This window comes from Arthrobacter sp. AIWTK1 (assembly GCF_056680535.1).
On the sequence record NZ_CM155287.1, the window covers coordinates 4596877 to 4652422 of the forward strand.

The window sequence follows — 55546 nt, forward strand, 5'->3', positions numbered from 1 at the left end:
GCCCAGAAGTCCGCTGCCATCTCCAAGCTGCCGGTGGCCGACCTGCTGAAGCACCACTGGCGCGATGTCCTCCGGGTTGTGGCCTGCGCCTTCATCGCCGCGGTATCCACCGTGTTCGGCACCCTGGCCATCAGCTACGCCAAGACCGTGGCCGGCGTGGACGGCACCACCACCCTCTGGCTCGTGGTCGGCGCCAACTTTGTGGCCCTCGGCACCCAGCCCCTGTTCGGCATGCTGTCGGACAAGATCGGCCGCAAGCCGGTCTTCATCTACGGCGCCGTTGCCAGCGCCGTCCTGACGCCGGTGTTCCTGCTGAGCCTCGAATCCGGCAGCGTACCGCTGATGTTCCTGGCAGCCATCGGTTTCTTCTCCTTCGGCTACGCAGCCTCCAACGCCGTCTGGCCGTCCTTCTACGCCGAGATGTTCAGCACCAAGGTCCGGTTCTCCGGCCTGGCCATCGGCACCCAGCTCGGCTTCCTGATGGCCGGTTTCGCCCCGGCGATCGTGGCTGCAATGGGCGGCATCAAGCCCGGCGGCTGGGTCCAGATCAGCATCTTCACCGCAGTCATCTGCGGCATCGCGGCGATCTCAGCCCTCACGGCCAAGGAATCCTTCAAGACTCCCACCCGCGAGCTCGGCCTGAAGTAGATTCGATTCCCTAGCGCACGACGGCGGCCTGTCCCCTCCCCGGGACGGGTCGCCGTAGTTTAAGGCACCGGAGTTTAAGCGCAGTTTAGGTGGCCAGCACCTCGGCGAGGTCGTACTTGACGGGCTCTTCCAGCTGGTCATAGGTGCAGGATTCCGGGTCCCGGTCTGGCCGCCAGCGGACGAACTGCGCAGTGTGGCGGAATCGTTCGCCTTCCATGTGGTCGTACTTCACTTCCAGCACCCTCTCGGGCCGGAGGGGGACGAAGGACAGGTCCTTGCCCGCGCTCCACCGGCTGCCTTCGGCGTTCCGCGGCGTCCGGCTGCCCTCCTCCTGCTTGGCCCAGGCCCAGGGGTGGCCGTCGAAGTCCGTCACCAGGGGCTGGAGTTCCTCGAACAAGTCCTTGCGGCGCTGCATCGGGAAGGCACCCACCACGCCCACACTGGCCAGTTTGCCGTCGCCGTCGTAGAGCCCCAGCAGCAGGGAACCGATCCGGTCCGGCCCGCTGGTGTGCACGCGGTAGCCGGCCAGGACGCAGTCCGCCGTGCGTTCGTGCTTGACCTTGAGCATCACTCGTTTGTCCGGCTGGTAGCTGCCGTCCAGCGCTTTGGCCACGATGCCGTCCAGGCCGGCGCCCTCGAATTGGTGGAACCACTGCTGCGCAGTGCCGTTGTCCCGGGTGGTGGAGGTCAGGTGGACCGGCGCGGAACTGGCCGCGAGGGCCTTCTCCAGCATGCTGCGCCGCTCCGAAAACGGGCGGCCGGTGAGGTCCTCGTCGTCGAGGGCCAGCAGGTCGAATGCCACGAAGCTGGCGGGCGTCTGCGCGGCGAGGAGCTTCACCCGGCTGGCGGCGGGGTGGATCCGCTGCTGGAGGGTCTCGAAGTCCAGGCGGTCACCGGACGCACCCACCAGGATGATTTCGCCGTCAAGAACGCAGCGGGGCGGCAGGTTCACCTTCAGCGCCTCGACGAGCTCGGGGAAGTAGCGGGTCATGGGTTTGCCGTTGCGGCTGCCGATCTCCACTTCGTCGCCGTCCCGGAAGATGATGGACCGGAAGCCGTCCCACTTGGGTTCGAAGCTCCATTTCGGGCCGGAATCCGGGACCTCGGGCAGGGTGCTGACGGCTTTGGCCAGCATGGGCGCGATCGGGGGCATCACCGGCAGTTGCATAACGCCCATTCTTGCCGGGAGGTCCGCTCCGCACCACCCCTGCGGGCCGGGAACCTCGGCGGCAGCGCCCCGGGCCGCGCTGGAATCAGCGCGGCTACAGGGCCTTGACCGCCCCCAGCACCTTGGTCAGCGAATCCTTCGCGTCGCCGAACAGCAGCGTGGTCTGCGGTTCGTAGAGCAGTTCGTTCTCGATGCCTGCAAAGCCCGGCCGCATGGAGCGCTTCAGGAACACCACCTGACGGGCGTCGGCCACTTCCAGAATGGGCATGCCGAAGATCGGCGAACCCGAGGAGGTCTTCGCTGCCGGATTGACCACGTCGTTGGCGCCCACCACCAGGGCAACGTCGGCGGTCTTGAATTCCGAGTTGATCTCAGTCATTTCCTTCAGCTCCTCGTACGGCACATTGGCTTCGGCCAGGAGCACGTTCATGTGCCCGGGCATCCGGCCGGCCACGGGATGGATGGCAAAGTCCACCTGGATTCCGCGCAGCTGCAGGGCCTTGGCCAGTTCCGCGGCGGTGTGCTGGCCCTGGGCCACGGCCAGGCCATAGCCAGGAACGATGATCACGCGCTGCGCGTAGCCCAGCAGGACGGCGACGTCCTCCGCGCTGGAGGAGCGCACGGGCCGCTCACTGACCGCGGTGGAGCCCGCCGTCGAGCCTCCCCTGAACGCCCCGAAGAGGATGCCGGCCACGCTGCGGCCCATGGCCGCAGCCATGGCGCGGGTCAGGATGGTGCCTGAGGCTCCCACCAGCGTGCCGGCCACGAGCAGCAGCACGTTGCCCAGCACCAGGCCCGAGGCCGCGACGGCCAGGCCGGTGAAGGCGTTCAGCAGCGAAATGACGATCGGCACATCCGCCCCGCCCACCGGCAGCACCAGGAAAATACCCGCGGCGAGTCCCAGCACCAGCAGCACCAGGGCCAGCGGCAGCGAGCCGGTCAGGACGACGGCGGCGCCTGCACCCAGTGCGGCGAGCAGCACCGCCGTCATGATCACGGGAAGTCCGGGGAAGACCACCGGCCGGGTGGTCATCAGCTCCTGAAGCTTGGCGAAGGTCACGGCGGAACCGGCGAAGGACACCGCGCCCACCAGCAGGGTGAAAGCGATGGCCAGGCGGACCCACGCGTCCTCAGTATGCGCCAGTTCAAGCAACGCCACGAGGGCAGCAGCGCCGCCGCCCACGCCGTTGAACGCGGCAACGAGCTGCGGCATCTGCGTCATTTTGACGCGCCGTGCCACAGGAGCGGCCACGGCGGTGCCCACGGCAATCGCGCCAAGGATCCACGGAATGTTGTCCAGCCGCGCTGACAGGAACACGGTTGCCACGCCCAAGACGGCTCCCGCGGCGCCCACAAGGTTGCCTCGGCGGGCAGTTCGCGGCGAGTTTAGGCCCATGAGGGCCAGGATGAACAACACTGCTGCCACCAGGTAGAGGAGCCCCGTCCAGGCCGGGTCCAGGATGCTCATCGCGGCCCCTTCCCGTCTCTGCGCCCGCGGAACATCTCCAGCATGCGGTCGGTCACCACAAATCCGCCCACCAGGTTCGCGGTGGCCAGCACGACGGCGAGCAGCGCGACGGCGAGCACCCACCGGTCCGCAGCCTGGCCGGCCACGATGATGGCGCCCACCAGGATGATGCCGTGGATGGCATTGGCCCCGGACATGAGCGGCGTGTGCAAGGTGCTGGACACTTTCGAGACCACCTCGAAGCCCACGAAAACCGCCAGCACGGTGATGGTGAGCAGGCTGGTGCCGTCCATCAGGCCACCTCCTCGTTTGCGGGCCGGTTCCCGGGCTCCCCGGGAACGGACTCCCCGGGAACTGACCCACCGGGAACGGGCTCCCCGGACAGCGCGAGCGCCTCCGCCGTGGGCGCGTGCCGCACCTCGCCGTCGTGCGTCAGGCACGTGCCTGCCACCACCTCGTCCTTGAAGTCCAGGGACAGGGTTCCGTCCCGGACCACCAGGGCAAGCAGGTTGGCCACGTTCTTGGCGTAGAGCCGTGAGGCGTCCGCTGGCATGGCCGATGCGGCGTCTTTCAGGCCCACCAGCGTCACGGTGCCCTGGCCGTCTGCGGTGTCCACAGGGATGTCCTGGCCGGGAACTGATCCCTCGACGTTGCCGCCGGACTCCGCGGCGAGGTCCACCACCACGGAGCCCGGCCGCATTCCCTGCACCATTTCCCGGCTCACCAGGAGCGGGGCCCTCCGGCCGGGGACGGCCGCCGTCGTGATCAGCACATCCGCCTGGGCCACGTGCGGCGCCAGGAGCTGCCGCTGCAGGGCGCCTCGGTCCGCGCTGAGCTCACGGGCATAGCCGCCTGCGGCCTCTGCCGTCTCCAGGTCGAGCTTGATGAAGGTTCCGCCCATCGAGGCGACCTCGTCTGCCGACGCTGGCCGGATGTCGTTCGCGTAAACCCGCGCACCCAGCCGTTTTGCCGTGCCGATGGCCTGCAGCCCGGCCACGCCGACGCCGAGCACCAACACGCGCGCGGGCGGAACGGTTCCCGCCGCCGTCATAAAGAGCGGGAAGAACCTCGGCAGCCGGATGGCCGCTTCCAGTACGCAGCGGTAGCCGGCCACGAGGGCCTGGGAGGACAGGGCGTCCATCGACTGCGCCCGGGAGATCCGCGGCACCAGTTCCATCGCGAAGGAGGTCACCCCGGCGGCGGCCAGGGCCCGGACCGTGGGAAGTTCCGACGACGGCGACGCGAGGCCCGCGGTGACGGCCCCGCGGCGCAACGCCGCCGCCGTCGCCGGTTCCAGCGGCCGCACATGGGCGAGGATGTCGAGTGTGCCGGGGTCCAGTTCGGGGACAATCCGGGCGCCCGCCCGGACATACGCGTCGTCGCTGTAGCCGGCCGCGGTTCCGGCCCGGGATTCGACCAGGACCTCAAGCCCCAGGCCTATCAGTTGCTGCACCGTCTCCGGGGTTCCGGCAACCCGCCGTTCGCCCTCGCGGTGTTCCCGCGCAATGCCTAGCTTCACCCGCCACTCCCTTTCCAGCGTCATCGCTGTCCCGGGTCATCGCTGTCATTGGTCATCGCTGTCCCGAGTCGGTACTGGCTAGAGTCTATGCAGAAAGATCCGGCTCCGCTGGCTGACCCGGCATGATTCCGGGCGAAAGCGCCGTCCGGTGCAGTCCGACTTTCACGTCCGGTCCCGGAATTCCTCGACACGCCCCGCCACCGCCGGTAGACATTAACGATGGCAACTATCGGTTTTCACGCATCGCATGAACAGATCAGCCCTGGCCAACTGCTGAAGGACGTCCAACTGGCGGAGCAGGCCGGGTTCGACGCCGCTATGTGCTCGGACCATATTGAGCCCTGGTCCGCCCGGCAGGGCCACTCCGGCTTCGCGTGGTCCTGGCTGGGGGCTGCGTTGGCCACCACCTCACTCCGTTTTGGCGTGGTCACGGCACCGGGCCAGCGCTACCACCCCGCGATCATCGCCCATGCCTCGGCCACCCTGGCGGACATGTTCCCGGGGCGGTTCTGGATGGCTCCGGGCAGCGGGGAGAACATGAATGAGCACATCACCGGGGACGCGTGGCCAGCCAAGGAAACCCGCCAGCAGCGCCTGGAGGAGTGCGTGGACGTCATCCGGCGCCTGCACAACGGCGAGGAAGTGACGCACCACGGGCTGGTCACCGTGGAACAGGCACGCCTGTGGGACGTTCCGGAAACCAAGCCGCCGCTGATCGCCCCGGCCATCAGCGTGCAGACCGCCCGGCGCGCAGCGGCTTGGGCGGACGGACTTGTCACCGTCAACCAGCCCCACGCGAAGCTGAAGGACATGCTCGCCGCCTACCGGGACAACGGGGGCAGGGGCAAGGCAGTGCTGCAGATCCACCTGTCCTGGGCACCGCGGGAGGAAGACGCGGTTTCGATAGCCCTGGACCAGTGGCGGTCCAACGTCTTCGCGCCGCCCATCCCCTGGGACCTTCCCACCGCAGCCCATTTTGACGGCGTCAGCACCGACGTCGGCGAGGACCAGGTCCGGAGGGCGGTCAACATCTCCTCCAGCCTGGACCAGCACGCCACATGGCTGCAGGAGTACACGGACCTGGGCTTCGACGAGCTCTACCTGCACTTCGTGGGCCAGGAGCAGAAACCCTTCCTCGAGGCGTTCGCCGAACATGTCCTCCCCCGGCTGCGGGCTGGCGACCGGACACGGGAGGTCACGGCGTGAGGATCGCGGAGACGTCCGATCTGTGGTGGAAGAACGCCGTGGTGTACTGCCTCGATCCGGAAACCTTCTTCGACGACGACGGCGACGGCACCGGGGATTTCGGCGGGCTGACCCAGCGCGTGGACTACCTGGCGGCGCTGGGGGTCACCTGCATCTGGCTCATGCCGTTCTACCCCTCGCCGGACCGGGACGACGGCTACGACATCACCGACATGTACGGCGTCGACCCGCGCCTGGGCACCCTGGGCGACGTGGTGGAGTTCATCCGGACCGCGAAGGACCGGGGAATGCGGGTGATCGCGGATTACGTCATCAACCACACCTCGGACAAGCACCCCTGGTTCAAGGAATCCCGGAAGTCCGTGGACAACCCTTACCGCGACTACTACGTGTGGCGGAAAGACACTCCCCCGGACACGTCGGAACAGGTGGTGTTCCCCGGTGAGGAAAACTCCATCTGGACCCAGGACAAGGCCACCGGCGAGTGGTACCTGCACATGTTCGCCAAGCACCAGCCGGACCTGAACGTCGCCAATCCGAAGGTCCGGGACGAGATCGCCAAGTCCATGGGTTTCTGGCTGCAGATGGGACTGGACGGGTTCCGGCTGGATGCGGTGCCCTTCTTCCTGGAGCTGCAGGGCGTGTCCAAGGAGGACGCGGCGAAGATCGACCCGCACGACTACCTGGCCGCGCTGCGCAGCTTCCTGAACCGGCGCAACGGCAGCGCGGTGCTCCTCGGCGAGGTCAACCTCCCCTACAAGGAACAGCTGAAATACTTCGGCGGACCTGACGGCAACGAACTGAACATGCAGTTCGACTTCCTGAGCATGCAGAACCTCTACCTGTCCCTGGCCAGGGAGGACGCCCGGCCGCTGGCCAAAACCTTGGCCGGCAGGCCGGCCATCCATCCGGACAACCAGTGGGCCATGTTCGTCCGCAACCATGATGAACTGACCCTGGACAAGCTCAGCGACGAGGAACGCGCGGAGGTTTTCGCCGCCTTCGGCCCGGACCCGGACATGCAGATGTACGGCCGGGGACTCCGGCGCCGCCTGCCGCCGATGCTCGACGGCGATCCCGCACGGATCCGCATGGTCTATTCGCTGATGTTCTCCCTTCCCGGAACCCCCGTCCTTTTCTACGGCGAGGAGCTCGGGATGGGTGAGGACCTGCGGGCCAAGGGCCGCTCCGCCGTCCGCTCCCCCATGCAATGGACCGACACGGCAAACGGCGGCTTTTCCACCGCCCCGGCCGACAAGCTGGTGGCGCAGGTGGTTGAGGGCTACTTCGGGCCTAAGAACATCAACGCTGCCCAGGCAAAACGCGACCCGGACTCGCTGTGGAACTTCATCGCCGCACTCATCCGCAGCTACCGGGAGAGCCCGGAACTGGCCTGGGGCGACTTTGAGCTCATCAAGCAGGCCAATCCCGGCGTGCTCCTGCACAGCTGCACGCGCGCGGGTTCGACGCTGGTCCTGGCGCACAATATGGCAGCCCAGCCGGCGTCCGTCACGGCAAAGGTTGCTTCCCCGGAAGATCCCAAGGAGACCTTCGACGGCGCCGTCCTGCTGGACCTGCTCGACGGCGAAAACGTGGTCTTGGCGGCCGACGGCGGCTTCGAACTGGAGCTGGAGCGCTATGGCTACCGCTGGTTCAGGGTCCAGCGCCCCGCCGACAGGCGGATATAGCTCAGGCGGATATAGCACCGGCGGATCTGACGCCGGCCAGAAAGCTGCTGTCAGCTGCGGAAACAACAGACGCGCAGAAAACTAACGCGGCCATTACCGGCATGAAACGCGGCGGCAACAATGGCGCAGGACACTGGATGTGCCGGCAAATGCTGGCACCAGCCCAAGCCCCAGCTCAGGAGGCCCGCCATGTTGAAGGAAGCCAAAGCCCATGTAACCCGCGTTCGCGCCCTGGACCAGTTGCACCGCGGCGACGAGATCGAAGCCCGCCTCTCGGTGGGTCCCAGCTATGACGATGTGGTGATCCGCCGGGGCCGTGTGCAGGAGACTGCACCGGGCATCGGCGTCGTGTGGATCATGGACCGTCAGACCGGGATGCGCAAAGCGATCAACGCGGACGAATGCAGCGTCTGGCGAGTAGCCTGAGCCCTTCAGCCGCCGGCCACGGACTGGATGATCACCACTTCCTGACCGGCAGCCACTTCAGTTTCCAGTCCCCGCAAGCGCCGGACCTCATCCCCGTTCACGTAAATATTCACGTAGCGGCGGAGGGTGCCGGTTTCATCCCTCAAACGCCTCGCAAGCACCGGATAATCCCCGGCCAGCGAGTCCAGCAAGAACCCCACAGTCACCGCACCGTCGGCGGGCGTAGTCAGGATGGACTGCCCGCCGGCGAGCGGCTGGAGGACACTGGGCAGCACCACGCTGATGTCAGCCACAACGGACCCCTAAGCGGGTACCGGAGCGCCAGGCACCAGGGCCGCGGACACCACGGCGGCACGGACACACAGGACGTCCGGCAGATGTGACGCCAGTTCGGTGAAGTGCTCGCCCTCGTCCGGGCTGGCGTAGACCGAGCCACCGCGCGTTCCGAAGTACACCCCGACAGGTTCTGCGGAATCCACCGAGGCAGCGTCACGGAGCACTGCGTTGTATTCGCCCTGCGGCAGCCCGGAATCAAGGCGTTTCCAGGTCTTACCGGCATCGTCCGTCCGGTGTACTGCCAGCTTCCCGTCCGGCGGGATGCGTTCGCCGTCGGCCTTGAGCGGGATCACCCATGCGGTTCCGGCCCGCCGGGGGTGGGTGAGCATCACAAAACCAAAGTCAGCCGGAAGTCCTTCCGCTATCGACTCCCAGTTTTCGCCGTTGTCATCCGTGCGGTACACCCCGTGGTGGTTCTGGGCGTAAAGCCGGCCTTCGACGGCAGCATCCGCCGCGATCTTGTGCACACACTGGCCGAATTCAGGGTTGGGATCAGGCATAAAGTACGCAGAGATTCCCTTGTTCCGCGGCTCCCAGGAGGACCCGCCGTCGAGCGAGCGGTAAACGCCGCCTGTGCTCATGGCAATGTGCACGTTGTCCCCGGAGGGATTGACGACGATCGAGTGCGCGGCCGCGCCGCCGTACCCTGCACCCCATTCGCTGCGGTGCGGATGGTCCCAGAGTCCGCGGTTGAGTTCGAAGTGTTCGCCGCCGTCCGTGGATTTCCACACGGAAATGGGTTCTGCGCCGGCCCAGACAACCCCTGGGCGGGACTCGGCGTCAGGGTAAATCTGCCAGATACGCTCCACGGCGGCGTCAGTGCCGTCCGGGAACTTAATGGCGCCCTGTTCGGGCTCCGTCCACGTCACGCCGAGGTCATCCGAATGCGCAACAGTGGGACCCCAGTGCTCGGAGCGGACACCCACCATGATGCGGGTACGCCCGTTGCGGGTGTCGATGCCGATGCTGGGGACTTCGCTCATCAGGAAATGCGGACCGGACATGGACCATGTCTGCCGGTCCTGGCTGGTCGCCAGCCACAACCCTTTTTTGGTTCCGATCGCTAGGACATAACTCTGTTCGATGGCCATGCACCCCATGCAACCACTCCGGCCCGGAGGCCGCAATGGTTTGGCGTGACGTTATGCGCCCGGCAGGTCAGTCCACGAATTCCGATTGCGTCTCGATGAAGTCCCAGTCCGCAGTCGTGAGGACTCCGGTGGCGGTCTCGGGGTGCGGGCCGCCGGCCTCGGCAATCCCCTGCAGCACAAACAACGGCAATTCGTCCGTACGCAGGTTCTCGCGCAGCCATTCCTTGCTGGCCAGGTCCAGATCAAGCCACCACATGTAGATTTCCACGCGGACCACCTCTCCCTATGCGTCAACGTTATTCCGCGGCAAGGGGGTGTACAAGGGTCCAACGGCCATGGTGCCGGCTTGGCCGCAGTGCAATCCGTTGCCCCTTGTGCCGGCACTTCCACTGCGCCAATCTTGTCTTGTAGGGCTGCCCGGCGCACCCGCCCCGCGGGCGCCGGAGGCCCGCTGTGGAGGCACTCCGGGCGGCGTTGAGAAGGTTGTCATGGACGGCGACATAGAACTCGAACTTGCATCAGGTTCCGAGCCGGGTGAGTACACCGTGCGCGTCGTGCAGGCCCCGGCCGGGGGCAACGCTTCGGGGCTGTTCAGGCTGGATGTGGACGGGATCCTGGCACGCCGCGCGGAATTGGAGTCCACCGTCCTGGCCTCCGCGGTGGCCGCCCGCCGCACCACGCCGGTCGCCGAGCTTCCGGTGCGGGGCGTGGGCCAGGAACTCTTCCAGGCCCTCTTTACCCGCGAGGTCTACGGAACGTACCGGGCGAGCCTGGGCGCCGCCCAGCACAGCGGGCAGCAGCTGAGGGTGGTGCTCCGCCTCGCTGCACCTGAACTGGCCGCGATGCCGTGGGAAATGTTGTTTGACCCGGAAACCGAGAGCTACCTGTGCCAGACGGAGCCGCTGCTTCGTCACATTCCCGCGCCCGACTACCACCTGAACCCGCTGGAAGTCGTCCCTCCGCTGAGGATCCTGGGCCTGATTGCCTCCCCGCGGGACCTTCCGCTGCTGGACGTCGAGGCGGAGCGGGACCATCTCGCTGCAGCCTTGGCGGGTCCGGTTTCCGAGGGGCGGATTGAACTCGTGTGGGCGCCGGGCGGTACCTGGGAGGAGATCCAGTCGATGCTGCTCGACGGCCCCTGGCACGTCGTCCACTTCATCGGCCACGGTGACTACGACGCCAGGAACGATGAAGGCCGGATCGCCCTGGTGGGGGCCGACGGCCGCGCCTCCATGGTCCGGGCCATCCGATTCATGGCCTTGTTGAGCGTAGCCGCACCCCGCCCCCGCCTGGTGGTCCTGAATTCCTGCTCCTCCGGAGAAACCGGCCGCGAGGATCTCTTCTCCGGTACCGCCTCCACGCTGGTCCGTAGCGGCATCAGCGCGGTGGCCGCCATGCAGTTCGCCATCAGCGACGGCGCCGCGATCTCCTTTGCGCAGGGCTTCTATGCCGCGATTGCGAACGGCCGCGGCGTGGATGAGGCCGCACGGGTGGGGCGGATCTCCGTCATGGGAAGCCCTGACGGAACACTGGAATGGGTGACGCCGGCGCTGTATGTCCGGGGCGGTGACACGAAACTGTTCAACTTGAAGGCACCAAGCCGTCCCCCGGTGGCGCGAAAAGTGGACCCAGCCGCGCCCGTCACCACGGTTCCCGGGAACGCCACGGCGGGAGCACCAGAGCGCTCCGATGCCCGGATCCGGCAGGCCGAGCTCCGCGCGCTGTATGTGCAGGCCTGTGCCGAGCTCCGGACCAGGCATTACCCGGTGGCCATCGAGCTGTTCGATGACCTCCTGACGCTTGATGGCGGCTACCGCGACGCGGCGCTGCTCCGCGCTTCCGCTGCGCAGCACCTGGAACGTGCCGAGGCATACCGCCACGCCCGGGAAGCCGAAGCCGCCGGGGACTGGACAGCGGCTGCCGACGGTTACGCCGCGGTGCAGGAGGATCCGGATTTCCCCGACGCCGCAGCCCGGGCGCGTGATTGCGCCAAACGGCAGCGGATAGCCGATCTGCAGGGTGAACTGGAGTACCACGCCGGCAGCGGAAACTGGCAGGCCGCAGTGGACGTGGCGGCAGAACTCTACGCCCTGGATCCCGCCGCCACTGATCAGGACGGACTCGCGACCAAGGCACGCGACGAACTCCGCCGCGAAAATGACGCGCTGCGGGCGGCCCAGAGGAATGCCCAGAAGGCTAACCGGCAGGCGGTGCCGGACCGGAGCGGCAAGGAGAGCGCTGGGGCGAAGAGTGCCGGGGCAGATCTGCGGCCTGCAGCCGCTGGTCCCGATTCGCGCTTCCTTGCCGCCGGCGGGGCAGTCCTGGCCGTAACCGGCGCCCTTCTCGCAGCCTTCTTCGCCTACCTCAACTGGGGCGATCACGACTGGTGGTATTCCGGCGGGGAAGTCAGCGTGCGTCTCGTCTACGGACTCCTGGCTCCAGCGGGCTACCTTCTGCTCCTGCTCGCCGGGCTCCCGGATCGGACCGAAACAGGCCGCGTGACTCTGGCCATCGCAACCGGAGCGGGCGCGCTGCTGGGATTAGTTGGCCTGGAACAGGATCTTCTGTGGGCGGCCACCGCGGCCACCTTGGTTCAGGCACTTTTTGGCGGGTGGGCGGCCGTGCGGGCAATCCGCGCTCCGGGCACGCCGGCACTGGCCGGGTGGCTCCTCCTGATCTGTCTGGTAACGCTGCCACTGATGTGGATCCCCGGCGACGACCTGTCAGCCCGGGCGCTGGTACTCACAGTGCAGAATTCCACCGTAGCCGCCAGCGGCTTGGTCTTCCTGGGACTGGCTCTCAGACGGAAGAGGAAGGACTAGAGATGACACGACTGGTGGAATTTCCTACGGACGGGGGCGGAACCGTGCTCCTGGAAGTATCAGACACCACGGGCGGACTGGTAACGCGCGGCGGCGGGCAGAGCGGCGTCTTCGCGCGGGCACAGCAGACCTTTGAGCGCGCCCTCAGCAACATCCGGCCGGCCGTCCAAGGCGTCATTGATGAACTCACAGCCCTCCCGGACAAGCCGGACGAAGTGTCGGTCAAGTTTGGCCTGGACCTGCATGCCGAAGCCGGTGCGTTCATTGCCGCTGCCAGCACCAGCTCAAACTTCACGGTGACCCTCACCTGGCGGCGCCCCAAGCCGGCACCGGAGGCTCCGGACAGCGATCCTGACTAAGCCGGCCCGGCCCAGGCAGTGCCGGCGGCCCGCTGCGTGGCCGCGCTGTTCAAGGAATGCGCGCAGGGACACAATGGAGTATGTCTCCCGAACGCTATAGCGGTCCGCTTCCCCTGGTAGTAGGAGTGTTGCCCGGACAGCACCCGGAAGTGCTGCACTCGGCCACCGGCCTCGCAGAAAAACTGGGCGTCCCCTTGTTGTGCGCCTACGTGGACGAGGCAAGCTACCTCGTCGAGTGGGACCCGGCGCGGTCGGCGCACCGCCTGTCCCTGCACCCGGACACTGACGATGCCGATGTCCGGGCAGTCAGCGAAGAGCTTCGCGGCGTTGTAGGGGCGGCCTGCGCCACTAAATCAGTGGAGTGGACACTGCGGATCCTGTCCGGAGACCCGGCCCGCGCCCTGGGCCGGATGGCGGCGGAGGCCAGCGCCTCCATGATTATCGTGGGAACGCCGGAGCGTGGACTGGGGCACCGCCTTTCGGCAGCCCTCAACGGTTCCGTGGCGGCATGGCTGACCCACCATCAGGACCGTCCCGTCCTGGTGGTCCCCGCCCACATGGGCGCCCACCGGGACAGCCCAGGGTGACCGCCGCCCCGGGTACGGTCCAGCACGGCTACGAGCGCAACTGCAGGGAACTCGAGCGGTGGCTGGCCGCCGCGTCCGACGCGGACCTGCGCCGCACAAGCACGGGCACCCGCTGGACCAATGAGGAACTGCTATTCCATATGGTTTTCGGCTACATGGTGGTGCAGGCCCTGCTGCCCCTGGTCCGCTTTTTCGGAGTTCTCCCGGCGCCTTTCAGCCGGGTGTTTGCCTGGTTCCTCAATGCCGGAACCGCACCGTTCGACGTCGTCAATTACCTCGGTTCCAAGGCTGCGGCCCTCGTGTTCAACCGGAGGCGGATGGCGGCGAAGCTCCGGCGGGTGACGCGCTCCCTCGAGCGGCGGATGCGACGCGAGTCAGCCGCTGCAATGGACCGGGGAATGTCCTTTCCTGACCGCTGGGACCCGTTCTTCACCCCGTGGATGTCCTTGGCGGACGTCTATGCCTATCCCATCGAACACTTCGACTTCCATGCCACCCAGCTCAGCCTGGGCCCCGGCACCATGCCGTGAAGAAATATCCGGAAAATGCCGTCCATGAATGGGGACGAAAGACCCTGTAAAAGTAAAGCGAAAGTAGTTATTCATGGTGGTGGCGCTCACCGCTACCGCCAAGTAAGCTGGAATTGGCAGGAAGATGTTGGACCTGCCCCATAAGCTGCTCCGGAGTGCGTATCCCCCAATAACGCACTCCGGAGCTTTTTAACGTCAGGCCGAATTCGGGGCCAGACAGCAATATGCGGCGACGGCCGCCCGGCAGGAGCAATCCCGTGACCACAGAGCCAATCCGCACGCCGACGGCAGCCGTCACCGCTCCGCTCTACGCCGCAGGCTTTGTCACAGCCTTCGGAGCGCACAGCATTGCCGCCGGAATGGGCGCCCACAGCGGTGATATCGGACTGAGCCTGCTCAACCTGGGTATCCTTCTGGCTGTTTATGATCTCGCCGAGGTAGTGTTGAAGCCGGTGTTCGGGGCCTTGAGTGACCGCATCGGCACCAAGCCGGTGGTCGTGGCGGGGCTTTTCGCTTTTGCACTCATGTCACTGATCGGACTGTGGGGCGCAAGCCCCGTGATGCTCGGCCTCGCCCGGATCGGCCAGGGCGCGGCCGCCTCAGCGTTTTCGCCGGCTTCCTCGGCGATGGTTGCGCGGCTCGCCGGCCCTAAAGCAGGAACCTATTTCGGCCGCTACGGTTCGTGGAAGAGCCTGGGCTACGTTGCGGGCCCGCTGCTGGGTGCCGGCCTGATCTTCCTGGGCGGCTTCACGCTCCTCTTTGCCGCCCTGGGCGTCCTTGCCGCCGCCACCGCAGTATGGGCGATGGTGACACTGCCGCACCTGGCCCCCTTGCCGCGGCCCAGGTACACGCTGCTGGATCTTGCCCGCCAAGTGACGCACCGAAGCTTCCTCGTTCCTACGCTCGTTCTGGCAGCAGCCACCGGCGCCCTGGGCACGGCCATCGGCTTCCTCCCCGCACTGGCCACCCGCCACGGCCTGGACCCGGCAGCCGCCGTGGCCGCCGTCAGCGTGCTGGCACTCGCGTCCGCTGCGACCCAACCCTGGGTTGGCCGCCTGCGTGATCAGGGCCGGGTCCAGGACGGTCCCGTCATGACAGCCGGGTTGCTGCTGACGGCGGCCGGAATCGCCGCCGTGGCGCTGCTTCCCGGGCCGGGCACCATCTTCGGCGCAGCCGTGGCCATCGGCGCCGGGATCGGTATCGCCACCCCCCTGGGGTTCGCTCACCTCGCGGCCACCACACCGCCGGAGCGGCTGGGACGGACCATGGGATCAGCCGAGCTGGGACGGGAGCTGGGCGACGCCGGCGGCCCGCTCCTGGTGGGAGCCGTGGCCACAGCTTCTGCACTGCCCGTGGGCCTGGGAGTCCTCGCCGCGGGCGTCGCCGCGGCCTCCCTGCTCGGCGTCGGCAGCATCGGGCGCGGGACCCCCTCTCCTGCGTCAGCAACGGACCGGACCGCAGACTGATAACTCCCGGGCCACAGTTTGCGAAAGATACCCCCTGGGGGTACTTGCAACATACCCCTTAGGGGTATATGTTGAGGAGATGGACCCAGCAGAAGACGCCGGCACCCGGACCGCGGATGCCGAAGCCGCCCCCCAGCATGGTTACACCTCGAACAAAGAGGCATACCTGCGCCGGCTCAAACGCATCGAGGGGCAGGTCCGCGGAATTGCCCGGATGGTGGATGAAGACAAGTACTGCATCGACATCCTCACTCAGGTCGCGGCCGTAAACAAAGCCCTGCACGCAGTGAGCCTGGGCCTTGTCGAGGAGCACATCGGCCATTGCGTCGTCGGCGCCGCCTCGGAACCCGACCCGGAGCTCCGCGCGGAAGCGATCGACTTCAAGGTCAAGGAGGCCACCGATGCCATCGGGCGCCTGCTGCGGTAGCGGCAATCCCACCCACCACACCATCCGGATGATCCGACCGGGCCAGTCCGGCACTAGCGGCAACGCCGAAAAAAAGGAGCAAACCATGAGCCCCGTATCCACCACCGTGAACGTGTCCGGCATGACCTGCGGACACTGCGTGTCCTCCGTGAGCGAAGAATTGGAAGCGCTGGAAGGCGTGGAAGCGGTCAACGTCGACCTTAACGCCGGCGGCATTTCCACCGTCACCATCACGTCCGAAAAGGCTCTCTCCCGCTCCGAGATCGGCGAAGCCGTAGCCGAGGCCGGCTACCTGGTGGTGGCCAACGAGGCCTGAACCGCCCGCGGCGCCCGGCCGCCCCACCCACCGCGAAAGATATACCCGACAACGAGGACACTCCGTGAGTAACGAGCAACTGCTGCACCAACCGGCCACCCGCGTGATTGAACTCGATATCGAAGGCATGACCTGCGCTTCCTGCGTGGGCCGGGTGGAACGCAAGCTCGGAAAGATCGACGGCGTGGAAGCCTCGGTAAATCTGCCCCTCGAATCAGCCCAGGTCACGGTCCCGGCCGGCATCACCGACGAACAAATCACGGCCACCGTGGAAGCGGCAGGCTACAAGGCCCGGGTGCGGCCACCCCGGTACCCCAGCCAAGTAGCCGGACGCGACGTCCCGGATCCGGCTTCAACAGGCTCAACCGCCGGATCCGGCGAACTTGGTGACCATGTATCGCACGGTGGCACCGCGGCGCAACTCAAACCGCGGCTTATAGTGGCGGCAATCCTGACCCTCCCGGTGTTCGCGATTTCGATGTTTCCAGTGTTCCAGTTCGCCAACTGGGGCTGGGTGGCCGGAATTCTCGCTTTGCCGGTGGTCACGTGGGCTGCCTGGCCGTTCCACCGCGCCGCGGCCATCAACGCCCGGCACCTGGGCTCCACCATGGACACCCTGGTCTCCATCGGCGTCACAGCCGCCTACCTGTTCTCCGCCTGGCAGTTGCTGGCCGATCCGCGCATGACCGAACACCCCGGCATGGAAATGGGCCCCGGCGGTCTGTACTTCGAGGTGGCTTCCGTGGTCACCACCTTCCTGTTGCTGGGCCGCTACCTCGAAGCCAACGCGAAGCAGAAGGCGGGGGACGCCTTGAAGGCGCTGCTGAACCTCGGCGCCAAGGACGCCACGGTGCTGGCCGACGGCGCCGAGATAAGGATCCCGGCAGACCAACTGGCCGTGGGCGACGTCATGGTGGTCCGGCCCGGCGAGAAAATCGCCACGGACGGTGTGGTGATCGACGGTTCCTCGGCTGTGGACGCCTCCCTGGTCACGGGCGAGTCGGTTCCCGTCGAGGTGGGCCCGGACAGCCCCGTCACAGGCGCCACCATCAACACCTCCGGCCGACTGCTGGTGCGCGCCACCAGGGTTGGCTCCGAAACCACACTGGCCCAGATGGCCCGCCTGGTTTCCCAGGCGCAGACCGGAAAAGCTCCCATCGCCCGCCTAGCGGACCGCATCAGCGCGGTGTTCGTTCCGATTGTGCTGGTGGTCGCCGTCCTCACGTTCGCCGCGTGGCTCCTGATCGCCGGGCCGGCCATCACTGACGCCGAGCTCCGAGCGGCCTTCACCGCCGCCGTGGCGGTTCTGGTGATTGCCTGCCCCTGCGCCCTGGGACTGGCTACACCGGTGGGCCTCCTCACCGGCACAGGCCGCGGCGCCCAGCTGGGAATCCTGATCAAGGGGCCGCAGGTGCTTGAAGACACCCGCACCGTGGACACCATCCTGCTGGACAAGACCGGCACCGTAACCACCGGCCATCTTGCCGTGGACGACGCCTTGGCCTTCGGCACGCGCAGCAGCACTGAAGTGCTGCTCCTTGCCGGGGCAGTTGAGGCCGCTTCCGAACACCCCATTGCCCACGCCATTGCGGCCGCTGCACTGTCCGCGGAACGCGGGAAGGACGACGGCGCCCAGCTCCCCGCCGTCGAGCGGTTCCGGTCCGCGCCGGGCGGCGGAGTTTCCGGACAGGTGGGCGGCCGGCTGGTCATCGCCGGACGGACGGGCTGGCTGCGTGAAAACGGCATCCCGGTCACGACGGAACAGCAGGAGGCGCTCCGGAACGCCGAAGAATCCGGTGCCACCGCCATCTGGGTTGCCGTGGACGGGGAGCCGGCGGGAATTGTCTCGCTGCGCGACACGATAAAGCCGGGCTCGGCTGAAGCGATTTCGCGGCTGAAGCAGTTGGGACTCCGGCCGATCCTGCTGACCGGAGACAACGCCGCGGTGGCCGCGCAGGTGGCCGCCGCCGTCGGCATCGCTCCGGAGGACGTGTTCGCCGGGGTGCTGCCTGAAGGCAAGGTCGAGGCCGTGCGGAAGCTGCAGGCTGCCGGCGCCACCGTGGCCATGGCCGGCGATGGCGTGAATGACGCCGCAGCCCTCGCCCAGGCCGATCTGGGCATCGCCATGGGCTCGGGCACGGATGTGGCCATCGAAGCTGCGGACCTGACCGTAATGGGAAATGACCTGACGCAGGTGGCACAAGCCATCGAGCTGTCCCGGCGCACGCTGGCCACCATCAAAACCAACCTGTTCTGGGCGTTCTTCTACAACGCCGTCGGAATTCCCGTGGCCGCGCTTGGCCTGCTGAACCCCATGATCGCCGGGGCGGCCATGGCCGCAAGTTCGGTGCTGGTGGTTACCAACTCGCTCCGGCTCCGCACCTTCGGCAAGCCCGGCGGCCGGGGCGCTTAGGCGGCGCCGAAGCGGACTGCCGCCTTGGCACGAGCCTTGGCGGCCTCCTCGTCCCGGTCCTTGGCCGGAGCATGTGTCACCAGCGAATCGAGCAGGTGCTGGGTGGCGTGCGCGATCTCGTGCACGGCGCGGTTGAACGCCTCCTCATTGGCCTTCGACGGCTTCGTGCTGCCGCTGATCTTGCGCACATACTGCAGCGCAGCGGCTTCCACCTCGGCCGATGTGGCATGGGGCTCAAAATTATGCAGGGTCCGGATGTTGCGGCACATAGTCCCATGCTAGGCTCTGGACCGCCTGGGATCGAGGCCCGCAGCCTGTCCGGAGACCACTGGCCCGGCAGCCGCCCGCATGGGCAGGGCTGCATGGGGAGCGGTGCCCATCGACAGTGGTTTGGGCCGCGGGATAGTTTCTAGGTAATGGATCTTCCGGATGAGCCGGGGGCCGCTGGGGATGCCGATCGGATCGGGTCCGTTAACTGAAGGAGAAAACTAATGGCTATTTGGGGTGCAGACATTGCTCAGCTCAAGGCACTGGGAACCAAGCTTCAGGCTGGTTCATCCGAGATCGAGAAGGCCAAGTCGCAGCTGACGAAGGCTCTTGACAGCACCGACTGGAAGGGCCCGGACGCTGAGAAGTTCCGCAGCGAATGGTCCGGCCGCCACGTAGCGGACCTGGCCCGGGTGGCGCGTGCCCTGGAAGAGGCCGGCAAGCAGGCCAGCAAGAACGCTGCCCAGCAGGAAGAGGCTTCCCGCTAGGGAACGCCACGCCACCCTCCGAGGTGGGAATTAAGGCCTAAAAGCCGAATGCCCCGGACGCATCACAGCGTCCGGGGCATCCGCATTTAACAGGAGGGCTGCCGCCGCGTGACCGGTTCAGGGGACCGGTTCGACGTCGTTAGCGTGGTCCAGCGGGGCCGGCAACGGCGCTGCACCGGCGTCCGAAGCAGGACCTCCTGCTGCGGCAGGCACGGCCGCCGGGCCGCGCAGCTCGTCCACGCGGACCAGAACCACGCCGCCAACGATCAGCACCCCGCCGAGGAGTTGGACGGGGCCGGGCAGTTCACCCAGCAGGAGCCACGCCCAGATGACGGCGAAAAGCACCTCGGTGAGCGACACGAACGATGCCACTTTGGAACCGAGCGCCCGCGCGGCAACAATGCCCGAAACGTAGGCGAGGACCGTGGCCAGGACAATCAGGCCGCCCAACGAAACCCACCACGGGGTGACCCACGGCCCGAGTTTGGTGTCCGCCATGCTGAACGCCATGGGCAGCAGGCCCGTAGCTGCCGCCAGCCACATCACCACGGCGCCCACCATCAGGCCGCCGGACGCCAGGACGATCGGCGGGAGGGTGTCATTCTCCCTGGCTGTAATGAAGAAATAGATCGCCAGGCACACGGCTGCGGCAATTCCCCACAGGACCCCGACGACGTCGATTTTCACCGCACCCGTAAGGTCCAGCACCAGGATCAGTCCGCCCAGCGAAAGCAGCGTTCCGGCAATGGTGAGCGGGCGTGGACGCCGGCGGCTCGCGGCCCACAGCCAGAGGACGATGATCACCGGAGCCAGGTACTCCAGCAACAGGGCAACGCCAACGGAGAGGCGCTCGACGGCGTTGAAGTAGAAGAGCTGGCAGGCAGCAACGCCAATGAGCCCGAACAGCAGGATGGTCACCCAATTGTCCCTCAGCTGGCCCCAGCGGCCGCGCAAGGCCGGCACAGCAGGGATCGCGAGGATGAGTGCTGCTCCGGTCAGGCGTGCGGTCACTGCGGCGCCCGGAGTCCAGCCGGTTTCGAGCAGGGACTTGGCGAACGATCCGGAAAGGCCGAAGACCGCCGAGGAGAACAGTGCAACGCCAAGCCCGGACGCCAGGAAACCGGAAGCGGCCCGGCGGGCGGCGTCCGGCCGGGAAGCCGCGCTCTTGACCGACGCTTCTTCGCGTTTGCTTACGGCAGGCACGGCTGCCTCCTGTCAGGAGTAAAGTGGGGTAATGGTCATGACATTACGCCCGGCCCTGTAAGGAGTCAAGATGGTTTTTGCCCCTGACACTGAAGTGGCGCTCCGCACCGTGGTGGCGTTGATCAACAGCGCGGCCAACGGCGAAGAGCATCTCGCCACGATTGAGGATCTGGACCGCTTCCTCCAGGCGGAAGGCTTCTCCGGAGCGCGTTCGCGCGACGCGGCTGAACTCGCCAGCGTCCATAAGCTGCGGAGCCAGCTCACCGAGCTCTGGACCATGGACGAGGACACAGCCGTTGCGACCGTCAACCGCCTGCTCCGCGAAGCCAATGCGCTGCCGCAGCTGATCAAGCACGATGAGTGGGACTGGCACCTGCATGCCACCACTCGGGAGGCTCCGCTGGCCGACAGAATGGGCACCGAGGCCGCCATGGCGCTGGTGGATGTGATCCGCAGCAAGGAAATGGACCGGATGCTGGTGTGCGCCGCGGAGGATTGCGACGCTGTGGTGCTGGACCTCAGCCGGAACCGGTCCAAGCGGTATTGCGATACCGGGAACTGCGCCAACCGGGCACACGTCGCCGCTTACCGCGCACGAAAGGCCGCTTCGTAGGGACCGGAACCAGCTGGAATTAACCTACGGAGGAGCCGGCCCTCAGGAAACCTACCGGGGGTCGGTGCCGGGAGCGGAATCCGGCGCACCGGGCGCCTGCGAATCCGGGCGCGCGGAATAGCCTCCGTGGCCGGCGGACTTCTTGGAACTCAGATTCACGCCGGACCCCTTGCCCAGGTGGTCGGCATTGTCCTTGTAGCTCATCGAAAGCATCGCCGCGATCACCAGCGTCACAATGAAGGCAATTCCCGCGCCGGTGAAGGCGAGGTCGAAACGCGGAGTCCGGGAGCTGCCGCCGGAGGCGAAGATCAGCACGGCAAAGAAGGCCAGGACGGCCCAGAATGCGGAGAACATGAGGGGCCCCTTGACCGAGGTCCGCAGATTGCGCGGTTCTCCTGGTTTCTGCTGTGCCAAGGTGTTTCCTCCCGTGCGGCACGGCCGGGGCCCTGCCGCTTAAGTCAAGCGATTGTTCTACACGAAGTAGAACCGTTCCCTACTAGTTTACGGCCTCACCGAAACGGACCGCGCATCATGCCGGAGCGTCAGGGCCGCCAGGATCCACAGAACGCCGGAAATGATCGCTCCGCCACCGGCCACTCCGAGCAGGGCGTGCGCTCCGAGGCTGATGAAGAAGGGCAGCGCCACGGCCGTCCCCAGCCCGATCACGCCTGAGGCAAGCCAGTCGCGTGCCAGTACGCTGCGGCCGCGGTACAGGACTCCAAGGTAGAGTTCCGCGGCCCCCAGCAGGCCCACGCCCAGCGCAGCCAGGACCCCGAACACCAGTTCGCTGCCCAGGAACGCCACGGCCACACCGGCGCCTGTGAGGACAGCCCCCGCAGCGGCCATGACCTTGCCGGCCGGCTGCTTGGCAGCAAGGCCGAACTTCCCGATTCCGCGGATCAGTATCACGCCGGTGGCCAGCAGGTAGAGCCCGCCGGCCCACCCCATTTCGGATGCCGACGGCGACGCCCAGAACACGGTTACCGCACCGAAGACAAGGGCAATCACGGCCCTGGTGAGCACCGGCTGCCACAGGTCCGCGGCGGGAGCGGTCAGGGCAGCGGGATCGGAAGGAGTTGCGGGAGGGGTCACGGGTCCAGTTTAGTGCGCGGGGGACATGGCGCGAACCGGAGACAGGAGCAGCCCGCCGGGCCTGCAGGGAAATGCGGAATTCCTGCCCGGGACGAACCGGCTTAGGGCGACCCGAGAACCATCCACTTGTCCGTCCTTGCCCGCAGGCCCAGCGTCACCGCCCGGGCGGACATGTACCCCAGCGAAAAAGCCAGCCATAGCCACGCGAGCCCCGCGGCCCCGTCGACGGCGGAGACCCGCACAGCTGCCAGCAGCGGCACGTACACCGCAAGGTTCACGACGCCGGCGATTGCCAGGTACTTCGCGTCACCGGCGCCGATGAGGACGCCGTCGAGCACAAAGACATAGCCGGCCACCGGCTGCCCGGCGGCGAGCACCCACAGGGCGAGCGTCAGTGCGGACCGGACACCGGCGTCGGACGTGAACAGCGCACCCGCCCACGGGGCTGCAGCGGCCAGCAATACGCCGGTGACCAGCCCGAATCCCGTACCCCAGCGGATCATGGTCCGGGTCAACTCGCGCGCCGTGGCGGGATTTCCGGCCCCCAGTTCCTTCCCGATCAGGGCCTGGGCCGCAATTGCCAGGGCATCCAGGGCAAAGGCCAGGAAGGTGAAGATGGTCATGGCCAGCTGATGGGCAGCCAGGTTCACCGGGCCCTGGGCCGTCACCACCAGGACGGTTGCAAGGATCGCAATGCGCAGGCTCAGCGTGCGGAGCATGAGCCAGGACCCCACTTTGGTCATGGCTCGAATGCCCCGCCAGTCCGGCCGGAGCGTAACTCCGTGGTCGCGGGCGTTTCGCTGGACGATCACCAGATACACCAGGGCCATACCCCACTGGGCAATGCTGGTCCCCACGGCAGAACCTGTCACGGACCAGCGCAGGCCGTAGACCAGGCCCAGGTTGAGGAGGATGTTCAGGGTGAACCCCGCCGAGGCCACGGCCAGGGGTGTGCGGGTGTCCTGGAGGCCACGCAGCACGCCGGTGCCGGCGAAGATCAGCAGCATGGCTACGAGTCCGGGCATGGACCAGCGGAGATAGTCCACGGCGAACTGCCGGACTTCTCCCGTAGCGCCCATCAGGTCGACGAGCAGTTCGGCACCGACGAATCCCGCCGCCGCCAGCACCAGGCCCAGGACGAGCGCCAGCCAGACACCGTCCCGTCCTGCCGCGAGGGCCTTGGGGAGCTTCCCCTCGCCGATGGCCCTGGCGACGGCAGGCGTGGTGGAGTATGCCAGGAACACCATGAGGCCCACGGCCGTATGGAGCACAGCCGAGGCCAGCCCCACCCCTGCCAGCTGGGACACGCCGAGGTGGCCCACTATGGCTGAGTCCGCCAGCAGGAACAGCGGTTCCGCGATGAGGGCGCCGAATGCCGGCACGGCAAGGCGGAGGATTTCCCGGGTGTTCCGGCCGGCGGGGACAGTCCGGGAAGCGGCACGTGATTTTGGCACGGGGCCAGCCTAGCTGGAGAGACCTGTCACATGCCGACCTATTTGGTTGACTCTTCAAGTAATTGTGGGCACAGTTAAGTATTGAAAGTTCAACCGTGCCCCTGAAGGGCGCGCGGCAATGCCCCCGATCTCCGGTGCGCTTCAGGCGCGGTGTAGATGTCCGTTACGGGAAGACCCCCGGGCTTCTCCCCCAGCCCCGCCGGGTCGAAGATCTCCACTTTTCCGGAACCGTCACTGAAGAGTGCGGTCCTCCCGGCATGGAAGACGGCGTGGCCGGACCTGCTGGCTTCGAAGGAGGCTTCCGTGAGGGCCGGGGGCGCCGCGTAGGAATGCCCGTGGTCACCATGCTTTTCTGTCCACACGCCGGCATCAAACACCCTGAAGGCATCCCCGGTGGACACCAGGACATGCCGGCCGTCGCCCGCGGGGTTCAACCTGTTGAAGCCTGCAAGCTCCGCCTCCCCCACCACCTCCAGGGAGGCGGCGTCGAGGACCGTGAGGCCCCCGGCGTGGGTCAGCACCAATCTGGGCGCCGGCCCCTGGACTTCCCGGCTTGCACTGGATGGCTCGGCGGACTGCCCGGCGGCCGGCGCGCCTGCTGGCGGCTGGGAGCTGCCACCGCTGCGGGCGGGCGCCGCGGCGCAACCGCTCAGCACAAGCGCCGCGCCGGCAGCTGCGGCCGCGCCACGAAGTACCGCGAGGGGCGCCCGCAGACCGCGCCGGGGAACCGTGCGGTCGGAGTGGGGCGTGGGTTTCAGGCGACGAAGGATACTGGTGCGGGTTCTCATGGCTTAAATGATATTCATTCTCATTAGTGATGCAAATTGCATGCAGCTCGGCAGGCCGGTAAGGGTCCGGGCCGCCTCATATGGCGGGTGGGCCGGCCTTTGTGTCATTCCGACCGGACGGTATGCCGGGTCATCAGTAAACTCTCAGCATGAGCGAGACTGCCGCCAATTCAGTGACCCTCCGCTTCCTTGCGGCCCCCATGGACGTCGGCCACAGCGGTTCCGTGGACGCCGGAACCGTACTTGAGTGGGTGGACAAAGCGGCCTATGCCGCAGCCGTTGGCTGGGCCAAGTCGTACTGCGTGACGGCCTACGTCGGCAACATCCACTTTGCCGATCCGGTCAACAGCGGGGACATGGTGGAAGTCACCGCCACGATCGTCTATACCGGGCGCTCTTCCATGCATATCCGCACAGTGGTTTCCTCGGGCGACCCCAAAGGTGGCCCGGCCACAATGCGCAGCCAGTGCATGGTGATTTTTGTGGCCGTGGGTCCGGACGGGAAGCCGGTGCCCGTACCGCAGTTCGACCCCTCCACACCGGAGGAGATCGAGCAGCGCGACCATGCCCTGGCCCGGATCAAGGTCCGCGAGGACATCGTCCAGGCGATGAACGCGCAGGAATATACGGACGCCGGCACCGCGGAACGCGTTGTCCTGCGGTTCATGGCTGCCCCCACGGATGTGAACTGGGGCGGCAAGGTGCACGGCGGCATCGTCATGAAGTGGATCGACGAGGCCGCCTACGTATGCGCGTCCCGCTACTGCGGGAAGGACACCGTGGCGGTATTTTCCGGCGGGGTGCGTTTCTACCGGCCGTTGCTGATCGGCCACGTGGTGGAGGTGGAGGCGCGGCTCGTGTACACCGGCACCAAGGGGATGCACATTGCCGTGCACGTCCGGTCCGGAGATCCCAAGGGCCGGGAGATGAACCTGACCACGTACTGCCTGACCGTCATGGTGGCCAGGGACGCAGCCGGGAACTCGGTGCCGATTCCCCCCTGGGTTCCGGTCTCGGACGAGGACAAGCGCCTGCACGCCCACGCCCGGGAGCTGCTGGAGATCCGGGGCCGGGCCCCGGGGAACCGGCTGCCCAACCATCTGCTCACAGCTGGCGGCGTGCAGGACGGCGGGGTCCAGGAGACGGCCTAGTCCGGCTGACTAGAAGCCGCCCCCGCCGGCGTCCGCCGCCATGTTGGCGAACCGCGAATAGTGCCCTTGGAAGGCCACCACAATGTCCTTGGTGGGGCCGTTACGGTGCTTGGCAATGAGGATGTCCGCCTCGCCCGCGCGCGGCGACTCCTTGTCGTAGACGTCCTCGCGGTGCAGCAGGATGACCATGTCGGCGTCCTGCTCAATGGACCCTGATTCACGGAGGTCCGATACCATGGGCCGCTTGTCCTGGCGTTGTTCGGAGCCACGGTTCAGCTGTGACAGGGCAATCACGGGCACCTGGAGCTCCTTGGCCAGCAGCTTCAGCGCACGGGAGAACTCGGAGACTTCCTGCTGGCGGGATTCCACTTTCTTGCCCGAGCTCATCAGCTGCAGGTAGTCGAGGATGACCAGCTTGAGGTCGTGCTGCTGCTTGAGGCGGCGGCACTTGGCCCGGATTTCCATGAGCGACATGTTGGGGCTGTCATCAATGAACAGCGGGGCGTCGTTCATGCGGCCCATGGTGGTGGCGATCTTGGACCATTGCTCGTCCTTGATGGTGCCCTTTCGGAGATCCTGGAGGCCGATCGTGGCCTCCGCGGAGAGGAGGCGCATGGCAATCTCGTTCCGGCCCATTTCCAGGGAGAACATCACCGTGGCGAGGTTGTTCTTGATCGCTGCGGACCGGGCAAAGTCCAGCGCGAACGTTGATTTACCGACGGCCGGGCGGGCGGCGATAACGATCATCTGGCCCGGGTGCAGACCGTGGGTCAGTTCATCCAGTTCGTAGAAACCCGTGGGGACACCCACCATCCCCTCGCCGCGGTGGCCGGACGCTTCGATCTCGTCCACCGTGGACTCCATGACGTCCTTGAGGACCACATAGTCCTCGGCGGTACGCCGCTCGGCAACGGCGTACACCTCGGCCTGCGCCTGGTTGACCAGGTCTTCCACTTCGCCGTCCGAGCCGTAGCCCAGCTGGACGATCTTGGTGCCGGCATTGACCAGCCGGCGGAGGACTGCACGCTCGGCGACGATCTCCGCGTAGTACCCGGCGTTGGCTGCCGTGGGTACGGTCTGGATGAGCTCGTGCAGGTAGGCGGGCCCGCCGATCCTGTTGATCTCGCCGCGCTTGGTCAGCTCATCGGACACTGTCACGGCGTCGGCGGGCTCGCCACGGCCGTAGAGGTCTATCACGGCCTCGTAGATAGTCTCGTGGGCGGGGCGGTAGAAGTCTTGGCCCCGAAGGATCTCAACCACATCGGCTATGGCGTCCTTGGACAACATCATGCCGCCAAGAACTGATTGCTCAGCGGGGATGTCCTGAGGCGGCTTGCGGCTGCCTTCGGAACTCCGGGTGCCCTCGATTGAATCCAGGTGCGTAACTGACAAAGCTGCCGTCCTCCATTGTGTACCGCGGCGTATTTCTCAATGCCGTCGGTGCTGTTGCTATCCGCCATTGGGCTGCCGCGGGGCAGCGGAACCCCGCTGTGCGGCAGTGCCAGTATTACCACCCGGCACCGACAGCCTTCCTGCACGGGCCTGCGCCCGCGCCCGCCGCGACGGCCGTTGAACCCGGTTATCCCCAATTTGCGGAGGTTATCCACAATCCAACTTCCGGGTCCCCATCCGGATCCCATCCGGCAGGCCTGTCGGAACTCCGGAAACCACGTACTAAGGGCCCAAAAACAGGTATCCCGCTACGTTAGTACCCCTCCCCCCGGCCACCAAGCCCACATACATGCACACCTGTGGATAAGTTGTGGACTACCTGCCACTGCTTGTGCACAGCCTGTGTGGCCACCTGTGGAAATCAAAAAACTTTGAGCCCCCATATGGCCCTGACCTGCGAAAACGTTCAGATTGGGCTGTGGATGAAAGATTCTTTTTAAAAACGTTCATCCACAGCTTGCAGGTTCCCATTGGGGATACCGGGCAGTAACTCGGGTCGACGTGACGGAGAATATACCCGCGCCGTGATCCCGGCCACTCCCCGGCTTCCGAATTGACGCATTCCCTGCAGGGCTGTATGCGCCGTCGAGAATATGCTGTGGATAACAGCGAACTGGCATAAGCTCTATTCATGGGCGATGTATTGATGGTTATGCTGCCTGCCCTCATCCTTGTGGCAGTTATCTGGGCGGTTTCCACGGCCCTCAAGCCGCGGGACAGCGGCATCTCGGATGCCGAGCGCTATCAGCTGGAACTGGCCATCCGATCGCAGGCACACTACGCCGCCCAGGTGCGGGCAGCCACCGCCGCACGGGCGCGGGTTGATGCCGCCACCCGGCCAAGCCAGAACGAGCAACAGCAGTCGCAGCAGGCTGACAACACCCGGGCGGCCCTGCGCGCCCAGGCCGGGTCGAGCCCGGGCGTGGGGATGCACGGCTACCAAGGTCCGGTCCTCCCCGGGGGCCAGTTAAACCCGCAGTTCGCACTGCAGTTGCAGTCCATGGCCCGCAGCGGCCAGAAACTGCAGGCCATCAGGATGCTGCGGCAGGCAACCCATTCTGATCTTTTGACCGCCAAGAATTATGTAGATCGGCTGTAGCAATGGAATCACTGGTGATCCCCGTCCTGATCCTGCTCATCGCAGGAGCCGCCGTCCTGATGGTGGCCCGTGCCATAGGACGCCGCACCGCCGGCGCCCAGCCCTCTCCCGGCACCGCGGGTCCCGGCACCGCGGTTCGCGGCACGGCCAGTCGCAGCACGCCGCCCGGCGATCCCGAGGAAGTGGCCAAGGCCGCGGCTGCCAAGCTCACCGAGGACCAGCACCGGCGCCTGTACGCCCTGATCGCCCAGGGCCAGGCCATGGCCGCCATCAAGCTCTACTATGAAGCGTCAGGTGAGGGCCTGCGGGCCTCCCGCGACGCCGTCGGCGCCCTGGCCGCCCATCCGCAGCCGTTCCGCTCAACGGCCGCAGGGGCCCCGGAGACCCCGGAGCATGACGACGACGACGCACCCGAGCGGTTCCCCTACCGCTACCGCGCCATCGCCAGCAAGGGCGATGTCACGCGTGAGGTCAGCAGCAACATGCTGAACGACGAGATTTACGGCCGGATCCGTACTCTTGCCAAGAGCGGTGACACCGAGGCCGCTGCAACGGCGCTGACCCGGCACTCGGACATTTCCATGAAGCAGGCCAGGGAATTCATTGCGCTGCTCGACGACTGAGCCGCCAGCCTGACCCGATGCGCCGCCGTGGGGGCAGGACGCCAGCCCAGGCGGAGCGCCTCAAAAATCAAAGAGGTCGCCGAGCCAGCCTTCCTTCTTCTTGGGCCGCCGACGGTCGTCGTAGCGGCGGTCGTCATAGTGGGGCTGGTCGTGGCGCGGCCGGTCCCGGCGGTCGTCATAGCGGCGGTCATCAGGTCGCCTGGCATCGCGGCGCGGGTCGAGGTTGCCGTACAGCGGCGGCGGAACAAGCCCGGGAGTTGGCGGAGCGGCCGGAGCGGCCGGGGTCCCCGGGCCCATCAGCTCGGCGGCGCGGTCGATGATCTTGTCGAGTTCACCCCGGTCAAGCCACACGCCCCGACACTGCGGGCAGTAGTCGATCTCCACTCCGCTGCGCTCACTCATCACCAGGTCAATCGAATCCACAGGGCATTTCATGTCCCGCACAACGACTGGAACCTCGGAAAAGTTCGGACCACGCCCGGCCGGTGCCCAACGGCCGTTGTCTAACGGCCGTTCGAGATGCCGGCCAGGAGCTGCTCAAACGGCAGGGACGCTGCGTCCGGCGTCCGCCGCGGCCGCGAAGCGGTGACCAGTTCCGAAAACTCATCAGCCGCCCGGCTGATCCGCACCGAAAGGGGCGAGCCGCCGTCGTCCGTGTTGCCCCAGTCCTGGGGTCCGGCGAAGACACCGGTGGCAGCCGTGCGGGTCCGCAGGTAGCTGAACAGGGGCCGCATGGCGTAGTCCAGGACCATCTGGTGGCGGTCGGTGCCGCCGGTTGCTCCGAGGAGGACGGCCTTGCCCTCCAGCGACTTGGGGTCCAGGACGTCAAAGAAGGATTTGAACAGTCCGCTGTAGGATGCGCTGAAAACCGGCGTGACGGCGATAATGCCGTCCGAATCCTCCACGCCGGCAATCACTTCTGCAAGGCGCGGCGGCGCGTATCCGGTCACAAAGTTGTTGGCAATGTCCACGGCAAGATCGCGGAGTTCCACCACATCTACGGCCACCGCGTAGCCCGCGGCAACGAGCTTGCGTTCGGCTGCGCCTGCGAGCTGATCTGCCAGCAGCCTGCTCGACGACGGTACGCCCAGTCCGGCGGTGAGGACGGTTATGCGGCGGGTTTCCACGGTCTACTCCTGAAGGTCGGCGGTAAATCGAGATTACATGCATTTGCATCTACTGACTCAACCTGTCCGCCCGCGCATTTATTCCGCAGCAACGGACCACCGCTGCGGAACGCTGCCGTGAACCCTGCTGACAAGCGCAGCGGCGTCTGCCAGACTGCCCTCATGGTTGAAAACAAGACCCGCGCAACCGACGCCTCTGTCGAGGATTTCCTTGACGGCGTGGAGAATCCTGCACGCCAGCGGGACGGCCTGCGGCTCCTGGCCCTCATGAAGGAAAACACCGGCGAAATTCCTGTGATGTGGGGGCCCGGCATCGTGGGTTTTGGCAGTTACCACTATCGGTATGAGAGCGGCCGGGAGGGGGACACTGTGGCCGTGGGATTCTCCCCGCGCAAGGGGAGCCTTTCGCTCTACGGACTGACCTACGCACCTGAGGCCGCGGAGCTGCTGCCGCGCCTTGGCAAGCACAAGGTGGGCGCAGGGTGCCTGTACATCAACAAGCTCGAGGACGTGGATGAGGCCGTGTTGGTCGAACTCATCCGGGCGGGCCACCGGCACTCCACTACCGTGATGCACCAGGAGTAGCCCCCGGACGCAGCAGGCATTGGGAACAGCACCCGTGTGAACAACCGGAGGATTAAAGAACAAGGGCCCCCGCCTTCGGTTCCGAAAAGGAATCCGAGGGGGGGCCCTCAGCAGTTCAGGACTGCGTAGCGCTCTGGCGAGTGGCCGGAGGGACTACTTGCCTGCGACTACGTCGAGTTCGATCACAGCGGCAACGTCGTCGTGCAGACGGACGTTGGCCTGGTAGGAACCGGTCGACTTGATGTGAGCCGGCAGTTCAACCTTGCGCTTGTCGATGCGGCCGAGGCCGGCAGCCTCAACAGCGTCCGCCACGTCGCCCTGCTTGACGGTGCCGAACAGACGTCCGGTCTCGCCAGCCTTGACAACGAGCTTGACCGGCTTGGCCTGAAGTGCAGCGGCCTGCTTCTGAGCGTCTTCCAGGGAAGCGTGCTCGCGGGCAGCGCGGGCAGCCTTGATGGACTCAACCTGCTTCTCGCCGCCCTTGGACCAGGTCAGAGCGAAACCGCGGGGCAGCAGGAAGTTACGTGCGTAACCGTCCTTGACCTCGACAACGTCGCCAGCAGCACCGAGACCGGTTACTTCGTGGGTCAGAATGAGCTTTGCCATTTTAGTTAATCCCTTCCTTAGCCGCGGCCAGCGCCGGAGTAAGGCAGCAGAGCAACTTCGCGGGCGTTCTTGATTGCCTGGGCGATCTTGCGCTGTTCCTGCACCGTGACGCCAGTGACGCGACGGGCGCGGATCTTTCCGCGGTCGGAGATGAACTTGCGCAGCAATGCTACGTCCTTGTAGTCGATGACAGTGATGTCAGCGGCCTTCAAGGGGTTGGACTTTGGTTTGGGCTTACGGAGTTCAGCCTTAGCCATCGTGGAGCTCCTATTCTAGGGAGCCCGTGGATATTGATCCACGGGATGGTGGTGGTTCGACGGCGGCACTCACCCGGGAGCCGTGAGGCATCCCGGCGGGTTCCGGCGCCGGACCTGAATTATTGGTTAGAAGGGAGGTTCGGAATCCGGGCCGTTGCCCCAGCCGCCGCCTGCATTGCTGACTCCGGGCGTCGCCCAAGGGTCTTCCTGCGCTGCGGGCTGGTTGCCGCCCCAGTTTCCTCCGGTATTGCCGCCCTGGCTTGCGCCCTGGCCGCCACCGAACCCACCGCCGCTGTTGCCGCCGCCGAAGCCACCCTGTCCACCCTGTCCGCCGGAGCGCTGGGTGCGGTTGACCTTGGCATTGGCGTAGCGCAGGCTCGGGCCGATTTCATCGACTTCGAGCTCGATAACGGTGCGCTTCTCGCCTTCTTTGGTTTCGTAGGAACGGCTCTTCAAACGGCCGGAAACGATAACCCGCATACCCTTTGTGAGGGATTCGGCGACGTTTTCGGCTGCTTCACGCCAAACGGATGCGCGGAGGAACAGGGTTTCCCCGTCCTTCCACTCGTTCGACTGGCGATCGAAGGTGCGGGGCGTAGAAGCGATGGTGAAATTCGCTACTGCCGAACCTGACGGTGTGAACCTCAGTTCGGGGTCATTGGTGAGATTACCGATGACCGTAATAGTGGTTTCGCCTGCCATCTACTGCCTCCTTGTTCGTTCCTGCGGGGTAAAGATTGAATGAACGGTGCTGAAATTACTCAGCAACGACCTTCTGCTCTTCGGGGCGGGTGATCTTGGTGCGCATGATGGTCTCGTTGAGACTCAGCTGGCGGTCAAGTTCCTTGGCGGTGTCCGGCTTGGCGGTGAAGTTCACCACGGCGTAGATACCTTCAGACTTCTTCTTGATTTCGTAAGCCAGTCGACGACGGCCCCAGATGTCAACCTTTTCGATGGTTCCACCATCGTTGGTGATGACGTTCAGGAACTTCTGAAGCGACGGCTCAACGGTACGCTCTTCGACCTCGGGGTCGATGATTACCATCAATTCGTAAGGACGCATATGTGAACCCACCTCCTTTGGGCTAAGCGGTTACGGCATTTCCGTAACAGGAGGTTCATTTGCGGTGCCGTGCGCGTCCGGCCCCAAAACGGAGTCAGGACGCAGCACAGACTTCAATATCTTAGTGCATTTAGGTCGGTTTCGGCGATTCGCGACTGCTTCAGGCTAGTCCCGGAGCCGTCCCGGGCGAAAACACGCCGGGACCCTATGTGGAAAAACCGGCCGGAACCGGGTGCGGCCCGTTTGGTTGGCTAGAGTATCGACACATGGACACCAGTCCCCTGCCCGCCAGGGCCAAACGAAGCCGGCTGCGGTTCCTTGCCATGGTTTTGACCGGGCTGGCTGCCGCGGCGGCGACAGGACTGTCCGGATATTGGGTGGAGGCGCCGGCCGTCGGCTGGGGCAGCGCCGCGCTGGTCTACGTGGCTTGGGTCTGGCTCGTGGTGGGACGCCTGGACCCTGCAGGGACCCGCGCGCACGCGACGTCTGAGGACCCGTCCCGCAGGACCACCGACCTGCTGATCCTGGTAGCCAACGTCGCCAGCCTGGCCGCAGTTGCCGCCGTGGTGGTGGACTCGCACCGGTCCGACGGCGGCTCGCGACTGAGCGGCGGGCTCCTGGCCCTGGCGTGCGTCGCGTTGTCGTGGATCCTGGTGCAGACCCTTTTCACGCTGCGCTACGCAGAGCTGTACTACAGTCCCGGGAAGAGGGGCGCAAAAGACGCGGGCGGCATCGATTTCAACCAGGACCGGCCGCCGCAGTACACGGATTTCGCCTATCTGGCCACGAGCCTGGGCATGACGTACCAGGTGTCCGATACCAATCTGCAGAACCACCTCATCAGGGCCGAAGCCCTCAAACACAGTCTGCTGTCCTATCTCTTCGGCACCGTCATCCTGGCCACCACCATTAACCTGGTGATCGGACTCGCCTAAGAACCGGGCGGGCCCCCGCGCGGTCCCGCCTAAGCGGCCGTCCGGAAGAACAGTTCGGTCACCCGGGCCAGCCGGAACGGGTCCTCGACGCCGCAGAGCTCGCGGGCGGAGTGCATGGACAGCAGCGGCACACCCACGTCCACGGTCCTGATGCCCAGCCGTGTCGCCGTGAGCGGTCCGATGGTGGACCCGCACGGCATCACGTTGTTGGAGACGAACTCCTGGTACGGGACCCCGGCATCGCCGCACAGGCGTGCCCAGAACGCGGCACCCGGCCCATCGGTCGCGTAGCGCTGGTTGGCGTTGATCTTCAGCAGCGGACCGCCGTTAAGCGCCGGCCGGTTGACCGGATCATGGCGCTCCGCATAGTTCGGGTGCACCGCATGGCCGGCGTCGGCCGACACGCAGAACGACGCCGCCAGGGCCTGGCGCCGCTGGCTGGCCGAAGCCCCGAGTCCGTCCGAGATCCGCACCAGGACGTCCTCGAGGAACGGTCCGCAGGCGCCCGACCGCGAGTTGGACCCGATTTCCTCGTGGTCGAACGCGGCCAGTACGGCGACGGGCCCGCCGTCCTCCTGGTCTCCGGCTTCGGCATGGGCGATGAGCGCGGTCAGGCCGGCATGGGTGGCGGACAGGTTGTCCAAGCGTCCGGAGGCGAAGAACTCGCTCTTGGCTCCGAAAACCGCAGCCGGCTGCGTATCCGCCACGACGACGTCGTACCCGCCGATCTGTGCCGGATCCACCGGCTCGGAACCGGGAGCCGCCACGGTGGCCCGTTCGGCCAGCAGCGCAAGGAGGTCCTCACCTGCCGGATCGCCGAGCCCGAAGACGGGATTCATGTGCTGCTGCTTGTCCAGCGCCAGGCCCTCGTTGACCGCACGGTCCAAGTGGATGGCGAGTTGCGGGAACCGCAGCAGCGGCCCGGTGGCGGTCAGGCACTGCGTACCGTCCAGCATCACCAGCCGGCCGGCCAGCTGCAGTTCCCGGTCCAGCCAGGAATTGAGCAGGGGACCTCCGTAGACTTCCACACCTGCCTGCAGCCACCCGAACTTGCCGGTGGTGGGCTTGGGCTTGAGCTTGAACGACGGCGAATCGGTGTGCGCCCCCAGGATGTTGAAGCCGGTGGTGGGTCCGGCATTCTCCGGCGTCACCCAGGCGATCAGGGCGCCGTCGCGGACCACGTAGAACCGTCCTGCGGCGCCGGCTTCCGCGCCGCCGGCCGGCCATGCCGCCAGTTCGTCCATGCCGGTGAAGCCCGCCTCATCCAGCCGCCTGGCGGCTTCCTGTACTGCGTGAAAGCTCGACGGCGAGGCGCTGACGTACGCGCCAAGGTCCTGGATGTGGTGTGCGGCAGTGGCTTCGGAAGGCATGGCACCGAGTCTAGCCGTGCCGCGGCGGCCGGGGCCGGAGACCGTGCCTAGACAGTGACGTTGAGTCCGGCCGCATAGCTGCCGGCAACCGAACCCGACATGGTGGCCAGCTGGTGGATGCCGCCGTCGTCGTCAAAGACGTTGTCGGAGGTGAGCGTGGTGTTTGGAAAGTTCCGGGCACTGGTCTCGTAGCCCGCCGTGGCGTAGACCTCGTTGCAGGCTGCCTCGGTCATGGCGATCTGGGAGACCGCCAGCACCTGGCCGGCCGCGGTGGCGTTGCCCATGGACTCGAAGACTTCGAAGTGGATGTGCGGCCAGCGGCCGTTGTATGCCCCCGGGTAGATGGTGGTGAAGGAGACCTGCCCGTTGGCATCCGCTTCCTGCACCCCGCGGAGGAAGTTCTCATTTTCAAGTCCGGGGTCGTACATCGAGTACTTGCCGTCTCGGTCGCAGTGCCAGGCGTAGACGGCGGCTCCGGCGAGGGGCCTGCAGCCGTTGGCGTTGTCCAGGAGAGTCAGGGTGACGGTCAGGGGGATGCCCTCCGCCTTGGTGGCGGAGGTCCCGAAGCTGGCCGTGATGTCCTGCCGGACCACACCGGACGCCTCCAGGACGTTCGGCCCGTTGGAACCGTCCCCGGGATAGGGCCCCGCCGTTTCCTGCGGAATTTCGACGCCGCATTCCGCGATGGCCCGGGTCAGCGTGGGAGACGCTGAGGGCGTGGCAGACGCCGTAGCGGAGGGTGCCGCCGTCGTGGTTGCGGAACTACTGGAGGCCGCCGTTGAACTCGCGGCGCCGGAAACGGACCCGCCGGGAGTACAGGCTGCAAGGGCGGCGGCCGCGGTGCCGGCACCGAAGAAGATGCCCAGCGAACGCCGGTTCATCAGGGTGGAGAGGTCAAACTCCAGGCCGCGGTCGTGGTTGGGGTGGGGTTCGTGGGGAGGTGGCGTCGTCATTGACCCATCAAACGCCGACGGACTATGCCGCGCATAGGCCTTTCCTGTGGGCCCGCTGTGCGACTGCCGAGGGCGCGGGGGTTTTCATGGTGCGTGCCTTCAACGGCTCGTGCCTGCTTGGGCAGAGGTTGCTGATCAGGCCTGTTCCGGCGCATTCCCGCATTGCCTCAATACCTGCGGCGGCCGCCGCGGTGTCCGGGAACGGCCGGGAAACGGCCAGGACCGTACCGTCGGGGCCGATCATCCTGAACCGCACCTCGGCTGTCTCGTCCACGAAAAGTTCAAATTGTCCGGCCATGGTTTCCTTCCAAGGGGGGCGTGGGGACTTCTCTCCATGGTGCCCGCATGCCTTCGCCAGGGTAAGGGGCGAAAGTCCTCTGCTTGGAGAAAATCCCGTACCTCAGTGCCACACTCCCCGGACCGGGTTCAAGCCCGGATCATCCGGGGACTTTGGGCCCTGTTGTCCGGTCGGGGCATGGGTATCTACTGGGGTTTGGGTCCGGGCCGCCAGTGGCGGCCGGCTTGCCAGGAGAACAATCAGGAGAGTGCTATGTCCGGTGCGTTGAAATGGTTCCCGTTCGAATCGGCCCGGTGGCCGTCTGCCCAGGAGGGGCCCGGCAGCAAGCCGTCACCGTCCTTCGGCGCGATGGAGCGCCCCTTCGAACCCGTGGATGCACCGACCCCCTTCGGCGTCGAGGAAGTCGGCGTCGAGGAAGTCGGCGTCGAGGAAGTCGGCGTCGACGAGTACGTCGACGAGGAGACCCTCGTGGTCCGGGCACAGCTGCCCGGGGCCGATCCGGACAAGGACATCAAGGTTTCCGTGGCCGGCGGAGTACTGCATATCCGCGCCGGCCGCGATGACGCCGGCGGCCACTCCGACAGGGACCGCTTCCATTCTGCCTTGCGGTACCGCCGCTTCACCCGCAACCTGCCGCTGCCGGAGGGCGTGACGGACAAGGACATCAAGGTGTCCTTCCGGAACGGGGTCCTGGAAGTCAGGACCCCCCTTCCCGCGGCACCCGGAACCGATGCTGCCGAGAAACGGCTTCCCATTAGCCGCGACTGACTGCGGCTCCACCACCCACCAGCCGCGCAAGCGGGAAAGAGGCAGCACAAAAACATGGAACGGCTCCCCGCATGGAACTGAAATCGCAGTGGCACCGGCTTGATCCCGCCACCCGCCGGTGGCTCATGGAGAATCCGGGGTGCGTCGTGCTGCCCAGGACAATTTCGACCATCGTCGCCCGGGTTGCCGATGAGCCCGTGGTCCGCGACCAGCACGGTGCTATCCAGCTCAGTGCGGCGGACGTCAGCTTCATCCGCTCCCGGGTTCACAGTTCATCGGCTCCAAGCGGGGATCATCGTTTCTTCGACGCCGTGCAGCCGGGCAGCGCCGTCCCGGGCGACGATTCGGATCAAAACAGAACGGAGTCCGGCCACCTCGACTGAAGGTGGCCGGACTCCGTTTCCGGGCGGGCGGTGCCCGCCCGTGCTGCGCCGGCCCCTTTCCGGGCTAGCGCCTGTGAATTACGACGCCGGGCCGGCACTCACGCCGGCTTCTTCCGGCACGGTTTCTTCCGCAACAGTGCCAGTGGCCCCGAGGCCCTTCCGGTAACGCCATACGCCTACGCCCACCACCACAGCGGCCAGGGCCAGCGAGAGCAGCAACGACTCCCGGGTGGATTCAAGAATCACCATGCCGATGAGCAGCGCGACGATGCTGACAATTGCCACCCAGGTCAGGTACGGGAAGAGCCACATCTTCAGGGCCAGGTCCTTGGCGGCGGCCCCCATCCGCTGGCGGAGGACGAGCTGGGACGTGGCAATAACCAGCCAGACGAACAGCGCAATCGCACCCGAGGTGTTGACGAGGAACAGGAACACGGTGTCCGGGGCGATGTAGTTCAGGCCCACAGTGATGAACCCGACCACCGTTGAGGCCAGCACGGCAGAGGCCGGCACGCCGCGGCCGGAGATCCGTGTCCAGGCGCGGGGTGCGTCTCCGCGGCGGGCGAGGGAGAACAGCATGCGGCTGGCGGTGTAGAGGCCGGAGTTCAGGCAGGACAGCACCGAAGTCAGCACCACAATGTCCATGATGGTGCCGGCGCCGGGGATGCCGAACAGTTCGATCACTGCGACATACGGGCTCTTGGCCACGGACGCCGAGTTCCACGGCAGCAGGGTGACCACGATGGCGATGGAGCCGATGTAGAACACCAGGATGCGCCAGACGGTGGACTTCACGGCCTTCTTGACGGCGTCCACAGGGTTCTCGGATTCGCCGGCCGCGATGGTGGCGATTTCAGCGCCGAAGAAAGAGAAGACGACCACCAGGATGCCGGCGAGGACTGCCCCGGGTCCGTTGGGCAGGAATCCGCCGTTGTTGACGAGGTTGTCCAGCCCGGGCGCCGGAACTCCGGGAATCAGGCCCAGGATGGCGGCCACGCCGAAGAGCAGGAACAGCACAATGGCGGCCACCTTGATGGAGGCGAACCAGAACTCGAATTCGCCGTACGATTTCACCGAGCCCAGGTTGGTAAGCGTCAGGAGCACCATGAGGATCAGGGCCCACACCCACTGGTCGATGCCCGGAACCCAGCGGTGCATGATGGCCGCTCCGGCCGTGGCTTCGATCCCAAGGACGATGATCCAGAACCAGGCATAGAGCCAGCCGATACTGAATCCGGCCCACCGGCCCAGCGCCTTGTCCGCGTATGTGGAGAACGATCCGGTTTCGGGGTTGGCGGCGGCCATTTCACCGAGCATCCGCATCACCAGGATCACCACAATTCCTGCGGCCATGTAGGCGAGCAGGATGCCGGGACCGGCCTGCTGGATGGCAGCACCGGAACCCACAAAGAGTCCGGCGCCAATGACGCCGGCGATGGCGATCATGGAAAGGTGCCTTGGTTTCAGGGACTTGGAAAGCTGTTGGTCAGCGTGCATGGAAGCGCCGTCCTTCGTTGAGGGTATGGGCCCCGGGATACACGGATCACCGTGTTTCAGGCCACATTTCTTTTTCACCCTAGACCGGATGCCACCGCTCGGATCATGTGCAGTCGAACATTTTGAGGTTCCGGCATAGGGAGCTTCACACAATGAAGCGCATCAATAGGCAACAGTGGTGACCTTCAGGACAACTTTGAAATGTGCTCGAAATCTACCTCCGGGTAGCTAGTAGTCCGGATTGCCGGGCACTACCAGCCCTGTTTCATAGGCGTAGACCACCGCCTGCACCCTGTCCCGGAGATGCAGTTTGGCAAGGATCCGGCGCACGTGCGTTTTTACCGTAGCTTCCGAGAGAAAGAACCTGTGGGCGATCTCGGCGTTGGAAAGACCCTCCGCCATGGCCTCCAGCATCTCCGTTTCGCGTGGTGTCAGGGCGTCCAGCAGGGGATCCCTCTGCAGCTCTTCGCCAGGCGAATGCCGGGCCCGGCCGGCTGACGGAGCGGAAGCGCCCGCTTGTTGTCCGTGGACGGCCGAGGGGTGCCCCTCGCGGACATAGGCTTCCAGCAGGCGCCGCGTGACGCGGGGCGCCACCACGGCATCGCCGCTTGCCACCACGCGCACGGCCCTCACCAGTTCGGCCGGGGCCACGTCCTTGAGCAGAATGCCGAAGCGCCCGCTTGCAGCCCGGCAAAGGCGTATTCGTCGAGATCGAAGGTGGTCAGGATGATCACCTTCGCATTGGAGCCCGAAGAGGTCACTGCACGGGTAGCCTCGATGCCGTCCAGCACCGGCATCCGGACATCCATCAGCACCACGTCGGGGTCTGCTTCCCTGACCTGCCGGATTGCCTCCGCCCCGTCAGATGCTTCGCCCACGATCCGAAGGTCATCCTCGCCCTCAAGGATCAGGCGGAAGCCCATCCTCAGCAGCGGCTGGTCATCCACCAGCAGGACTTTGATCGGTGCACTGCCATTCATGTTTTTCCCTGGTCCCCATTCCAATTCAGAACTGCCCGGACGCGCCATCCGCCGCCTGGGGGGCGTCCGGCTTCCACCGTACCGCCGTAAATGCCGGCACGCTCGCGCATGCCGTTCAGGCCCTGGCCGGAACCCATCGGCCCGGTACCGCCAGCCGCTGCCCCCGGTCCGCCCGGGACTACCGCCCGGTGGCCCACGGTGCCCTTGCCGTCGTCGAACACTTCAATCGTGACCGCGCCGCCAGCGCGGACCATGCTCACTTCCACCCGGCTCAGCGCCCGGCCGTACCGGAGGACATTGGTGAGCGATTCCTGCACGATCCGGTAGACGGTCAGCTGGAAGGCTGCATCCTCGGGAAGGGCCGGCCCGGTGTGCGAATAGTGCAGCGGCAACCCCGCCGTACGGAAGCCCTCGAGGAGCTTGGCCAGGCTGTTTCCGGCGCTCAGCGGCTGCCGGGGCGCCTGGCCTGCCGGCGACTCCTCGCGCAGGACGCCCAGCACCCGGCGCATGTCCCCCAAGGCCGTCCGTCCGGTCCGGGAAATCTCCGCGAGGACCTCAGCAGCGCGCTCCGGGCTCTTCCTGACCACCACGGCGGCACCGTCGGACAAGGTGAGCATCACCGTCAGGGAGTGGGCCACGACGTCGTGCATCTCCCGGGCGATCCGGTTGCGCTCGGTGACTGAGCCCAGTGCCGCGGTCCGGGCTGCCCAGGCGGCGATTTCCTCTTCGTGTTCCCGCCGCTGCCGGACGGAAATTCCGATGCCAGTGGCGATGATGTTGGAGAGCGTGATGGTAATCCCTGCAACGATGCCAAAGACCAGCTGCGAATTCTCCGGCGCCGCGGGACCGCCGTTGGGAAGGGCGCGTTCCAGCGGTCCCACAAGGGTCAGGAAGTACAACAGGGACAGCGGGGCGTTAGCCAATGCCAGCGCCGTGATGGAGAACCGGCGGGACCGCTGCACCGCCAGGGCGTAGAGGGCAAACCACAGGCCCGCGGAAACATTGGAGCCCCAGGGGTGCAGCAGGGTGATGCCCACTTCCAGCACGGCCACGGCGGCAAGAATGGCCACCGGCTGGGACCGGCGGAAAAAGAGTGAAACGGCGACGGCGGCGAGCAGCGCCGTGGCCGGCCACCCGCCGTCGAGCACGGCGTCCACGGCGGTGGGCGTGACCAGCAGCAGGTAGCAGAGCACCACCACCGCATCCATGACCCTGGGCCGCCGGTAAAGATAGCGGCGGAGCCGGCCGCGGCGACGGTCGGCGAGCTCGGCAAAGGACGCATCAACCTGAATAAGGGCTGATGCGTCCTTTGCCGTGAGTTCTGCGCGCATGTGCTGGGCCTAGACGGCGGTCCGGCCGCCCTCCCCGCTCAAACGTCCCGCTTCTTCAACAGGACCATGGCCAGGACTGCCGGAATGACCACCCACGCGCCAAGCACCAGGGCTGCCTGCCACGCCTCCAGGGTTCCGTCCACGTGTTCCACGGCGGTCAGGGGCGTCACGGTATTGCCGGGAAGGTACTTGCGCGCCTCCTCGAAGAAGTCGCCGGGAATCAGCTGGAAGGCGATGGGAGCCACGAAGAACAGACCCACCAGGCTCATGATGCCGCCAGCGGAATTCCGGATGATGCTGCCCAAGGACATGCCGATGGAGGCCACCGCGGCCACGTAGAGGCTGTTGACGAGCAGGAGCTTGACGGACTGGGAGCTGGCCAGGTCCAGGCTCAGGCCGTAGTTGTCCAGGATCGGGACCGACACCAGGCCGGCCAGCAGCGTCGAAACGCCGGTCAGGACGAAGGACACCGCTACCACCACAAGGAATTTGGCCACAAAGGCCGGGGTCCTCTTCGGCACGGCCGCGAACGTGGACCGCGCCATTCCGGTGGTGAACTCGGAGCTCATCAGCAGCACGCCGAGGGAACCGAGGATCAGCTGGGCAAAAGCGATGCCGGACGTGGGGGCGCTCACCGCAATATCCCCGCCCTGGGCCGCCATCTGCGCCGCGGCTTCCGGGTCGTTCGCCATCTGCTCGCGGAACTGGCCGGTGGACCACGCCGCCAGGGCACCAAAGCCCACCATCACCAGCATGGTGGAGCCGAGCAGGATCAGCGTGGACAGCAGGGTGCGGAATTTGATGAATTCCGAGTTCAGCACCCGCAGGAAACTGGGACCGGGTCCGGGGGAAGCCGGAGTACCCGGGCGCGCAGCCTGCCCGGAGGGACCGCCGGCCTGGGGGCCTGCGCCGCCCTCAGCCCTGCGGCCGGAGGGGTTGGGTTCCAAAGTTGTAGAGCTCATGGCTTATTTGCCTCCGGTCCGGGCGGGAACGGGGGCTCCCGTGGTGATCAGCGAGTGGTATTCGACCTCATCCTTGGTCAGCTCCATGTAGGCCTCCTCAAGGCTGGCCTGGAGCGGGGTGAGTTCATAGATCATGACGTGGTTGTCCAGGGCTGCACGGGCGATCTGGCGCGGGTCCAGGCCCTTGACCTCCAATAGTTCGTGGTCCTGGGCCTCCACCGAAACTCCCGCTCCGGCAAGGAGGTGCATCAGCTGGTCCGGTTCATCGGTGCGGACGCGGGTGCGGACCGCGCCTTTTCCGGTGATGATGTCCTTGATGGGGGCGTCCGCGATGATTTTTCCGCGGCCGATGACGATCAGGTGGTCCGCCGTGACGGCCATTTCGCTCATGAGGTGGCTGGACAGGAAGACAGTCCGCCCTTCCGAGGCCAGGTACTTCACCAGGTTGCGGACCCACACCACGCCCTCCGGGTCCAGCCCGTTGACCGGCTCATCCAAAATGACTGTCTGGGGATCCCCGAGCAGTGCCGCGGCAATGCCCAACCGCTGGCCCATGCCGAGCGAGAAGCCCTTGACCTTCTTTTTGGCGACGTCGGCCAGGCCGGTCATTTCGATGACCTCGTTGACGCGCTTCTTGGGAATGCTGTGGGTGGCGGCCATGGCCAGGAGGTGGTTGTAGGCTGAACGGCCGGTGTGGACGGCTTTGGCGTCCAGCAGTGCGCCCACTTCACGCAGGGGGGCTGCATGCTTGGCGAACGGAACTCCGTTGACCGTGACCGAGCCCGACGTCGGGGCGTCCAGCCCCATGATCATCCTCATCGTGGTGGATTTGCCGGCTCCGTTGGGACCCAGGAAGCCGGTGACCCGGCCCGCCTGGACCGTGAAATCCACGCCGCCCACTGCGGTCTTGTCACCGTAGACCTTGGACAGGCTTCTTGCTTCAATCATGGAAGCGTTCCTTTGCGTAGCTGTGGATGCTGTGACGGCTTCTGCTGGCCGCAGATCCGTTCGTACCTCCCACGCTACAGACGCAAGCCTCCCGTTTCGCCGGTCTCAGGGATGATTCAGGGTGGAATCAGGGTAGTCCCAAGGGATGACTGCGAGGCTGTGCTGGCTGCCGGGCGCGAAGCCTGCGCCGGCCTCCTACGCCGGCTTCGGGGTGTAATAGGTGAGCGCCCCCGGCAGCACCGAGAATTCGACGCGGCGGACGCCCGGCAGGGCTTCCCCGTCCACGGCCAGCGCCATGGGGGACTCCGCCGCTTCCACGGTCACTTTCGTGGATTCGCTCAGATGCGTGATCTTGGACGTGGCCACCGTGCCCGTCAGCACGGACCACAGCAGCCGGATCCGTGCGAAGGATTCGTCGGCAGTGATCATCCGGAAGTCCAGGACGCCGTCGTCCATCACCGGGCGCACCAGCGGGGCATGGTCGCGGGGGTAGTAACGGCCGCGGCCAACGTAGAGGATCCACAGCTTGTGCCGGACGCCGTTCACGATCATGGTGGTGGGCGTTCCGGCGGCAAAGGTCCGGAACATGGCCGCGACTCCGGCGAGCGGTTTGCCGAGGGCGGGCCGGAGCTGTTCCCGGCGTCGGACCAGATTGGGGTAGAGGCCGATGCTCGCTGTGTTAAGCATGGTCCGTTCCAGCTTTTCCGGGCTTCCGGCGAGCCCCCGCTCCACCCGCACGTGCCCCACATCCGCCCGGGCCGCCTCGCCGGCGGACGCCGCCTCCACGGCATCCTCGAGGCTGGACGTTCCGGCGTCGCGGGCGAAGTGGTTCAGCGTGCCGCCGGGCAGCACAAGCAGCGGCAGGGCAAGTTCGACGGCGACCGCCGCCGCGGTGCCTACCGTTCCGTCCCCGCCCCAGACGCCGAGCGCCTTCACTCCCGGCCGGGCAGCGGCCGCCCTGATTTCTGCGGCGACGTCACCGTCCTCGTCAATCTCCTGTATATACGCTAACGGGAATACATCCTGCAACGCCTTGATGGTCTCAGGCGCATAGGAGCCGCCCAATGTGTTGACAGCTATGCTGAGCCCCTCGCCGCCGGGCAGCGGTGCTGCCTGGGTGGCGGTGCGGGTGGTCGCCGGGAAGGGCGGCCGGACAGGCCACCACCTGCGGGTGATCATGGCTGCGCCAGCTCCTATGGCGGACCCGAACAGTACATCCGAGGGCCAGTGTGCGCCGGTATGCACGCGGGAGTAGGCAACGCCGGCGGCCAGCGGCGCCAGCGCGGCGCCAATGGCAGGCTGGACCAGCCCTACGCCCACCGCAAAGGCGGCTGCGGACGCCGAATGACCTGAAGGCATCGACGAGCTGGTGGGTTGCGGGTTGACGAACCGGAACACGGGAAGATGCTCCGGCAGCGGTCTGGCCCGCGGAAGGAGGGTTTTGAACACCACATTGGTGACCGCCGATGCGACCCCCTGGGCAATCAGCCCGTGCAGTGCCGCGCGCCGGGGCTTGCCGGGAACGAGGGCCAGTCCGCCGGCCACAGCGAACCACAGCTTTCCATGGTTCGCAGCCGCAGAGAGCCGGCGGAACAGGACATCATGGTTTCCGCCGGGCAGGTTGGACACGGCTTTGAGTAGGGTCCGGTCCAGCCCTGCCACCAGGCCCGGGCCTTTCCTCAGCATCCTTCGCATTTCCCCACCCTACCGCCGCGCCGGCGGATGCCGGGGTTGGCTGCGGCCGCTGCTACTCGTTGCGCAGCGGCGCCCCGGGCAGCGGCTTGGCCGCTCCGGCGAGGAGGAGCGCCACCAGGATGGGCACCATGATCGCGAGCAGGGCCAGGTGGATTCCGGTCAGGTCGCCGAGGTAGCCCAGGAGCGGCGGTCCAGCCAGGAAAGAGATGTAGCCCAGCGTGGAGACCACCGAGACACGGGCCGCAGCTTTCTTGGGATCGTCGGCCGCGGCGGACATTCCCATCGGGAAGGCCAGTGCCGCGCCGATTCCCCAGAGCGCGGCCCCGGCGGTGGCGAGCCACACATTGCCCGCCAGCACAAAGAGGCCAAGGCCCGCGGCGGCCGCCCCCATGCTGGCGCGCAGCACGGCAACCCGGCCGTACTTGTCAATGACGAAACCGCCGCAGAACCGCATGGCCGTCATGGCCAGGACAAAGACCGCAAACATGAGCGCTCCGGTGGATTCGCTGGTCCCCAGGCCGTCAACGGAGGCTTTGGCGATCCAGTCGTTTCCAGCACCTTCAGTCAGGGTGGCGCCGAGGACCACCACCCCGATCAGCAGCGTGCGGCTGTCCCGCCACGCGGATGCGCCCTTCGGCGCAGCGGCTTCACCGCTGGAAGGGACCTCTGCGGCAATGTGCGGCAGGAAGTAGCGGGGCGCCACCATGGTCAACACGGCCACGACGGCGGCAATGACCAGCAGGTGGGCAGGCAGTCCCACATCCAGGCCGGAGAGGCCGGCACCGATCAGGGCGCCCACGAAGGCGCCGCCGCTGAAAGCCGCGTGGAACTGCGGCATGATGGTGCGCTTAAGCCGGTGTTCGACGTCGGCCCCTTCGATGTTCTGCGAGACGTCCCACAGGCCGATGCCAATGCCAAAGAAGAACAGTGCAACGGCGATCCCGGTCACTGACTCGGCCGTGAGGGAGAGGGCGATGCCCACCCCGGCCACCGCAGCCAGGAGTCCGCTGGCCCGGACCGTGTTGGCGGTTCCGATCCGTCCCACCACCCACCCGGCAGTGGGGAGTGCGATCAGCGATCCCACGGCCGTGCAAAGGAGCAGCGTTCCCATCTGTCCGGAGGTCACATGCAGGATTTCGGTGACGGCGGGGATGCGGGCGGCCCAGCTGGCAAACACCAGGCCGTTAATCCCGAAGATCAGGAACGTGGCGGCTGCCGCGGCGTTCAGCTTCTGTGTGGACACGGCGATGCTCATACATTCACTACTTTCACTGAGTATTTTCCAAGTTGTGTGAGTTCCTGCGGGCTGAAGGACCTGTCGGTGACGATGACGTCCACGGCGTCCAGACCAGCCACCAGTGCAACGGCGGCGGCGTTCCATTTGGATCCCGCGCAGGCGGCAATGACCCGGCTGGCGGATTCCAGGCCGGCGCGCTTGACGGCGGCGTCGTCGAGGTCGTGCGCCAGCAGTCCGTCCTTGAGGTTCACGGCGCAGGGCGTCACCACGGCGGTGTCAAAGCGGAGGGAGCGGATGTTGGCCTCGGCCAGCGGCCCGCGAAAGCACAGCTCGCCAGGGATCAGGCTTCCGCCCGGCACCAGCAGGGCAGGCCGGTGCCCGGACTGGCCTTCCGCCGTCAACGCGTTGAGGGCTGGTAGCGACATGGGCATCAGCGTCAGTTCGCGTTGCCGCAGCTGGCGGGCGATCCCGGTGGCTGTGGTGCCGCTGTCGAGCCAGACGTGTTCGCGGTCCTGCAGCAGGCCTGCCACTCCGGCGGCGATCCGGGCCTTGGCGTCCTGCCCTTCCAGTTCCCGTTGCCCGTAGCCTGGAAGCTCGCCGCGGAGGACCAGGCTTTTGGCTCCGCCGTGCACCCGGCGGAGGACGCCGTGGACCGCGAGGGCATCGAGGTCGCGGCGGATAGTGGCGCTGGACGCTCCGCACTCAGCCTTCAGCTCGTCGACGGTCACCTCTTCACGGCTCCGCAGCAGGTCACCGATCAGCCGGTGCCGCTCTTCAGTCCTCATGTTCAAATGCTAGCCGAAAATGATCATTTAATCAGAATGGATGAGCGTATGGGCGGTGATGCCCATCAAACGCTCTCTCACGTCCGGCAACACTTCCTCAACGCTCTCTCACGTCCGGCCGGAAAGACACTGCGGTCGTATGGTTTTCTGAGACAGCTTGATGGGAGCTTCACTTCAGATGACCACGCCCAGAAGAAAATATGATGCCGCTTTCCGTGAGGAAGCAGTGCGGCTGGTTTTGTCCACGAACCGTTCGGTGAAGCAGGTCGCCGAAGAGATCGGGGTGAAGGAAAGCACGCTGGGGAACTGGCTTCACCGGCATCGGGAACGTCAACCAAACGCTCCTGTCCCGCCCGAGGACAGGGGCCCGGTTGCCTGGGAAGAGCACCAAAAGGCCTTGGCCGAAAACGCCAGGCTGAAGGCCGAGGTCGAGTTCCTGGGAAAAGTCAGCGCCTTCTTTGCCGCGAAGCAAAAGTAGAGGACTTCTACGAGTTCATCGAAGCGGAGAAGGCCAACCATTCGGTGGTGTGGCTGTGCCGGGCGTTGAAGGTTTCCCGGGCCTCGTTCTACCGGTGGCGCAACCCCGCCGGGCCCTCACCACGCGCGGTGCGGCATGAGGATCTGACCGCCGCGGTCACCAACCTCTACACGAAGGAGGAAGGCCGTGCCGGCCGGGACCAGCTGACCCTGCTGCTGAACGCCGCCGGGACCAAGGTCTCCGCCCCAACCGTTGGGGCCATCATGCGCGAGACCGGCCTGCGTGCCATCCGAACTCAGGCCTGGAAGCAGACCACGGTCCAGGACCAGCAGGCCAAGACCGCCCACATCGAGAACCACATGCTCGATGCCACGGGCAAACGCGACTTCACCTCCACCATGCCCGGGACCCGTCTGGTCGGCGATATCACCTACCTGCGCACCGGTGAGGGCTGGCTCTACCTGGCCACCGTCATCGATCTGTTCTCCGGCATGGTGATTGGCTGGGCCATGGCCGGACACATGCGTGCGAGCCTGTGCACCGCGGCCCTGCGGATGGCCCGGAACCACGGCCGCTTCGCCGAGAATTCTGTGGTCTTCCACTCCGACCGCGGCACCCAGTACACCTCTGACGAATTCCAGCAATGGTGCGGCACTAACGCGGTCACTCAGTCCATGGGCAAGGTCGGGGTGTGCTGGGACAACGCGGTCGCCGAGAACTTCTTCTCACACCTCAAAACCGAGTTCTACCACCACAAGCGCTTCGGTTCCAGGCTCGCCGCCCGGAGCGCTGTGATGGACTACATCGAGGGCTGGTACAACCGCCGGCGACCCAACCGCCGGGCCGGCGGCGCACCACCCGTAACAGCCCACACCGCTTACCAAAGCACCGTTCAGGAACCCCTGGCCGCCTAAACAACAACAACGAGAACTGTCTCAAAAACTTGACGAGCGCACACCAACGCTCTCTCATCAGTGAGAGAGCGTTGGCAAAAAGGGGGCATGAAGTGAGAGAGCGTCCGGGTTAGCGGGTGACCTCTTCCAGCAGCTCCAGCACATGGCGGTACTGCGCGCCCGTGGCCCGGGTCATGCCCAGTTCGCACGTCCGGTTGCACGAGGCGTGTGCGGCCGTGTCCATGTCCGCCACTTCCGCCGCCTGTTTCGCGGTGGCCGACGCCGTCAGTTCGGGATGCAGCATGCCGCGGTCCCCGGCGAACGCACAGCAGCCCCAGTTTTCGGGGACCTCAACCCGGTCGGCCACGGCACCGGCCACCGCACCCAGGGCATCGTTAAGCCCCATCCGGGTGGACGAGCAGGTGGGGTGGAGGGCCAGGGACTCCAGCTTCCCGTGGTCGGGCAGGCCGGGAAGGATCCGTTCGGCCACGAAGTCCACGGCGTCCACCATGCGCAGGGCGCGCTGCCCGGCCGCGGGTTCGTCCGACTCCACGGCCTGGCGCAGGCCTTCGGTGCAGGAGGATGCGTCGCAGACGATGGGCAGCTCGCCGTCCCGGGTTGCCAGCCGGAGGGCAGCCAGGGTCTTCTCGCGCATGGTCTTCCGGCCGGCGTCCATGCCCTTGGAGGACCAGGGGGTGCCGCAGCACAGGCCGTCGATGCCTTCCGGGACCAGGAGCGTGAGCCCGGCCCGGGCGCACAGCTGTTCGAAGCTGTACTGCACTCCGCGTCCCTCGCCGTCAGGGCCCCCGCCTGCGGGTCCGAACATGGTCCCCACGCAGGCCGGGAAGTAGACCGCGTCAACCTCGCCGGCCGGCGTCGGGCGCTTCCGTACGGAACCGCCGCCCGGCAGTTCAGCGGAATACAGCGGCACGGTGTCCTTCCCCAGCACGGCCCGCGCGGCCTTGTTGGGCGGTGCGATGGCGGCAGCCGGGAGCTTGTCCACTACCGTCAGCGCCAGGGCAGCACCGCGGGTGACGCCTTCCCAGTGCTTGGCCGCCGCATTCCAGACGCCGTTGGCGAGCGGGCCGGCGTCGTCCTTCCGCAGTTTCTTGACGAGCGAACCGGTGTTGATGTCCACCGGGCAGGCGGTCTGGCACATCCCGTCCACGGCGCAAGTGTCCACGGACTCGTATTCGTAGTCTTTTTCCAGCTCCCTGACCAGTGCCAGGTCCCCGGCCAACCGCGCGGATTCAATGGCGCGCAGCGTGACGATCCGCTGCCGCGGCGTCAGGGTGATGTCCTTGCTGGGGCACACCGGCTCGCAGTAGCCGCAGGAGACACAGCGGTCCACTTCCTCGTCCACCGGCGGCGCAGTCTTGATGTGCCGCAGGTGTGCCAGCGGGTCCTCGTCCATCAGAACGCCCGGGTTGAGCATCCCGGCAGGGTCGAAGAGCTGCTTGATGGTGCGCATGACGTCGTAGAGCTCATCGCCGTACTGCCGGCGGACGTACGGGGCCATGACGCGCCCGGTCCCGTGCTCGGCCTTGAGCGATCCGCCCTCGGCCAGCACCAGCTCCACCATGTCTTCGGTGAAGGCGCTGTAGCGGTCCAGTTCGGCCGCGGACGCGAAGCCGTCGGTGAGCATGAAGTGGACGTTGCCGTCCTTGGCATGGCCGAAGATCACGCTGTTGCCGTAGCTGTACTTGTCGAAGAGCCGGATCAGTTCCCGGCAGGTGCGGCCCAGCACCGGAACCGGGACCACAATGTCTTCCAGCAGCGCGGTGGTGCCCTGGGGGCGCGCGCCGGCAACCGAAGCGTAGAGGCCCTTGCGCAACTGCCAGAGCTGCCCGCGTTCCCGGGCATCGCCGGTGAACCGGGCGGGAGCAGAAAGTCCCAGCCCGGGGAGGATGCCTTCGCCGCTGCCCTGGAGCTCCGCCAGGGCGATGGCGCTGCCGGCGGAGTACTCCACCAGGAGGGCGGCATGCTCCCGGACCGCCAGGTCCTGCACGACGGCGGGCGTTCCCTTGAGGGTTTGGCCCACCTTGAGTGACAGTGCGTCCATCAGCTCAATGGTGGCTGCCCCCGTTTCGACGAGGGCGGGCAGGGCTGCGTTGGCGGCCTCGAGGTCCGGGAACACCAGCAGGCCCGCGGCAGCGTGCTGGAGCCGCGGGATGGTGCGGAAAACCGCCTCCGCCACGAAACCCAGGGTGCCTTCACTGCCGACGATCAGGTGGGCCATGATGTCCACCGGGGTCCGGAAGTCCAGCAGGGAGTTCAGCCCGTAGCCCATGGTGTTCTTCATCGAGAACTGCTGACGGATCCTGTGGACGGAGTCCGCGTTGTTCCGGACCCGTTCCGCCAGCCGGGCCAGTCCCTCGTAGAGTGCCGGTTCGAGGGCGCGGAGTTTCCGGTCGGCGTCCGGCGCTCCGGTGTCGATCACGGTGCCGGAGGGCAGCACCACGGTCAGGGACTCCAGTGTGCGGTAGGTGTTGTCCACGGTGCCGCAGTTCATGCCGGAGGAATTGTTGGCCACCACGCCGCCGATCGTGCACGCCGCCTCGCTGGCCGGATCCGGGCCGAACTTCCGGCCGTAGCGGGCGAGCCTCGCGTTGAGCGCCCGCACGGTGACGCCGGGCTGGACGCGGACCCGGGCGCCGTCGTCGAGCACTTCAATGTCCCGGAAGTTGCGCCGGACGTCCACCAGCACGCCGTCGGTGACCGCCTGGCCGCTCAGGCTGGTGCCGCCGGATCGGAAAGTCAGCGGCACGCCCTGGGCAGCGCTGGCGCGCAGCAGTCCGCCCACATCGGCAGCACTCCCGGCGGTGACCACGGCCTGCGGGATCAGCAGGAAATGAGAGGCGTCATGGGCGTTCGCGTGCAGGTCGATGGCCCGGGTCTTCACCTGGGCCGGATCCTTCACCGCCGCGCGGAGGCCAGCCATGTCCAGGGGCGCCATCAGGGGACCATCCAGCCCAGTACGGGGGTGGACTGCAGGAAGATCAGCACAGTAATCAACGCCAGCAGGCCCAGGCTCCAGCCGAGGAGCTTCCGGAAGAGGGTCCCCTCGGCGCCGTCCAGGCCCACCGCCGCGGAGGCAACGGCCAGGTTCTGCAGTGACAGCATCTTGCCCATCACGCCGGCGGAGGAGTTGGACGCGGCCATCAGTACCGGAGACAGGCCGGTCTGCGCCGCGGCCGTGGCCTGCATCTGGCCGAACAGCGAGTTGGAGGAGGTGTCAGAACCGGTCAGGGCCACGCCGATCCATCCGATCAGTGGTGAGAGTACTGCGAAAAAGCCGCCCGCGGAGGCCAGCGCAAAGCCCAGCGTGGTGGTCTGGCCGGACAGGTTCATCACGAAGGACAACCCCAGGACGGCAGTGACGGTGACGATGGTCCACCGCAGTTGGACGATGGTTTCCCGGTAGATCCGCAGGCCCTTTGAGGCAGAGATCTTGTACAGCACCATGGTGAGCAGACCGGAGAACAGGAGCAGGGTACCGGTCGCCTTGAGGTGGTCGAGCTTGAACTTTGTGGCCGCCACCGGTTTGCCGGCCGAATCAGTGATGTCCAGCCCGGGCCACGCGAACGTCACGCTGCCCACCTGTCCCAGCCAGGTCTTGACGAACGGGATCTGCGCCACCGAGAACACAGCGATGATGATCAGGTAGGGAGCGATCGCCATCCAGATCTGCCGTGGTTCAGGCCTTGAGTTGTCGGTGGGAACCGAAGGCCCTGAGGCGGCTGCAGGGTGTTCCGCGCCGGAACCTGCCGCGGGCGTGGCTGCGGAACCGCCCTCACGGGAGCCGGCAACGGCCCCGACGGCGGCGGCAGCGTGCGCGGCTTCCGGTGCGGCCTCCACGGCACCTCCCATTCCGACAGTTTCTTTCGGCTGCCAGACCTTGAGCATCAGCAGCACGGCGGCCACTGTCACGACGGCGGCCACAACATCCGTGAGTTCCACCGCGAAGTAGTTGGAGGTGACGAACTGGGCCGTGCCGAAAGCGACACCGGCCACCAGGGCCACGGGCCAGGTCTGCTTCACGCCGCGCCGTCCGTCGACGATGAAAACCAGCAACAGCGGCACAATGAGCGCAATGAACGGCGTCTGGCGTCCGGCCATCGACGAAAGGTCGTGCAGCGGCAGGCCGGTGACGCCATTAAGGGCGATGATCGGCGCCGCCATGGCGCCGAAGGCTACGGGAGCCGTGTTGGCCAACAGCGACACCACGGCCGACTTCAGCGGTTTCATGCCGGCGGCCATCAGCATGGCGGCGGAAATGGCCACCGGCGCGCCGAAGCCGGCCAGGGATTCCAGCAGGGCGCCAAAGCAGAAGGCGATCAGGATGGAAAGGATGCGGAGGTCGTTCGAGATGGAGCGGATGGTCCGTCCCAGCACTTCGAACCAGGGGGTGGCCACGGTGAGCCGGTAGATCCACAGCGCGTTGATCAGGATCCACAGGATCGGGAAGAGTCCGTAGAAGATGCCGGCCGCGGTGGCGCTCAGGGCCTGGTTGACGGGCATCCGCCAGCCTACGATGGCCAGCACGAGGGAGAGGGCGAGGCTGGCGAGGGCCGCCTTGGGTGCCTTGACCTTGAAGACGCCCAGGAGGACGAAGAGCTGGACGAGGGGAAGTGCCGCACATAGGGCTGAAATGACTAGGGACCCCGCAATGGGGTCGAGGATCTGCTGAAACATGTGTCTCCAGATTGTGTTAGGCGTCACAACACCGTGGCGCCCTACGATTGTCTAACAAGTACACATGATGGTCAAGAGAGACTTGTTGACTTGTCTGGCAAGATGGAGGTAAATCAAGAAACCCTTGCGGGAATGGAGCTCCGGTGGCCGGCCGAATTGCAGCAGTCTCGATCGTGGACGCTATCGCCGCAGATCTACGGAGCCGGATCTTTGCCGGTGACCTCGGCTCCGGCCAGACCCTCACCGAGACAGAGGTCGCCTCGTCCTACGACGTGGCACGTCCCACGGCGAAGGCCTCGATCGAGAAGCTCGTCGCAGAGGGACTACTGGACCGCGGGACGCACAAGACCGCGCGCGTAGTGGACCTCGGCCCGGACTCCGTGCGGGACATCTACCTGGCCCGCGCATACTTGGAAAGCGAAGTGCTCCGCAGGCTCGCCCGTACCAGGGACGTCCCGGAGGCGGCCCTGCAGGCCAACCGCGACATCGCAGCGGTGCAGACAGGGGCCCCGCTCGACGTCGTCGAACCGGACATGCGGTTCCACACCAGCCTGATCGACGCCGTCGGCAACGAGCGCATCAGCAGGATGTACCGCTCGCTCGTGGGTGAGGTGCGACTGTGCATGGTCCGCATCCAGTCCCTGCGCCTCCTGGACACCGCACTGATCCAGGCCGAACACCAGAAAATCCTCGAACTCATCGAATCCGGCCAGGGGGACGCCGCGGCAGAGGTGCTCGACGAGCACCTCGGGCGCGCGCGGGAACGGCTGGTGGCCGCCATGGGAGGGACCGCCGGCCCGGAAGCCGGGGTACGCTCCGAACTGCTGCCGAAGTAACTGGCCCGCGCGATTTCCCGGACCGACTGACACGCCGGTTCAGCGGCGCGGTTCAGGCACCGTTCTAGCGGGCACCGTTCTAGCGGGCGCGTTCCACGCGCTTCTCATCCCAGACCGGTTCCGCGGATTCGTACACCTTGCCGTCGGAACCGAACACCAGGAAACGGTCGAAGGTCCGGGCGAACCAGCGGTCGTGCGTCACGGCCAGGACGGTTCCCTCGAAGTGGTCGATGGCACGCTCCAGGGCCTCGGCCGAGTGCAGGTCCAGGTTGTCCGTGGGCTCGTCGAGGAGCAGCAGGGTGGCCCCGGAGAGCTGCAGCAGCAGGATCTGGAACCGCGCCTGCTGCCCGCCGGACAGCGATTCGTACTTCTGCTCCGACTGGGAGGCCAGACCGTACCCGTCCAGGGCGCCCGCGGCTGCCTCGCGGCCAAGGCCGGAGCGGTGTTCGTCGCCGCGGTGCAGGATTTCCAGCAGGGTCTTGCCGAGCAGGTCGGGGCGGACGTGGGTCTGGGCGAAGAAGCCTGGACGGATGCGGGCGCCGAGCTTGACGATGCCTTCGTGCGGCACTTCGGCGATATCGACGTCGGACACCGGCAGGTGCTCCCGCTCGGGATCCGTTCCGCCCGTGGCGAGCAGGCGCAGGAAGTGGCTCTTGCCGGAGCCGTTGGAACCCAGCACACCGACGCGGTCCCCGAACCAGACCTCGGTGGAGAACGGCTTCATCAGCCCGGTCAGCTCCAGCTTCTCCGCCACGATGGCGCGCTTGGCGGTGCGGCCACCCTTGAGCCGCATCTGCACGTTCTGCTCGATCGGCAGCGCCTCGGGCGGACCGGCTTCCAGGAACTTCGCCAGCCGGGTCTGGGCGGCGTGGTACCGGTTGGCCATGTCCGAGCGGAACGCGGCTTTGTTCTTGTACATGTTGACGAGTTCCTTGAGCTTCACGTGCTCCTCGTCCCAGCGCTTCCGGAGCTCCTCGAAGCGGGCGTTACGGTCCGCGCGGGCGTCCACGTAGGAGCCGAAGCCGCCGCCGTGGATCCACGCGCCGGCGCCGTTGATGCCCGGCTCCAGGGTCACGATGCGGCCCGCTGCGTTGTTCAGCAGTTCCCGGTCGTGGCTGATGAAGAACACGGTCTTCTTGGACTCGTTGAGCTTGGCCTCGAGCCAGCGCTTGCCCGGGACGTCGAGGTAGTTGTCCGGCTCATCGAGGAGCAGCAGTTCGTCGGGACCGGCGAAGAGCGCCTCCAGCACCAGCCTTTTCTGCTCGCCGCCGGAGAGGCTGGACGCCGGGCGGTGCTGCGCGCGGTCAAACGGAAGTCCCAGCGCGGCCATGCAGACCTCGTCCCAGACCGTCTCGACGTCGTAGCCGCCGGCGTCCCCCCAGTCCACGATGGCCTGGGCGTACTGCATCTGGGTGGGCTCGTCGTCGTGCTCCATCATGGCGAGTTCGGCGTCGTCGACGGCGCGCGCGGCAGCGGCCAGCGCGGGCGGGGCGGCGGACACCAGTAGGTCGCGGACGGTGGAGTCGTCGCGGACCTGGCCCACGAACTGGCGCATGATGCCCATGTTGCCGGACCGGCCGATCACGCCTTCATCCGGCACAAGGTCGCCGGAAATGATCCGGAACAGGGTGGTCTTGCCGGTTCCGTTGGGCCCGATCAACGCCGTCTTGGTGCCGTCCGGGACCTTGAAGGTGACCCCGTTGAGCAGCTGGGTGCCGTCGGAGAGGAAGTAGTCGATGCCGGAAACGTCAATATGAGCCACGCCTTCAATCTTCCCACGGCAGCACCCTCTGAGTTTTGAGGGGAGGACGGGTCATCCCGCCGAGGTCAGGAACTCCTTGAGCAACGGACCGGAGGTTGTGGCGCCCAGGCCGCCCTCTTCAACGAAGACGGCAACGGCGAGGTCTCCGTGCACGGCCACGATCCAGGCGTGCGTCTTGGGCGGATTCTCGTTGCCGAATTCGGCGGTGCCCGTCTTCGCTCCCACCGGTTCCCCCGGCACGGATGCCAGGAATCCTGCGTGGCCCGAGGTGACTACGGCCCGCATCATGTCGGCCAGGGCCGCTGCTTCCGCCGCCGTAACCGGCTTCTCGGCGGCTTTTGCGGGTGCCGGCGCGGTGGAGGACAACGACGGCGACGTTCCGGCCGCCGTCGGGGTTCCGGA

General features: G+C 66.4%; 57 protein-coding genes and 1 pseudogene (2 of these 58 running past the window's edge). 23 read left to right on the forward strand and 35 right to left on the reverse strand.

The window, feature by feature from the left end; translation table 11 throughout:
• Positions 1-648: the final stretch of an MFS transporter gene (locus tag AC1MDG_RS21070; protein ID WP_479806657.1), read on the forward strand. Its footprint begins 672 nt before the window's first position; only the last 648 of its 1320 coding nucleotides appear in the window; the start codon falls outside the window, past its left edge; the stop codon is at positions 646-648.
• Between the two features lie 85 nt (positions 649-733).
• Here the strand turns inward: AC1MDG_RS21070 and AC1MDG_RS21075 are convergent, their stop codons facing one another.
• The 4 genes from AC1MDG_RS21075 to AC1MDG_RS21090 form a co-directional block, all read right to left on the reverse strand.
• Complete coding sequence (locus tag AC1MDG_RS21075; RefSeq protein WP_479806659.1) at positions 734-1816, reverse strand: ATP-dependent DNA ligase; 1083 nt, start codon at positions 1814-1816, stop codon at positions 734-736.
• Positions 1817-1910: 94 nt separating this feature from the next.
• Positions 1911-3284, reverse strand: a complete 1374-nt coding sequence (locus AC1MDG_RS21080; RefSeq protein WP_479806662.1) for an NAD(P)(+) transhydrogenase (Re/Si-specific) subunit beta — start codon at positions 3282-3284, stop codon at positions 1911-1913.
• The gene (locus AC1MDG_RS21085; RefSeq protein ID WP_479806663.1) at positions 3281-3577 is read right to left on the reverse strand and encodes an NAD(P) transhydrogenase subunit alpha part 2; all 297 of its coding nucleotides are present in this window, start codon (positions 3575-3577) and stop codon (positions 3281-3283) included. Before AC1MDG_RS21085 ends, AC1MDG_RS21080 begins: the two co-directional genes overlap by 4 nt.
• Positions 3577-4803: a Re/Si-specific NAD(P)(+) transhydrogenase subunit alpha gene (locus AC1MDG_RS21090; protein WP_479806664.1), complete on the reverse strand. Its 1227-nt coding sequence runs from the start codon at positions 4801-4803 to the stop codon at positions 3577-3579. Before AC1MDG_RS21090 ends, AC1MDG_RS21085 begins: the two co-directional genes overlap by 1 nt.
• 219 nt (positions 4804-5022) lie before the next feature.
• On the opposite strand from AC1MDG_RS21090, the gene AC1MDG_RS21095 reads away from it, so the two are divergent.
• The 3 genes from AC1MDG_RS21095 (at position 5023) to AC1MDG_RS21105 (ending at position 8123) form a co-directional block, all read left to right on the forward strand.
• Positions 5023-6009 carry a TIGR03885 family FMN-dependent LLM class oxidoreductase gene (locus tag AC1MDG_RS21095; RefSeq protein ID WP_479806666.1) on the forward strand — a complete coding sequence of 329 codons (987 nt, stop codon included), beginning with the start codon at positions 5023-5025 and terminating at the stop codon, positions 6007-6009.
• Entirely contained in the window at positions 6006-7697 is a 1692-nt protein-coding gene (locus AC1MDG_RS21100; protein WP_479806667.1) for an alpha-amylase family protein, read from the forward strand. Before AC1MDG_RS21095 ends, AC1MDG_RS21100 begins: the two co-directional genes overlap by 4 nt.
• Positions 7698-7886: 189 nt before the next feature.
• Positions 7887-8123 carry a hypothetical protein gene (locus AC1MDG_RS21105; RefSeq protein ID WP_104175208.1) on the forward strand — a complete coding sequence of 79 codons (237 nt, stop codon included), beginning with the start codon at positions 7887-7889 and terminating at the stop codon, positions 8121-8123.
• 5 nt (positions 8124-8128) lie between these two features.
• Here AC1MDG_RS21105 and AC1MDG_RS21110 read toward each other — a convergent pair whose 3' ends face one another.
• From AC1MDG_RS21110 to AC1MDG_RS21120, 3 genes are read right to left on the reverse strand one after another with little or no spacing between them, the layout of a single operon-like run.
• Entirely contained in the window at positions 8129-8416 is a 288-nt protein-coding gene (locus tag AC1MDG_RS21110; RefSeq protein ID WP_043485643.1) for a MoaD/ThiS family protein, read from the reverse strand.
• A 9-nt stretch (positions 8417-8425) separates the two neighbouring features.
• Entirely contained in the window at positions 8426-9559 is a 1134-nt protein-coding gene (locus AC1MDG_RS21115) for a WD40/YVTN/BNR-like repeat-containing protein (RefSeq protein ID WP_479806669.1), read from the reverse strand.
• Positions 9560-9617: 58 nt separating this feature from the next.
• Complete coding sequence (locus tag AC1MDG_RS21120) at positions 9618-9818, reverse strand: hypothetical protein (protein WP_043485699.1); 201 nt, start codon at positions 9816-9818, stop codon at positions 9618-9620.
• 220 nt (positions 9819-10038) lie between these two features.
• Here AC1MDG_RS21120 and AC1MDG_RS21125 point away from each other — a divergent pair, with 220 nt between their 5' ends.
• From AC1MDG_RS21125 to AC1MDG_RS21160, 8 genes are all read left to right on the forward strand, one after another.
• On the forward strand, positions 10039-12372 hold the full coding sequence (locus AC1MDG_RS21125; RefSeq protein WP_479806671.1) for a CHAT domain-containing protein: 2334 nt from the start codon (positions 10039-10041) through the stop codon (positions 12370-12372).
• A 2-nt stretch (positions 12373-12374) separates the two neighbouring features.
• Complete coding sequence (locus AC1MDG_RS21130; RefSeq protein ID WP_052500653.1) at positions 12375-12731, forward strand: CU044_2847 family protein; 357 nt, start codon at positions 12375-12377, stop codon at positions 12729-12731.
• 80 nt (positions 12732-12811) lie between these two features.
• Positions 12812-13318, forward strand: a complete 507-nt coding sequence (locus tag AC1MDG_RS21135; RefSeq protein WP_479806673.1) for a universal stress protein — start codon at positions 12812-12814, stop codon at positions 13316-13318.
• Complete coding sequence (locus tag AC1MDG_RS21140) at positions 13315-13848, forward strand: DinB family protein (RefSeq protein ID WP_479806675.1); 534 nt, start codon at positions 13315-13317, stop codon at positions 13846-13848. The genes AC1MDG_RS21135 and AC1MDG_RS21140 overlap by 4 nt, the downstream gene beginning before the upstream one ends.
• A gap of 257 nt (positions 13849-14105) precedes the next feature.
• Positions 14106-15314 carry an MFS transporter gene (locus tag AC1MDG_RS21145; RefSeq protein ID WP_479806677.1) on the forward strand — a complete coding sequence of 403 codons (1209 nt, stop codon included), beginning with the start codon at positions 14106-14108 and terminating at the stop codon, positions 15312-15314.
• A gap of 79 nt (positions 15315-15393) precedes the next feature.
• On the forward strand, positions 15394-15741 hold the full coding sequence (locus AC1MDG_RS21150; protein WP_479806679.1) for a metal-sensitive transcriptional regulator: 348 nt from the start codon (positions 15394-15396) through the stop codon (positions 15739-15741).
• 85 nt (positions 15742-15826) lie between these two features.
• Entirely contained in the window at positions 15827-16057 is a 231-nt protein-coding gene (locus AC1MDG_RS21155; RefSeq protein WP_479806681.1) for a heavy-metal-associated domain-containing protein, read from the forward strand.
• A gap of 64 nt (positions 16058-16121) precedes the next feature.
• On the forward strand, positions 16122-18470 hold the full coding sequence (locus AC1MDG_RS21160) for a heavy metal translocating P-type ATPase (RefSeq protein ID WP_479806683.1): 2349 nt from the start codon (positions 16122-16124) through the stop codon (positions 18468-18470).
• Here AC1MDG_RS21160 and AC1MDG_RS21165 read toward each other — a convergent pair.
• On the reverse strand, positions 18467-18739 hold the full coding sequence (locus tag AC1MDG_RS21165) for a DUF2277 domain-containing protein (RefSeq protein WP_043485658.1): 273 nt from the start codon (positions 18737-18739) through the stop codon (positions 18467-18469). The two genes, AC1MDG_RS21160 and AC1MDG_RS21165, sit on opposite strands and share 4 nt — an antisense overlap.
• Before the next feature lie 222 nt (positions 18740-18961).
• Here AC1MDG_RS21165 and AC1MDG_RS21170 point away from each other — a divergent pair, with 222 nt between their 5' ends.
• A complete protein-coding gene (locus AC1MDG_RS21170; RefSeq protein ID WP_043479689.1) occupies positions 18962-19225 on the forward strand; it encodes a hypothetical protein in 264 nt (87 codons plus the stop codon).
• 117 nt (positions 19226-19342) lie between these two features.
• On the opposite strand, the gene AC1MDG_RS21175 is transcribed toward AC1MDG_RS21170, so the two are convergent.
• Positions 19343-20341 carry an EamA family transporter gene (locus tag AC1MDG_RS21175; RefSeq protein WP_479809156.1) on the reverse strand — a complete coding sequence of 333 codons (999 nt, stop codon included), beginning with the start codon at positions 20339-20341 and terminating at the stop codon, positions 19343-19345.
• A 157-nt stretch (positions 20342-20498) separates the two neighbouring features.
• On the opposite strand from AC1MDG_RS21175, the gene AC1MDG_RS21180 reads away from it, so the two are divergent.
• On the forward strand, positions 20499-21041 hold the full coding sequence (locus AC1MDG_RS21180) for a CGNR zinc finger domain-containing protein (protein WP_479806686.1): 543 nt from the start codon (positions 20499-20501) through the stop codon (positions 21039-21041).
• 51 nt (positions 21042-21092) lie between these two features.
• Here the strand turns inward: AC1MDG_RS21180 and AC1MDG_RS21185 are convergent, their stop codons facing one another.
• From AC1MDG_RS21185 to AC1MDG_RS21200, 4 genes are all read right to left on the reverse strand, one after another.
• Positions 21093-21455 carry a hypothetical protein gene (locus tag AC1MDG_RS21185; RefSeq protein ID WP_479806688.1) on the reverse strand — a complete coding sequence of 121 codons (363 nt, stop codon included), beginning with the start codon at positions 21453-21455 and terminating at the stop codon, positions 21093-21095.
• A gap of 87 nt (positions 21456-21542) precedes the next feature.
• Complete coding sequence (locus AC1MDG_RS21190; RefSeq protein ID WP_043479693.1) at positions 21543-22133, reverse strand: hypothetical protein; 591 nt, start codon at positions 22131-22133, stop codon at positions 21543-21545.
• A 101-nt stretch (positions 22134-22234) separates the two neighbouring features.
• Positions 22235-23587 (reverse strand): MATE family efflux transporter, encoded by a 1353-nt coding sequence (locus AC1MDG_RS21195; RefSeq protein WP_479806690.1) that lies wholly within the window; start codon positions 23585-23587, stop codon positions 22235-22237.
• A gap of 89 nt (positions 23588-23676) precedes the next feature.
• Complete coding sequence (locus AC1MDG_RS21200; RefSeq protein WP_479806692.1) at positions 23677-24375, reverse strand: hypothetical protein; 699 nt, start codon at positions 24373-24375, stop codon at positions 23677-23679.
• Positions 24376-24524: 149 nt separating this feature from the next.
• Here AC1MDG_RS21200 and AC1MDG_RS21205 point away from each other — a divergent pair, with 149 nt between their 5' ends.
• Positions 24525-25526, forward strand: coding sequence for an acyl-CoA thioesterase (locus AC1MDG_RS21205; protein ID WP_043479698.1), 1002 nt, complete (start codon positions 24525-24527; stop codon positions 25524-25526).
• A gap of 9 nt (positions 25527-25535) precedes the next feature.
• On the opposite strand, the gene dnaB is transcribed toward AC1MDG_RS21205, so the two are convergent.
• Positions 25536-26918 carry a replicative DNA helicase gene (gene dnaB / locus AC1MDG_RS21210; protein ID WP_043479700.1) on the reverse strand — a complete coding sequence of 461 codons (1383 nt, stop codon included), beginning with the start codon at positions 26916-26918 and terminating at the stop codon, positions 25536-25538.
• 691 nt (positions 26919-27609) lie between these two features.
• Here dnaB and AC1MDG_RS21215 point away from each other — a divergent pair.
• Positions 27610-28077 carry a hypothetical protein gene (locus tag AC1MDG_RS21215; RefSeq protein ID WP_479806694.1) on the forward strand — a complete coding sequence of 156 codons (468 nt, stop codon included), beginning with the start codon at positions 27610-27612 and terminating at the stop codon, positions 28075-28077.
• A 2-nt stretch (positions 28078-28079) separates the two neighbouring features.
• Positions 28080-28700: a hypothetical protein gene (locus tag AC1MDG_RS21220; RefSeq protein WP_479806696.1), complete on the forward strand. Its 621-nt coding sequence runs from the start codon at positions 28080-28082 to the stop codon at positions 28698-28700.
• Positions 28701-28760: 60 nt separating this feature from the next.
• On the opposite strand, the gene AC1MDG_RS21225 is transcribed toward AC1MDG_RS21220, so the two are convergent.
• Positions 28761-29135: a TFIIB-type zinc ribbon-containing protein gene (locus tag AC1MDG_RS21225; protein ID WP_043479704.1), complete on the reverse strand. Its 375-nt coding sequence runs from the start codon at positions 29133-29135 to the stop codon at positions 28761-28763.
• 68 nt (positions 29136-29203) lie between these two features.
• The gene (locus AC1MDG_RS21230; protein WP_479806698.1) at positions 29204-29827 is read right to left on the reverse strand and encodes an FMN reductase; all 624 of its coding nucleotides are present in this window, start codon (positions 29825-29827) and stop codon (positions 29204-29206) included.
• 162 nt (positions 29828-29989) lie between these two features.
• Between AC1MDG_RS21230 and AC1MDG_RS21235 the strand changes: the two genes are divergently transcribed.
• Positions 29990-30412 carry a DUF1801 domain-containing protein gene (locus tag AC1MDG_RS21235; protein ID WP_479806700.1) on the forward strand — a complete coding sequence of 141 codons (423 nt, stop codon included), beginning with the start codon at positions 29990-29992 and terminating at the stop codon, positions 30410-30412.
• Positions 30413-30565: 153 nt separating this feature from the next.
• On the opposite strand, the gene rplI is transcribed toward AC1MDG_RS21235, so the two are convergent.
• The 4 genes from rplI to rpsF form a co-directional block, all read right to left on the reverse strand.
• Complete coding sequence (gene rplI, locus AC1MDG_RS21240) at positions 30566-31018, reverse strand: 50S ribosomal protein L9 (protein WP_043479709.1); 453 nt, start codon at positions 31016-31018, stop codon at positions 30566-30568.
• 17 nt (positions 31019-31035) lie between these two features.
• On the reverse strand, positions 31036-31275 hold the full coding sequence (rpsR, locus tag AC1MDG_RS21245; protein WP_003800144.1) for a 30S ribosomal protein S18: 240 nt from the start codon (positions 31273-31275) through the stop codon (positions 31036-31038).
• Between the two features lie 126 nt (positions 31276-31401).
• Entirely contained in the window at positions 31402-31977 is a 576-nt protein-coding gene (locus tag AC1MDG_RS21250) for a single-stranded DNA-binding protein (protein ID WP_043479711.1), read from the reverse strand.
• Between the two features lie 55 nt (positions 31978-32032).
• Complete coding sequence (gene rpsF, locus AC1MDG_RS21255; protein WP_011693941.1) at positions 32033-32338, reverse strand: 30S ribosomal protein S6; 306 nt, start codon at positions 32336-32338, stop codon at positions 32033-32035.
• A gap of 266 nt (positions 32339-32604) precedes the next feature.
• On the opposite strand from rpsF, the gene AC1MDG_RS21260 reads away from it, so the two are divergent.
• Positions 32605-33273 carry a DUF1345 domain-containing protein gene (locus AC1MDG_RS21260; RefSeq protein WP_479806702.1) on the forward strand — a complete coding sequence of 223 codons (669 nt, stop codon included), beginning with the start codon at positions 32605-32607 and terminating at the stop codon, positions 33271-33273.
• 29 nt (positions 33274-33302) lie between these two features.
• Here AC1MDG_RS21260 and AC1MDG_RS21265 read toward each other — a convergent pair whose 3' ends face one another.
• The 3 genes from AC1MDG_RS21265 to AC1MDG_RS21275 are packed head-to-tail and all read right to left on the reverse strand — an operon-like array spanning position 33303 to position 35894.
• The gene (locus tag AC1MDG_RS21265; RefSeq protein ID WP_479806704.1) at positions 33303-34643 is read right to left on the reverse strand and encodes a M18 family aminopeptidase; all 1341 of its coding nucleotides are present in this window, start codon (positions 34641-34643) and stop codon (positions 33303-33305) included.
• A 47-nt stretch (positions 34644-34690) separates the two neighbouring features.
• On the reverse strand, positions 34691-35596 hold the full coding sequence (locus AC1MDG_RS21270) for an intradiol ring-cleavage dioxygenase (protein ID WP_479806706.1): 906 nt from the start codon (positions 35594-35596) through the stop codon (positions 34691-34693).
• 22 nt (positions 35597-35618) lie between these two features.
• On the reverse strand, positions 35619-35894 hold the full coding sequence (locus tag AC1MDG_RS21275; protein ID WP_043479728.1) for a YegP family protein: 276 nt from the start codon (positions 35892-35894) through the stop codon (positions 35619-35621).
• Between the two features lie 252 nt (positions 35895-36146).
• On the opposite strand from AC1MDG_RS21275, the gene AC1MDG_RS21280 reads away from it, so the two are divergent.
• Both AC1MDG_RS21280 and AC1MDG_RS21285 read left to right on the forward strand, forming a co-directional pair.
• Positions 36147-36662 (forward strand): Hsp20/alpha crystallin family protein, encoded by a 516-nt coding sequence (locus tag AC1MDG_RS21280; RefSeq protein WP_479806707.1) that lies wholly within the window; start codon positions 36147-36149, stop codon positions 36660-36662.
• 71 nt (positions 36663-36733) lie between these two features.
• Positions 36734-37045 carry a hypothetical protein gene (locus AC1MDG_RS21285; protein ID WP_479806709.1) on the forward strand — a complete coding sequence of 104 codons (312 nt, stop codon included), beginning with the start codon at positions 36734-36736 and terminating at the stop codon, positions 37043-37045.
• 78 nt (positions 37046-37123) lie between these two features.
• Here AC1MDG_RS21285 and AC1MDG_RS21290 read toward each other — a convergent pair whose 3' ends face one another.
• The 8 genes and pseudogenes from AC1MDG_RS21290 to AC1MDG_RS21325 form a co-directional block, all read right to left on the reverse strand.
• Positions 37124-38542: an amino acid permease gene (locus AC1MDG_RS21290; RefSeq protein ID WP_479806711.1), complete on the reverse strand. Its 1419-nt coding sequence runs from the start codon at positions 38540-38542 to the stop codon at positions 37124-37126.
• A gap of 228 nt (positions 38543-38770) precedes the next feature.
• A pseudogene (locus AC1MDG_RS21295) lies at positions 38771-39522 on the reverse strand (response regulator).
• On the reverse strand, positions 39519-40853 hold the full coding sequence (locus AC1MDG_RS21300) for a sensor histidine kinase (RefSeq protein ID WP_479806713.1): 1335 nt from the start codon (positions 40851-40853) through the stop codon (positions 39519-39521). The pseudogene AC1MDG_RS21295 and the gene AC1MDG_RS21300 overlap by 4 nt, the downstream one beginning before the upstream one ends.
• Positions 40854-40891: 38 nt before the next feature.
• Positions 40892-41815, reverse strand: a complete 924-nt coding sequence (locus AC1MDG_RS21305) for an ABC transporter permease (protein WP_479806715.1) — start codon at positions 41813-41815, stop codon at positions 40892-40894.
• 3 nt (positions 41816-41818) lie between these two features.
• Positions 41819-42763, reverse strand: a complete 945-nt coding sequence (locus AC1MDG_RS21310; protein ID WP_479806716.1) for an ABC transporter ATP-binding protein — start codon at positions 42761-42763, stop codon at positions 41819-41821.
• A 195-nt stretch (positions 42764-42958) separates the two neighbouring features.
• Positions 42959-44458 carry a phosphatase PAP2 family protein gene (locus AC1MDG_RS21315; RefSeq protein ID WP_479806718.1) on the reverse strand — a complete coding sequence of 500 codons (1500 nt, stop codon included), beginning with the start codon at positions 44456-44458 and terminating at the stop codon, positions 42959-42961.
• 52 nt (positions 44459-44510) lie between these two features.
• Positions 44511-45713 (reverse strand): MFS transporter, encoded by a 1203-nt coding sequence (locus AC1MDG_RS21320; protein WP_479806720.1) that lies wholly within the window; start codon positions 45711-45713, stop codon positions 44511-44513.
• On the reverse strand, positions 45710-46480 hold the full coding sequence (locus tag AC1MDG_RS21325) for a DeoR/GlpR family DNA-binding transcription regulator (RefSeq protein WP_479806721.1): 771 nt from the start codon (positions 46478-46480) through the stop codon (positions 45710-45712). Before AC1MDG_RS21325 ends, AC1MDG_RS21320 begins: the two co-directional genes overlap by 4 nt.
• Before the next feature lie 178 nt (positions 46481-46658).
• Between AC1MDG_RS21325 and AC1MDG_RS21330 the strand changes: the two genes are divergently transcribed.
• A protein-coding gene (locus AC1MDG_RS21330) for an IS3 family transposase (RefSeq protein ID WP_479805279.1) occupies positions 46659-47872 on the forward strand; the annotation gives its coding sequence in 2 pieces (ribosomal slippage) (positions 46659-46920 and positions 46920-47872; 1215 coding nt in all).
• Positions 47873-47981: 109 nt separating this feature from the next.
• Here AC1MDG_RS21330 and AC1MDG_RS21335 read toward each other — a convergent pair.
• Positions 47982-50807 carry an FAD-binding and (Fe-S)-binding domain-containing protein gene (locus AC1MDG_RS21335; RefSeq protein WP_479806722.1) on the reverse strand — a complete coding sequence of 942 codons (2826 nt, stop codon included), beginning with the start codon at positions 50805-50807 and terminating at the stop codon, positions 47982-47984.
• Complete coding sequence (locus AC1MDG_RS21340) at positions 50807-52546, reverse strand: L-lactate permease (RefSeq protein WP_479806723.1); 1740 nt, start codon at positions 52544-52546, stop codon at positions 50807-50809. The genes AC1MDG_RS21335 and AC1MDG_RS21340 overlap by 1 nt, the downstream gene beginning before the upstream one ends.
• 143 nt (positions 52547-52689) lie before the next feature.
• Here AC1MDG_RS21340 and AC1MDG_RS21345 point away from each other — a divergent pair, with 143 nt between their 5' ends.
• The gene (locus tag AC1MDG_RS21345; RefSeq protein ID WP_479806724.1) at positions 52690-53382 is read left to right on the forward strand and encodes a GntR family transcriptional regulator; all 693 of its coding nucleotides are present in this window, start codon (positions 52690-52692) and stop codon (positions 53380-53382) included.
• A 79-nt stretch (positions 53383-53461) separates the two neighbouring features.
• On the opposite strand, the gene AC1MDG_RS21350 is transcribed toward AC1MDG_RS21345, so the two are convergent.
• On the reverse strand, positions 53462-55144 hold the full coding sequence (locus AC1MDG_RS21350; RefSeq protein WP_479806725.1) for an ABC-F family ATP-binding cassette domain-containing protein: 1683 nt from the start codon (positions 55142-55144) through the stop codon (positions 53462-53464).
• 51 nt (positions 55145-55195) lie between these two features.
• On the reverse strand, positions 55196-55546 hold the end of the coding sequence (locus AC1MDG_RS21355; RefSeq protein ID WP_479806726.1) for a penicillin-binding transpeptidase domain-containing protein. The gene runs 1644 nt beyond the window's last position; only the last 351 of its 1995 coding nucleotides appear in the window; its start codon lies off the right edge, out of view; it ends in the stop codon at positions 55196-55198.

Bases quoted from the DNA above. Each gene is read 5' to 3' on its own strand.
- AC1MDG_RS21075 (WP_479806659.1), bottom strand. From the start codon at position 1,816: ATGCAACTGCCGGTGATGCCCCCGATCGCGCCCATGCTGGCCAAAGCC.
- AC1MDG_RS21080 (WP_479806662.1), bottom strand. From the start codon at position 3,284: ATGAGCATCCTGGACCCGGCCTGGACGGGGCTCCTCTACCTGGTGGCA.
- AC1MDG_RS21085 (WP_479806663.1), bottom strand. From the start codon at position 3,577: ATGGACGGCACCAGCCTGCTCACCATCACCGTGCTGGCGGTTTTCGTG.
- AC1MDG_RS21095 (WP_479806666.1), top strand. From the start codon at position 5,023: ATGGCAACTATCGGTTTTCACGCATCGCATGAACAGATCAGCCCTGGC.
- AC1MDG_RS21105 (WP_104175208.1), top strand. From the start codon at position 7,887: ATGTTGAAGGAAGCCAAAGCCCATGTAACCCGCGTTCGCGCCCTGGAC.
- AC1MDG_RS21115 (WP_479806669.1), bottom strand. From the start codon at position 9,559: ATGGGGTGCATGGCCATCGAACAGAGTTATGTCCTAGCGATCGGAACC.
- AC1MDG_RS21125 (WP_479806671.1), top strand. From the start codon at position 10,039: ATGGACGGCGACATAGAACTCGAACTTGCATCAGGTTCCGAGCCGGGT.
- AC1MDG_RS21130 (WP_052500653.1), top strand. From the start codon at position 12,375: ATGACACGACTGGTGGAATTTCCTACGGACGGGGGCGGAACCGTGCTC.
- AC1MDG_RS21135 (WP_479806673.1), top strand. From the start codon at position 12,812: ATGTCTCCCGAACGCTATAGCGGTCCGCTTCCCCTGGTAGTAGGAGTG.
- AC1MDG_RS21150 (WP_479806679.1), top strand. From the start codon at position 15,394: ATGGACCCAGCAGAAGACGCCGGCACCCGGACCGCGGATGCCGAAGCC.
- AC1MDG_RS21155 (WP_479806681.1), top strand. From the start codon at position 15,827: ATGAGCCCCGTATCCACCACCGTGAACGTGTCCGGCATGACCTGCGGA.
- AC1MDG_RS21165 (WP_043485658.1), bottom strand. From the start codon at position 18,739: ATGTGCCGCAACATCCGGACCCTGCATAATTTTGAGCCCCATGCCACA.
- AC1MDG_RS21170 (WP_043479689.1), top strand. From the start codon at position 18,962: ATGGCTATTTGGGGTGCAGACATTGCTCAGCTCAAGGCACTGGGAACC.
- AC1MDG_RS21180 (WP_479806686.1), top strand. From the start codon at position 20,499: ATGGTTTTTGCCCCTGACACTGAAGTGGCGCTCCGCACCGTGGTGGCG.
- AC1MDG_RS21200 (WP_479806692.1), bottom strand. From the start codon at position 24,375: ATGAGAACCCGCACCAGTATCCTTCGTCGCCTGAAACCCACGCCCCAC.
- AC1MDG_RS21205 (WP_043479698.1), top strand. From the start codon at position 24,525: ATGAGCGAGACTGCCGCCAATTCAGTGACCCTCCGCTTCCTTGCGGCC.
- AC1MDG_RS21215 (WP_479806694.1), top strand. From the start codon at position 27,610: ATGGGCGATGTATTGATGGTTATGCTGCCTGCCCTCATCCTTGTGGCA.
- AC1MDG_RS21220 (WP_479806696.1), top strand. From the start codon at position 28,080: ATGGAATCACTGGTGATCCCCGTCCTGATCCTGCTCATCGCAGGAGCC.
- AC1MDG_RS21225 (WP_043479704.1), bottom strand. From the start codon at position 29,135: ATGAAATGCCCTGTGGATTCGATTGACCTGGTGATGAGTGAGCGCAGC.
- AC1MDG_RS21235 (WP_479806700.1), top strand. From the start codon at position 29,990: ATGGTTGAAAACAAGACCCGCGCAACCGACGCCTCTGTCGAGGATTTC.
- rplI (WP_043479709.1), bottom strand. From the start codon at position 31,018: ATGGCAAAGCTCATTCTGACCCACGAAGTAACCGGTCTCGGTGCTGCT.
- rpsR (WP_003800144.1), bottom strand. From the start codon at position 31,275: ATGGCTAAGGCTGAACTCCGTAAGCCCAAACCAAAGTCCAACCCCTTG.
- AC1MDG_RS21250 (WP_043479711.1), bottom strand. From the start codon at position 31,977: ATGGCAGGCGAAACCACTATTACGGTCATCGGTAATCTCACCAATGAC.
- rpsF (WP_011693941.1), bottom strand. From the start codon at position 32,338: ATGCGTCCTTACGAATTGATGGTAATCATCGACCCCGAGGTCGAAGAG.
- AC1MDG_RS21260 (WP_479806702.1), top strand. From the start codon at position 32,605: ATGGACACCAGTCCCCTGCCCGCCAGGGCCAAACGAAGCCGGCTGCGG.
- AC1MDG_RS21265 (WP_479806704.1), bottom strand. From the start codon at position 34,643: ATGCCTTCCGAAGCCACTGCCGCACACCACATCCAGGACCTTGGCGCG.
- AC1MDG_RS21270 (WP_479806706.1), bottom strand. From the start codon at position 35,596: ATGACGACGCCACCTCCCCACGAACCCCACCCCAACCACGACCGCGGC.
- AC1MDG_RS21275 (WP_043479728.1), bottom strand. From the start codon at position 35,894: ATGGCCGGACAATTTGAACTTTTCGTGGACGAGACAGCCGAGGTGCGG.
- AC1MDG_RS21280 (WP_479806707.1), top strand. From the start codon at position 36,147: ATGTCCGGTGCGTTGAAATGGTTCCCGTTCGAATCGGCCCGGTGGCCG.
- AC1MDG_RS21285 (WP_479806709.1), top strand. From the start codon at position 36,734: ATGGAACTGAAATCGCAGTGGCACCGGCTTGATCCCGCCACCCGCCGG.
- AC1MDG_RS21290 (WP_479806711.1), bottom strand. From the start codon at position 38,542: ATGCACGCTGACCAACAGCTTTCCAAGTCCCTGAAACCAAGGCACCTT.
- AC1MDG_RS21300 (WP_479806713.1), bottom strand. From the start codon at position 40,853: ATGCGCGCAGAACTCACGGCAAAGGACGCATCAGCCCTTATTCAGGTT.
- AC1MDG_RS21305 (WP_479806715.1), bottom strand. From the start codon at position 41,815: ATGAGCTCTACAACTTTGGAACCCAACCCCTCCGGCCGCAGGGCTGAG.
- AC1MDG_RS21310 (WP_479806716.1), bottom strand. From the start codon at position 42,763: ATGATTGAAGCAAGAAGCCTGTCCAAGGTCTACGGTGACAAGACCGCA.
- AC1MDG_RS21315 (WP_479806718.1), bottom strand. From the start codon at position 44,458: ATGCGAAGGATGCTGAGGAAAGGCCCGGGCCTGGTGGCAGGGCTGGAC.
- AC1MDG_RS21320 (WP_479806720.1), bottom strand. From the start codon at position 45,713: ATGAGCATCGCCGTGTCCACACAGAAGCTGAACGCCGCGGCAGCCGCC.
- AC1MDG_RS21325 (WP_479806721.1), bottom strand. From the start codon at position 46,480: ATGAGGACTGAAGAGCGGCACCGGCTGATCGGTGACCTGCTGCGGAGC.
- AC1MDG_RS21335 (WP_479806722.1), bottom strand. From the start codon at position 50,807: ATGGCGCCCCTGGACATGGCTGGCCTCCGCGCGGCGGTGAAGGATCCG.
- AC1MDG_RS21340 (WP_479806723.1), bottom strand. From the start codon at position 52,546: ATGTTTCAGCAGATCCTCGACCCCATTGCGGGGTCCCTAGTCATTTCA.